Below are 44,627 nucleotides of genomic sequence, written 5' to 3'. Positions count from 1 at the left end.
CCGAAAACGACTACGGCGCATTGGGCGACACCTCCACCCTCGCCGACCCCTCCGTCGTCGACGACCTCATCGACAACCGCATGAACAAGGCGTGAGGGACATGATGGACGGATCCAAAACAACCGCCGCCGCCCCCGTGCTGATCCTGCTTGGCCCTCCGGGGGCAGGCAAGGGCACGCAGGCGCGGATGCTCGAAGAGCAATTCGGGTTTGTGCAACTGTCGACCGGGGATCTGCTGCGCGCTGCCGTGGCCGCCGGCACCGACGCGGGCAAACAGGCCAAGGCGGTGATGGAGGCGGGTGATCTGGTCTCTGACGAGATCGTCATCGCCATCCTGCGCGACCGGCTGGCCGATGCGGACTGCGCCAAGGGTGTCATCCTTGATGGCTTTCCGCGCACCGAGGCCCAGGCCGAGGCGCTGGACGAACTGCTGGCCGCAAACGGGCAGAAGATCGATGCTGCTGTCAGCCTCGAGGTCGACGACGCCGCCATGGTGTCGCGGATTTCGGGCCGATTCACTTGCGGCGGGTGCGGTGAGGGGTATCACGACGACTTCAAGCCGCCCAAGGCGACAGGTGTCTGTGACAAATGTGGCAGCACAGAGTTCAAGCGCCGCGCCGACGACAACGCCGAAACCGTTGCGGCCCGGCTTGAAGCCTACCACGTCTCGACCGCGCCGCTGATCAAATACTACGCCCGCAAAGGCGCGCTGATCGGCATCAACGCCATGGGCGAGATCAAGGATATCGCGGGCAAGCTTTCTGCGATCGTAAAGACAGCCACCGCCTGAGCGGGGCTGAATGAACTGGCCCGTTGCGCCCCTGCGCAGCGGGCTCCCTGGAGGAAAGAGGAGGAACCGCATCATGGCGGACCACACTTCACAGGCTGAACAGGCAAAGTCCGATGCGGGCTACTGGAAGGCCAACGTACGCATCATCGTCATCAGCCTCATCATCTGGGCGCTGGTGTCTTTCGGTTTTGGCATACTGCTGCGCCCGATGATTTCGGGCATTGCCGTGGGCGGCACCGATCTGGGCTTCTGGTTTGCCCAGCAGGGGTCGATCATCGTCTTCTTGGCGCTGATTTTCTTCTACGCGTGGCGAATGAACAAGCTCGACCGTGAATACGGCGTCGAGGAGGAATAAGACGTTATGGATCAGTTTACCATCAACCTGCTGTTTGTCGGCGCGAGTTTCGCGCTCTACATCGGCATCGCGATCTGGGCCCGTGCGGGCTCCACATCGGAATTCTACGCCGCCGGTCGCGGCGTTCACCCGGTCACCAACGGCATGGCCACGGCGGCGGACTGGATGTCGGCGGCCTCATTCATCGGCATGGCCGGTCTCATCGCCTTCACCGGCTATGACAACTCGACCTTCCTGATGGGTTGGACCGGCGGCTATGTTCTGCTGGCTCTGCTGCTTGCGCCCTACCTGCGCAAGTTCGGCAAATACACCGTGTCCGAGTTCATCGGCGACCGTTTCTACAGCCCGACCGCGCGCGTCGTGGCCGTGATCGCCCTGCTGGTTGCCTCGCTCACCTATGTGATCGGGCAGATGACCGGTGTTGGCGTCGCCTTTGGCCGCTTCCTGGAGGTGTCCAACACCACCGGCCTGCTGATCGGTGCCTGCGTGGTCTTTGCCTACGCCGTTTTCGGCGGCATGAAGGGCGTGACCTACACGCAGGTCGCACAGTACGTCGTGCTGATCATGGCCTACACCATCCCGGCCGTCTTCATCTCGCTGCAACTGACCGGCAACCCGATCCCTGCGCTGGGTCTGTTTGGCGATCACGTCGCCAGCGGTGAGCCGCTGCTGGCCAAGCTGGACTCCATCGTCGCCGAGCTGGGCTTTAACGAGTACACGACCCACCACTCCGACACGCTCAACATGGTGCTGTTCACCCTGTCGCTGATGATCGGTACAGCGGGTCTGCCCCACGTCATCATGCGCTTCTTCACCGTGCCGCGCGTGGCGGATGCACGCTGGTCCGCGGGCTGGGCGCTGGTCTTTATCGCGCTGCTGTACCTGACCGCCCCGGCTGTGGGTGCCATGGCACGCCTGAACATCACCGACCTGATGTGGCCGAATGGTGCAACGGGAGAGCCTGTCTCTGTCGAGATGATCGAAGCCAACCCAGAGTATGACTGGATGGCGACATGGCAGAAAACCGGCCTCTTGGGCTGGGAAGACAAGAACGGTGACGGCAAGATCGTGTACTTCAACGATGCCGATGCCGACACGGTTGCCAAGATGGAAGCCGCCGGTTGGGGTGACGCAAACGAACTGACCAAGTTCGACCGTGACATCCTTGTTCTGGCCAACCCCGAAATCGCCAACCTGCCCAGCTGGGTCATCGGTCTGGTCGCGGCTGGTGGTCTTGCCGCCGCGCTGTCCACAGCGGCCGGTCTGCTGCTGGCGATCTCTTCGGCTGTCTCCCACGACCTGATCAAGGGCTCGATCAACCCGGCGATCTCGGAAAAGGGTGAGTTGCTGTCTGCACGGGTCGCCATGGCGGTTGCCATCGCGGTGGCCACCTACCTTGGCCTCAACCCTCCGGGCTTTGCGGCGCAAACCGTGGCCTTGGCCTTTGGTCTTGCCGCGGCATCGATCTTCCCGGCGCTGATGATGGGCATCTTTACCAAGGTGAACAACAAAGGCGCGGTGACAGGCATGGTGACAGGTCTGCTGGTGACGCTGGTCTACATCTTCCTGCACAAGGGTTGGTTGTTCATCCCTGACACCAACAGCTTTACCGATGCGGACCCGCTGCTGGGCACAATCCAGTCGACTTCCTTCGGGGCCGTCGGTGCGATCATCAACTTCTGCGTGGCCTTCACCGTGTCCAAGTTCACCACTCCGATCCCGACCGAGATCGAAGAGCTGGTGGAATCGGTACGCGTGCCGCGCGGTGCCGGTGCCGCAGCTGCGGACCACTAACACCACCCCGTCCCGGCCCCGCGCCGGGGCGGGACCACGGACCAAGCTGGTCCGCCGCATGACAATCGGTCCCGTCCGGCGTGATGTCGGGCGGGACATTTCATTTCCCGCGCAAGGATGACCCATGCCCGTCGATCGCGCCGAACTCCTCAGATTTCTCTCTGCCGTCCACCCCTACGATGCGCTTGACACGCAGGTGCTGGAGGATCTTCTGCCCGCGTTCCAGCAACAGGTTCTGGACGCGGATCAGGACATCTACACTCTGGGCCAACCGCTTGACGGGCTGTACCTGATCCACCAGGGCGCGGTCGAAGTCACCGACAGCAACGGCGCGCAGATCTCATTGCTGGGTCCGCGCAACAGTTTCGGCGAACGCGGCCTGTTCCGCGACGGGCTGGCCGTGACCTCTGCACGCACACGCGAAGAAACCCGCCTGCTGGTGCTGCCACCGGCAGAGTTCCGGCACCTTCTGGACACCCAGCCCGCAGCGAAGAAATTCTTTGACCGCCAGCGCCCCGCGAAACCGAAACGCGCCGACCTGACCACCACACGGGTCGAGACGCTGATGGCCCCTGCCCCGTTGACCTGCCCGCCCCATACCCCGGTGCGCGACGCGGCGCAGCTCATGCACTCGCGCCATATCTCATCGGTCTGCATCACCGAGGGCAAGGTGCTGCGCGGCATCGCCACAATCCGCGACATCTCGGGCAAGGTTGTGGGCGGCGGCCTGTCCTACGACACCCCCCTGTCAGAAATCATGACCGCCGATCCCCTGACCCTCCCGCCCTCGGCCATCGGGTCGGACGTGCTGCACATGATGATGGAACGCCGCATCGGCCATGTTCCCGTCACCGAGGGCGACAAACTGGTCGGCATCGTCACCCAGACTGATCTGACCCGCTTTCAGGCCATGACCTCGGCGGAACTGGTGTCCGAGCTGGCGTTCGCCAAGACGCCAGAGGCCATGGCCCGCGTCACCGCCCGCATCCCGCAACTGCTGGTGCAACTGGTGGCAGGCGGCAACCGGCATGAGGTCATCACCCGGCTGATCACCGACATCGCCGACACCGCCACCCGCCGCCTGCTGGCACTGGCCGAGGCAGAACTGGGCGCGCCGCCCGTCCCCTACCTCTGGGCGGCCTGTGGCAGTCAGGGACGGCAGGAACAAACCGGCGTGTCGGATCAGGACAACGTGCTGATCCTGCATGACGGTTTCACCGAAGACATGCGCCCCTATTTCGAAGGTCTGGCCAGGATCGTCACAGACGGGCTGAACACCTGCGGCTATGTCTATTGCCCCGGCGACATGATGGCCTCATCCCCGCGCTGGTGCCAGCCGTTGCGGGTCTGGCGCGGCTATTTCAACAGCTGGATCGCCAAACCCGTCCCCGAGGCGCAGATGCTGGCCTCTGTCATGTTTGACCTGCGCCCCATCGGCGGCACCACGTCGCTGTTCGAGAACCTGCAGGAACAGACGTTGGGCAAGGCCGCGAAAAACTCGATCTTCGTGGCGCACATGATCTCGAACTCGCTCAAGCATACGCCGCCGCTGGGGCTGCTGCGCGGCTTTGCCACCATCCGTTCGGGAGAGCACAAGAACCAGCTGGACCTGAAACACAACGGCGTTGTGCCGGTGGTCGATCTGGGCCGCGTCTATGCGCTGCAAGGATCGCTGACAGCGGTCAACACCCGCGCCCGGCTGTCGGCCGCCATGGGGGCGGGTGTGCTCAGCCAGTCCGGCGGGCAGGATTTGCTGGACGCCTATGACCTGATCGCCGACACCCGACTGGAACATCAGGCCCGCCAGATCAAGGCAGGCGGCGCGCCGGACAACTATCTGGCACCCGCCGATCTGTCGGATTTTGAGCGGAGTCATTTGCGAAACGCCTTTGTCGTGGTCAAATCGCTGCAATCGGCGGTAGGTCACGGCAAGGGGATGCTTGGCTAGACCAGCAAGACGGACAAAAAGCGGGGCAAACGGGACATAGCCCGCCCCCGAGGAGGAGAAAAAAGATGTTTCTGGAACTGATCGCCGTCTTTGTGGCGGGGTTTGTCGGCGCGGGCCTGATGATGGTCCTGTCGTCGCTGAGCGGCCGCCGCCTGCCGCGCTGGATCGTGCCGGTTGGCGCGGGCGCCGCCATGCTGATAGCCGGGATCGCCACGGAATACAGCTGGTATGGGCGCACCGCGCAAAGCGCCCGCGACAAGGGCCTGAGCATTGCGCAGACGGTCGAAAACAGCGCCCTGTGGCGGCCCTGGACCTACATCTATCCGCTGACAGACCGCTTTGTCGCGGTCGACACGGCCAGCCCGCTCAAGAATGCCGAGACTGAGGGGCTGTACCTTGTGAAACTCTATTTCTACGGGCGTTGGCGGTCGAACCAGATCGTGCAGGTCATGGTGGACTGCGTAGGCTACCGCCGGGCCGACCCGGTTCTGGGCGATGGGTCGCCGCCGCTCTGGCGTGACGTCGGTCCCGACGATCCTGTCGTCAAGACTGTCTGCGCCGAGGTGTGATCCCATGTCCGACACCTTACCCGGCCCCATGAGCAAGCTCAGCCTGCGTCTGCGGATCTTCCTGTTCTTCTGCCTCCTCGCGGTCGGTGGCACCGGCATCGTTCTGGGCGCTCTCTGGGTCGGGCATGCCCGCGCCTTGGCCACGACACCCACCAACGGATTCGTCTTTGCCGGTATCCTGGCCAGTTTCGGCCTTGTCGCCCTGTGTACCGGCGTCTGGCTGCTGTTCGACGAAAACGTCGCCAAACCGATCGAGCGTTTGTCCGCCCGGATGCGCGCCCGCGCCCATGCCGGAACCGGCAGCGCCATGGACCGTGATGCCGCCCGCTATCTCGGGGATCTTGCCCCCGCCGCCGATGCCATCACCTCAGCCTTGTCGGAAAACGCCGTCTCTACCGCGCAGCGGATTGCCAGCGAAACCGCCCGCCTGACCGCCGAAAAGGCGCAACTCACCGCGCTGCTGACAGAGATCCCGGTGGCCACGCTGCTGATCAACGCCAATGACCAAATCGTCCTTTATGACGGTCAGGCCGCCGAGGTGCTGGCCCAGCAGGCGGTGCCCCGGCTGAACGCGCCGTTGGCCGATTATTTCGACCCCGCCAGCGTCAAAGCCGCCCGCATCGCCATGAACAAAGGCGGCAAAGAGGTCAGCCGCCCGCTGGAGGGGCTGGATGGCCAACAAAGCTATGACGCCCGGTTCAAACCGATGGACGGCGGCGGTTATATGATGATCATCGACGCCGCGCATATCGAAATCCCGCCAGAGGCGGCGCGCCCGCTGGTCTATGACTTTGACCTGTTGCAGGGTCGCGGCACGGCCAAGCTGGACGAGACGCCGGTTGGCAAACTCACCTTCACCGTCTTCGACACAGAGACGACCGGCCTCTTGCCGCACAAGGATGAAATCGTACAGATCGGCGCGGTGCGGGTGGTGAATGGCCGCATCGTGCCGGGTGAGGTGATTGACCAACTTGTCGATCCGCGCCGCCCGATCCCCGCCGCTTCGACCAAGGTGCACAAGGTCACCGATGCCATGGTCGCCGGACAGCCCAGCATCGCCCGCGCCGGACGGCAGTTCCACAGCTTTGCGCGGGATTCCGTCATCGTGGCCCATAACGCGCCCTTCGACATGGCCTTTCTGCAACGCCACAAGGGGCGCATGGGCGTGGTCTGGGACCATCCCATCCTTGACACGGTGCTGCTGTCGGCGGTGCTGTTCGGTGCCTCGGAAACCCACACGCTGGACGCACTGTGCGAGCGGCTGGATGTGACCATCCCCGAGGCGCTGCGCCACACCGCACTGGGCGACGCCCGCGCCACCGCCGAGGTGCTGGTCAGAATGCTGCCGATGCTGGAGGCGCGCGGCCTGACGACCTTTGGCGCAGTGATCGCGGAGACCCGCCGTCACGGGCGCCTGCTCGAAGACCTCAACTAGAGCGCGCCCTCGCCCGGCCACCGCCCGTCGTCCAACCACCGCGCGGGCACCAGCGGCACCCGGCCCTCGTCCCGCACGCTGCGGACCATGGCGCGCAGCTTTGCGATGCCCAAGGTCCGCGCCCAGACCAGCACGCCGCCCTGGTCTGCCGGAAATCCCAGACCTTCGACAGAGGCGCGGTTGATCTCTTCCTCTGCCGCGCCCTCTTGCACCAACGCCACCGCTGCAAGCACAAGCGCCGCCAGCAGCCGGTCGCGGATGTCCTCTGCGCCGTAATCCACCCGCGTCAGGCGGTGAAAATGCGCCTCTTCCAGCGCCAGATCCGCCACGATCGGATCATCCACCTTGCCGCCCCCGCCGGGATAGCGATACCAGCCCGCCCCGGCGGTGCGCCCCAGCTTGCCCAGTTCCATCATCCGCTTGAGGATCGGCGATACGTCCGCCCCCTGCCGCGCCCAGGCCAGATCCAGCCCAAGGCTGTCCTCCGCCTCAAACGGCCCCTGCGCAAAGCCGAAATCCTCCAGCGCCTCATCCACCTCCCAGGGGGTCGAGCCGTGCAGAAACACCGCCTCTGCCGCGTCCCGAAACGGCCCGCGCAACCTGTCGACCAACCTGTCAGCCAAGAAACCGCTCGCGTGCGATCAGGGCCAGCAACCGCTCCAGCGTGTCGTTCAGCGATGCCGCCGAGGTGTTCAGATGCGCATGGGCGCGCTCATACAAGGTTTCGCGCGCCTGAAGAATGGATTTCAACTGCCCCATCGCCTCGGGCTGGCCCGCCATCGGACGCTCATCCCCCTGCGCCCGCACCCGCTCCATGTGCTCCTCTGGCGCGGCCTTCAGCCAGATGGTGTGGAAATGCGACAGCAGCCGGTTGTAGGTGGCGGGTTCGGCCACGATACCGCCCCCCACTGCTAGGATCACCTGCTCATGGGCCGCGATCACCTGATCCAGCGCATCCGCCTCCAGCTTGCGAAACCCCTCTTGCCCGTACAGCGCCATGATCTCGGCCACCGGCATGCCGCCGGCCTGCGAAATCTCATGGTTCAGCTCGACAAACGGCACCTTCAGCGCCGCGCCCGCCAGACGTCCCAGCGTGGATTTGCCCGCGCCGCGCAGCCCGACAAGGCAGATGCGCTGCGCCCGCTGGCCCCCCGGCGCACCGTCCAGCAACAGGGCGCGCACCTGTGCCTGCACCGGTGCCTCGGCCTGGCGGTACATCTCGGCCATCTGCAAGGCCTCAGAGGTCCAGGGATCGTCCTCCCCCAGCAGCCAATCGATGCGGAAATCCAGCGCCTCGGCCACCCGGCACAACAGACCGATCGAGATATTGCCCGCCCCGCTTTCGAGTTGCGCAAGATAGCGCGGCGACACACCCGAGGTTTCTGACAAAACACGGCGCGAGATGCCGCGCTGTTCGCGGACCTGCCGGACACGCCCGCCCACACGGGTCATCAGCGCCGCAACCGCGCTGTCTGCCGTCCCGTGTCCGTCCACTTCCATTGCCACTGCGACCCCTTTCGCACCATTGCCCATTCCTATGAACTATAGTGCATATCGCAGAAGAAGGGCGCTGCAAAGCAACGTTTTTAACCAAGGATGCGCGACGTCATACGCACAATCCTGCGCGATTTCCGGTTTGCGGGGATCTGCGGATCAGTCGCGGCCCAGCACGGTTTCCGGCACCATCAACACATCGATCAGCGCCAGGCACAGACCGGAACAGTCCTTGCAGCCGATGCAGGTGCTTGGGTCGGATTGGAGTCTTTCGCCAAAGGCGCGGCTGCGCGGGGCATGGCCGATCAGGCGGTCTGCTTGCATGGGGTTTTCCTGTTCGCAACAAAAGGATCAATCCCCAAGACTAGCCGCCCGACAACGCCACACCTTGTGCCAGATCAAGGCGGACACGATTTTTCGTCGAAAAATCGCCTCGCCCCGTGTCGGTCACAGCCGCACAACCGCCGGATCACCCTCTGCATACAGCCGTTCCAGCAGATCCGCCCGCCGGGACAGGATCTTGCCGGTGTTCAGGTTGCCCTTGGCGGTGATCTCGCCGTCGCCCAGCGAGGGCGGCTCCGCCAGCACCATCACCCGCATGACCCGCGCGGCAGAGCCCTGCTCTGCCCGCAAGGCCAGCTTGTCGGCCAGCGCGCCGCGCAAGGCGTCGCTCATCAGCGCGCCGTCGTGTACCCCATCGCCCGCCAGCGCCAGCGCCTCTGCCGAGGGGAGGATCATCACCCCGACATCCGCCCGGTCTGCACCGCAGACCACGATGTCCTGCACCAGCGGCGCGTATTCCATCAACAACTCCAGCCGCAGCGTGGCCGCGCGCACCCATGTGCCGGTCAACAGCTTGAAGTCCTCAGAGATGCGCCCGTCAAAGCGCATGCCTTTGGTCAGGTCGTCCGGGTCGACAAATTTCACCGCGTCCCCGGTGCAAAAGAACCCCTCACCGTCAAACACTTCTGCGGTCTTGGCCGGATCGTTCAGGTAGCCGGGCATGATGTTCGGCCCGCGCACGCGGATCTCGCAGCGCAGGTCGGCATCTGGGATCAGCTTGACCTCGACGCCGGTCATCGGCACGCCGATGATGCCGGACATGGTGGTGGGTTCATGCTGGATCAGGCAGGCAGGCGCGGTTTCGGTCAGCCCCCAGGACGAGTTCATCAGCGGGACATCGCCGCGCACCTCGCGCGCCATGTCCTCAAGGTCCGTCCACACATCCTGCGGCAGGGAGGCCCCGGCATAGAACAGCATGTCGAGGTCTTCGAAATACCGTTGCCGCAACCCCCGATCCGCCTTCATGGCGTTGCGCAGCATGGCAAAGCCCACCGGCACATTGAAGGCCATGGTGCCGTTCATCAGGCGGTTGTTCTCGATCGTCTCGGCGATCCGCGCCGGGATCGGCTTGCCGCCGTCGATGTACAGCGCGCCGCCATTGGCCAGCATCATATTGAAATTATGCGACCCGCCAAAGACGTGGTTCCACGGCAGCCAGTCGACAATCCGTGGCGCGCGGTCACGCACAAAGGGCAGTGCGTCGGCGATCTGGGCCTGATTGGCGCACATCATCGCCTGCGTCGTGATCACCGCCTTGGGGTGCGAGGTCGACCCGCTGGTCATCAGGTATTTCGCCACCGTCTCCGGCCCGACCTGCAAGGCCGCCGCCGCCACAGCCAGCCCGTCACCGCCGCCCAACATCGCGGTCAGATCGGTCTGACCCGCCTGCGGATTGCGGGCCACGACACGTTCCACGCCATCAAACAGCGCGTGCCCCAGCACCGCGCCGAACCGCGCGCCATCATCGGCAAAGACCATCGCAGGCCGCACCAACTGCGCGCAATGTTCCAACTGCGGCCATGCGCCGGGGATCAGGGCATATTGCTCGGCCAGCGGCACGGTCGGCACCCCGACATATTGCGCCGCCAGCGTCAGCAAGCCGTGATCCACCCCGTTGCCCGACAGGATCAGGATTGGCGTGTCCGCCCCCATGCCCCGCTCCAGCAGGCTGGCCGCGATCAGGCGCACCGCGTCGCGCGCCTCGGCGTAGGTCACTTCGCGCCAGCCCGCGCCTGAGCGCTCCGCCAGGAACACCGCATGCGGCGTCAGGTCAGACCAGTGATCCAGCCAATCGCCGGTCCGCGTCGCGGGCCGGGTCATCTCATGGCCGGAGCGCAGCAGGATGGTGCCGTCGGCCCGGTCCTGACGCGTGACGGAATGGGCGCGATAGCGGGCCATGCGAGTCTCCTCAGCGCTGCGGCAGGCGGACGCCGGCATCCAGACGGATGGTGGTGCCGTTGAGATAGGGGTTGGCGACGATCTGGCTGACCATCAGCCCGTATTCCGCCGGGTCGCCCAGCCGGTGCGGGAACGGGACGTTGGCGACAATGCCTGCCGTCGTCTCCTCTGGCAGACCCTCCATCATCGGCGTGTTGAACAGCCCCGGCGCAATCGCCATCACGCGCACGCCCTGCTTGGCCATCTCGCGCGCGGCGGGCAGGCACATGGCGGCAATCGCCCCCTTGGAGGCCGCATAGGCCGATTGCCCGATCTGCCCGTCCTGAAACGCGACAGAGGCGGTGTTGATCACCACCCCGCGTTCCCCCGTCTCCAGCGGGTCCAGCGCCATCATCTCGCGCGCGGCGTGCGACATGACGTAATAAGTGCCCATCAGGTTCACCCGGATGGTCTTGTCGAACAGATCGGTGGACAGCTTGCCCTCGCGGCCGACAATGCGTGCCGCAGGCCCGATGCCCGCGCAACTGACCGCCACACGCGGCGCGCCCAGCCTGGCCACAACCTCGGCCACAGCCGCCGCGACAGATCCCTCATCGCCCACATCCGTGTGCACCGCGTGGCCGCCGATCTCGGCCGCCACCGCAGCCGCCCCGTCTGCGTCGAAATCCAGAATGCCGACCCGCGCGCCATCCGCCGCCAGACGCCGCGCCGTCGCCGCCCCCAGACCGCTGGCCCCGCCCGTGACGATGGCAACCTGACCCGAAATATCCATGACTTTCTCCTCCCGCATGACCGGGTTTCTTGTGATTTCAAACGACCTTGGGCGAAACGGGCCTGGCGCCTCTTACCCCGGTATCAGGAACAACGTGATCGACGGAAAGGCCACCAGGATCACCACCCGCACCAGATCCGACGCCACATAGTAGATCACCGCGCGATAGGTCTGCACCATTGGCGTGGCCGGATCCATCGCGTTGATCACAAACAGGTTCATCCCCACCGGCGGCGTGATCAACCCGACCTCGACCACGATCAGCACCAGAATGCCGAACCAGATCGCCACATGTTCCTGACTCATCCCGAAATCCAGCGCCGAAACCACCGGGAAAAAGATCGGGATCGTCAGCAGGATCATCGACAGACTGTCCATGAAACAGCCCAGCAACAGGTAGATGACAAGGATCAGCGACAGGACCGCAATCGGTGACATGCCCAGTTCGACCACCCAGGACGACAGTTCCTGCGGCACCCGCGTGCGGGCCAGGAACAGGTTGTAAAAGGCCGCCCCGAAGACGATGAAAAAGATCATCGCAGAGGAGCGCGCCGTATCGGTGAAACTGTCCAGCAGCGTGCGCCATGTCAGCCCGCCACTGGCCAGCGCGATGATGCCGGTGCCCAGCGCGCCCACCGCCGCGCCTTCTGTCGGGGTAAAGATGCCGCCATAGATGCCGCCCACAACCGCGACAAAGACCATCAGCACAGGCCAGACATCAATCATCGCGCGGAAACGGTCTGCCATCGGCACCGGCTCTCGGACGCCGGCCGATTTCGGGTTCACCCGCACATAGATCGACACCGCGATCATATAACCGATGGCGGCCAGAACGCCGGGGATGAAGGCCGCCAGAAACAACTTGGCGATGTTCTGTTCGGTCAGGATGGCATAGATCACCAGCACCACCGACGGCGGGATCAGGATGCCCAGCGTGCCGCCCGCGGCCAGCGTGGCGGTAGAAAACCCGCCCTCATAGCCATAGCGTTTCAGTTCCGGCAGGGCGACGCGGCTCATGGTGGCGGCGGTGGCCAGCGACGATCCGCAGATCGCGCCAAAACCCGCGCAGGCGCCGATGGCCGCCATGGCGACGCCGCCCTTGCGATGGCCCAGCCAGCTTTCGGCGGCCTTGAACAGCGCCTGAGACATGCCGCCCAGCGTGGCGAAATAGCCCATCAGCAGGAACATCGGCACAATCGACAGCGAATAGCTGGAGAAGGTCGAATAGGTCAGATCCTTGAGCTGCGCCAGCGGCAGCCGCGTGCTGCCCATGACAAAGTAGAACCCGGCAAACCCGGCGACAAACATGGCCAGACCAATCGGCACCCGCAGGAAGATCATCAGCAACAGGGCGGGAAAGGAATAGATCCCGATCTCGAGATTGGTCAATGCTCCGCTCCCATGGCGTTCGACGCGATCATGCGCCCGGACAGAAGTTCATACAGCCGCATGAGCACGACATAGACGGATACCACGGCGGCCAGCACGGCCCCGACAAGGCTGGCGGCATAGGCCCACCAGACCGGGAATTCCAGCAGCAAGGAGGTCTGACCAGAGCTCAGCTTGCGCAGCATCCCTTCGTTCAACTGGATGGCAATGGTCACTAGCGCGACCGAAAACAGCAGTGCGATCAGCAGTTGCAGCAGCCGGTTCACCCGACGCGGCAGCGCGTTTGAGAAGATATCGACAGAGGCATGGCCCATGGTCACATGGCAGAACGGCAGAAAGGCAAAGATGCAGAACGCCATGCCCGCCTCGACCAGTTCATAAGACCCTCGAATGGCCCCCACCCCGGCATCGATCAGCCATTGCGACAGCCCCGGAGCCACCGACATCATGATGTCCGAATGCAACGCGGTGTTCGCGACGCGGCCCAGGATCGAAATGCAGGTGATCAGGATCAGGACGGTCAGAATGATTCCGCCCACCAGCGCCATGAAGCGCGCAATTCCGAACACGATGCGGTGCAGACCGGCCATCGCAGATGTCCCCCTCTTGTCTCGAAAAAGGGCCGCGGACATCTGCCCGCGACCCCATGTGTCAAAGCCTTACTTGGCGAAGGTGTCCATGTCGGAGGTGTATTCCGCCATCAGCGCGCGGGCCTGATCGATCAGCGCCTGACCGTCGATGCCCTTTTCCTTCATGTCCGCGACCCATGTCTCGTAGATCGGGTTCACCAGCGCATCCCATTCCTTGGCGTCTTCCTCGGACACGGTGACGATGTTGTTGCCCATGTCCACCGCGATCTGGCGCGCCGGTCCGTCTGCATCGGACTGGGTGCCGCCCGCATAGATCGAAAAGGCCAGACCGGAGTTGTCGTCGATCACCTTTTGCAGGTCTTCCGGCAGGCTTTCGAACACGTCCCGGTTCATCGCCAGAACAAAGGTCAGGTTATACAGCGCGGCGCCGTCGAACTCGGTGTGGTTGGTCACCAGTTCCGGCACTTTCAGCGCGGCGGTCACTTCCCACGGGATGGTGGTGCCATCCAGAACGCCTTTGGACAGCGCCTCGGGGATAGCGGGCACCGGCAGGCCGATCGGCTCTGCGCCGACGCGGGTCAACAGGTCATTCACCAGGCGCGAGCCGCCACGGATCTTCATGCCTTCCAGATCGGACGGCACCACGACGGGCTTGTTGGTGTGGAACATGCCCGGTCCGTGGACCCATGTGCCCACGATCTTGAGATCGGCAAATTCGCCGTCCTCCATGTGCTCTTCGAACATCTTCCAATAGGCGTAAGAGGCGGCGCGCGCATCCTCGACCATGAAGGGCAGTTCAAACACCTCGGTCGTCGGATAGCGGCCCGGCGTGTAGCCGACCACGGTCCAGACGATATCGGCGATGCCGTCGGCGGCCTGGTCCATCAGTTCCGGCGGGCTGCCACCCAGCTGCATCGACGGATACCGCTCGATCTCGATCCGCCCGTCCGAGGCTTCCTCGATCCGGTCCGCCCAGACGTCCAGCACCAGCTTCGGCACATTGGCCTGCGCCGGCAGGAACTGGTGCAGCGTCAGCGTGATCTCCTGCGCCATGGCGGATGTGGTGGTCATCATCGCGGCCAGCGCGGCCCCGGCGATCCCCAGAACAGTTCTACGTGTGGTCATGTCTTACCTCCCTGAATGACTCGAATTCCTGTGTCCCGAACGGCAGGACGACGGGGATCTCCCTAACCCCGACAGCAGTGATACATCGTTCCGTTGCATATGCAACGAAATATTGGAGACTGCCCGCCCATCCTGATCTCCCCTTCAGAACGCGCCCCGGATGGTCCGGAGTTGTGCATCATCTTGCACAGACTGCACTATATCGCAATGCATTTCCCGCCCGTGCGGTCGGTTTTACGACGTTCGCCACAAGCTGTCCACAGACGTCCGCGCCCCGCCCTCACAGGAGCAGGTCAGGACTCGATTGTCCATATTAATCCACTAGGAAACAAAATTTACAGGAAAGGCCCGGTCAGTTGCGACGCTACCATTCGCCAAAGGAACGTGGCCGAACACCAGTACACGCAAGGGTTGAGACGCGCCCGGCAACCCCGGACGCGCCGACAGAATCAGCCCGGCGTCACGGCCTTGCCGGTCTGCGCCGATTCCAGCGCCGCATCGGCCAGCTCCAGCGCCCGCAACCCGTCCTGCCCCGTGGTCGGCAACGCGCCGCCGCCGGTCACCGCCGCCACAAAGGCGGCAATCTCATTGGCATAGGCGACCGCATAGCGATCCATGAAAAAGTTCAGCAGCGGTGGCCGGGTGAACCCTACGCCCCCTGCCACCTCGACCGTGCTTTCGTGCCGGTTGGCGGCGGCGACCATCCCCTTGGACCCATGCACCTCGATCCGCTGGTCATAGCCATAGGTGGCCCGGCGCGAATTGGTGATCACCGCCTGCTTGCCGCTGGCGGTCTTCAGGATCACGTTCACGCTGTCAAAATCGCCCAGTTCGCCGATCTCGGGGGCGACCAGAACGGACCCCTGCGCCATGACAGAAGTCACCTCTTCGCCCAGCAACCAGCGCGCCATGTCGAAATCATGAATGGTCATGTCGCGGAAAATCCCGCCCGACACCTTGATATAGGCCGCAGGCGGCGGGCCGGGATCGCGCGAGGTGATCACCACCATCTCGACATCGCCCACCTGCCCCGCGTCAATCGCCGCCTTCACCGACATGAAATCCGGGTCAAACCGGCGGTTGAACCCGACCATCAGCTTGGCATTCGTCTGCGCAACCGTGTCCAGCGCCTGCCGCACGCGGTCCGCCGACAGATCCACCGGTTTTTCGCAAAAGATCGCCTTGCCCGCCTTGGCGAACTGCTCGATCAGATCGGCATGGGTGTCGGTCGGCGTACAGATCGCCACGGCGTCGATGTCATCGCTGGCGGCGATCTCGTCGATGCTGCGCAGGTCACAGCCGTAACGCGCCTGCATGTCATCCGCCGCCGCCTGCAGCGGTTCGGACAGCGCGACAAACCGCGCCCCCGCCGTGGCCGAGATCGCCCGCGCGTGCGCCTGACCGATCCGGCCAGCGCCCAGAATTGCAAATCCAAGTGTCATGTCTCTCTCCCGGAATGGACCGTGTCGGCGGCCTGATGCGCCGCAGGACTGGGCAAATATGCAGGCCCCAAGGGCGGTCCGGTCAAGCCACCCGGCGGCACGATGCGCGTTTTTCTATCATCCGTGCGAGGCGCGCGCTCAAAACCTCTCGCAGACATCTCACAACCTGTCAGAGCGCAAACAGATCCGGCGTGATCGCCTGCTGCGGACCGGGGTCCAGCCGGGTCACATGCGCCGCCGGTCCTGCGGGAAACAGCCGCCGCACCAGCGGATCATGCCCCGGCACCACCAGTGCGCGCGACGAGGCCAGCCGCTCCAGCGTCTCGAACCCGTCCAGCATGTTCTGCAGATCGACCACGATGGGAAAGGGTTTGCGCAGCCACAGGTTCTCGTAGAAATGCGCCGCGTCAGAGGCCAGCACCATCCACCCCGCCTGCGTGCGCACCCGCACCGCCTGCAACCCGCGCGAATGGCCGCCGATACAATGCACCGTCACCCCCTCGGCCACCTGCCCGTCGCCGTCGTGAAAGATCACCTTGCCCGCGTACAGCCGTTTGATCGCCTCACAGACATGATCGGCGGTAAACGGCATCCGCAGCACGTCATGGCACATGCACGGGCCGGTGGCATAGGCCATCTCGGCCGCCTGCATGTGCAGCACCGCGTTGGGAAACAGGTGCAACCCGCCCGCGTGATCATAATGCAGATGTGTCACGATCAGTTGCGTCACATCCTCTGGTGTCACCCCCAGCGGCGCCAGCGCCGCCACCGGGTCCAGCCGGATGGGCCGCGCCCGCGCTTGCCCCTCGGCGGCGTCATAGCCGGTGTCGACAAGGATCACCTCCGACCCGCGCCGCAGCAGCCAGATGAAATAGTCCATCGGGTGCGGCGCATCGTGGTTGTCGTCAAAGATGAAACTGTCCGCCCGCACCCGCGCGGCGCGGTCGGCATAGCGGACGGCAAAAACCTCCCAGTCGCTCAACGGTGCACCTGTGCATAGGTCGCCACGTCCTTGGAGACGACAAATGGCGCGCTTGCCGACTCGAAGCTGATGAAATGCGCCGTCGTCATATGCGCCTCAAAGGCTGCCCGGTCGTCATAGATCTCATACAGGAACACCTCGCCGGGGCGATCGACGTCGGTGCAGACGTCAAACTGATGGCACCCCGGCTCATCGCGCACAGAGGCGCGGGCGTTCTGGCGCATCAGATCCAGAAAGGCGTCTGCCGTTTCCGGGTTTATCTCGAAACAAACGGTCACGGCGTACATCTGATTTCCTCCCCTGCCTCGCGCACACTGTAGGCAGGCCCTTGCCGCAGGTCTATGCTGCACAGAAAACAGGAGCGAACATGGTGGACAAAGACACTGGCCCCTTGCGGGTCGCCTGCCTTGGCGCGGGGTATTTCAGCCGCTTTCACTATGACGGCTGGCGGCGCATCGCGGGCGTCGAACTGGTCGGTTCCTGCGATCTGGACGCGGCCAGGGCGCGCAACACACGCGCGCCCGCCTTTGACGATCTGGCCACCATGCTCCGCGAAACCGCGCCGGACCTGCTGGATGTGATCGTGCCGCCCCCGGCGCAGGCACAGGCCATCCGCACGGCGCTTGCCGCCGGGGTCCGCGCGCTGATCTGTCAGAAACCCTTCTGCACCTCCGCCGAAGAGGCGCTCGCCGTGACCCAAGAGGCAGAGGCCGCAGGCGCGCTGCTGGTGATCCATGAGAATTTCCGCTTTCAGCCATGGTATCGGGTGATCAAGGCGCAGCTAGAGGCGGGCGCGATCGGCGAGGTCTTGCAGATCACCTTTCGCCTGCGCCCCGGCGATGGTCAGGGGCCGGATGCCTACCTTGACAGGCAACCCTATTTCCAGCAGATGCCGCGCTTTCTGGTGCATGAAACCGCCGTCCACTGGATCGATACGTTTCGCTATCTGCTGGGCGCGCCCTCGGCGGTCTATGCCGACCTGCGACAGGTCAATCCGGTGATCGCCGGTGAGGATGCGGGCTATATCCTGTTCGATTTTCCCACTGGCGCGCGCGCACTGTTCGACGGCAACCGCCTGCTGGATCATGCCGCCACCAACACCCGCTGCACCATGGGTGAGGCGCTGGTAGAGGGCACCACCGGCACACTGACCCTGACCGGAGACGGCGCGCTGCACCTGCGCCACTTCGGCACGCAAGAGAGTGCGTGTATCCTGCCCCCCGACACCTCCGGCACCTTCGGCGGCGACTGCGTCTTTGCGCTGCAAAGCCATGTGGTGTCCTGCCTGCGCAGCGGGGCCCACCCCGAAAACACGGCCCGCGCCTATCTGCCCGTCATCGCCACGGAATTCGCCATCTACTCCTCCGCCTCCGAGGGCCGAAAGCTGGACCTGAACCAGGGGGAGTTTCCTAACGGCAGGTAAATTCGCCCCCACAAGCCATTGAAGACGTTACGTCACCTTGTCTGCCACATGTGGACACTCACCCATACAGGCCCGCCACACGCCCCCTCAATTGCACCAGCGCCAGAACCGTGTCGATGGTCGGCGTGGGCGTCGCCGTGATCCGCCCCAGCTCTTGAACCGAGGCCACCAGCGCATCGATTTCCATCGGCCGCCCCGCGTCCAGATCCTGCAGCATCGAGGTCCGATGCGCCCCCACAGCCGCCCCGCCATCAATCCGCCGCTCCACATCGATGGGGAACTTCACGCCCAGTTTTTCCGCGATCTCCTGCGCCTCCCCCATCATGCCCCGCGCCACCCCTCGCGTGCCCGGATCGGTACACAAAACGTCCAACGTCGCATGAGTCAGCGCCGAGATCGGATTGAACGACAGGTTCCCCCACAGCTTGACCCAGATCTCATCGCGCAGACGCGGCCGCACCGGCGCCTTCAACCCCGCCGCGCCCAAAGCCTTGGACAGCGCCAAGGCCCGCTCGGATTTCTCCCCCGACGGCTCGCCCAGCGAAAACCGGTTGCCCTCCACATGCCGGATCACTCCGGGCCGGATCACCTCCGCCGCCGGATAGACCACACAGCCCAGCACCCGGTCAGGCCCAAACCCCTCCCACTGCGCATCGCCCGGATCAACTGTCGCCAGACGCGTGCCCTCCAATGCGCCGCCAACCCCGTGGAAATACCACCACGGCACGCCGTTCACCCCGCTGACCACGGTTGTCTCCGGCCCGATCAGCGGCGCCATCTTCGGCACCAGCGCCGGCACCGAATGCGCCTTCAAGGTCACAATCACATAATCCTGCACGCCCAGCGCCGCCGGATCCTCGGACGCCCGCACCGGCACGCAGGTCTCACCGCTCTCTTCAATCAACCGCAGCCCATCCGCCTGCATCGCCTTCAGATGCGGCCCGCGCGCCACAAGGCTCACATCCGCGCCCGCCTGCGCCAGCTTGACGCCCAGATAGCCGCCGATTGCCCCAGCCCCGAAAATGCAGATCTTCATCCCGTCCCCTCGCACGCCTAGTGCTTCTTCTCTGTCAAAATACTCCCCGCCGGAGGCTCCGACACCTGCCACAGATACCGCCGCCGGAGCAAAAGCTCAGGTCGTTGCAACCAGCCCCAGCTTTTCGGCCATGCCGATCCGCATCATCTTGCCCGTCGCGCCCTTGGGGATCTCGTCCAGGATCACCACCCGGCGCGGCACCTTGAAATCGGCCATGCGTTCGGCAGCAAACCGGCAGATCTCCTGCTCGGTCACAACGGCCCCCTCGCGCAGCACAACCGCCGCCGCCACGTCCTCACCCAGCTTGGGGTGCGGCAGGGCAAAGGTCACACATTGCGCCACCGCAGGGTGGTCCATCAGCACGCCATCCACCTCCAGCGGTGAGATCTTTTCGCCGCCCCGGTTGATGATCTCCTTCAGGCGTCCGGTCAGGCTGAGAAACCCGTCGGCGTCCAGCGCCCCCTGGTCGCCGGTACGAAACCAGCGCTTGCCACCCGCATCAAAGAAATTCTTGGCATTGGCCTCTGCGTTCGCCTCATATCCCGGCGTCACATTGGGACCAGAGATCACCACTTCGCCCACACCGTCGATCAGCCGGTTCTCGGACTCGTCGGCAATCGCCACCTGCGGCCCCGCCGCCACGCCCACCGATCCCGGCTTTTGCACGTCCAGCGGGTTGCAGCACATCTGATGCGCTGCCTCTGTCATACCGTAAGCCTCAACCACCGGCGCGCCGAATGTCTCGGCCAGTTGCGCCATGACCTGCGCGGGAAGCGAGGCTGAGGACGAGCGCAGGAACCGCAACGGCACATCGCGGATCACATCGGCGTTGCGCGGCGCGCGCGACAGGATCGCCTGATGCATCGTCGGCACGGCGGTGTACCAGGTTGGGCGCGCCTCGGCCATTTGTGCAAAGAACGCCAATGCGTTGAACCCCGGCGCGCAAAAAACCGAAGCCCCCGCCGAAAGCGAGGCAGAGACCGCCGCCAGCAACCCGTGAATATGAAACAGCGGCATGACGTTCAGGCACCGGTCCTGCGGCGTCAGCGCAAGAGACGTTGCGATATGCTGAGCTGACGCTGCGATGTTCGACTGCATCAACGGCACGATCTTGGGCCGCGACGTGGTGCCCGAGGTGTGCAGGATCAGGGCCACGTCCTCTGGCCCCGGGGTGCCGTCCTCTGCCGCTGTGACCAGCCCTTCACGCTCCAGCCGGAACAGCCCTGCCGTCATGTCGTCCGCCACCACCCGCAGGACGGTCAGGCCGAAACGATTGGCCGCCGCCAGTGCCGGGCCGTCATATCCTGCCTCCAGAATGATGGCCTTTGCCTTCAGGTCCTCAAGGTAAAAGGCGTATTCCTCTTCGCGGTAGGACGGGTTCAGCGGGGCCGTTGTCGCTGCTGCGGCCACGGTGACAAAGGCGGTGGCCATGGTGGCCCCGTTCGGCAGCACAATCGCCACCCTGTCCTGCGGCCCGACGCCCGCGCTGCGCAACCGCGCGCGGACATCGCCCGCAAGCGCACGCAACCCGCCGTAGCTGAGCCAGTCTTTCGACGGCGCGCCGATGGCCTGCGCCGCGTCCCGGTGTGGTGCCAGCAGGTCTGCCAATGTCCCCGTCATACGCCGTGTCCTCCCTGTCATGCGGTCCGCGCCCATAGCCCTTGGCCCGGCCCGTCCGTCCGTCCGTCCGTCGCCAGAGTGTTCACCAGGAGCGGCGCATTGAACAGAGGCGATTTCGCCCAATCCTCGCGCGGTGCCGTCACCGCAGGCACTGGACGCCCCAACTACAGCCACAAATCGACCAGCTGTCGGACGTCGTTGTCCGTGGCTGACACGCGACCGAAAGACTTCGCCTAAAAACCGTCGCGTTTCGCCTGTCCGTGTTGGGAAGATCCTGACCCTTCGCAGGACAAGCTGTCCGGCAAATGACATTCGAGTCGGAGGGTCAATGGAACGCAGTGGCACTTTTCCGGGCGACGGGGCGGTTCCGGTAGACGTCATGGACGAAGCCGGGCTGGCCCCCGGTCGGGTGCAGGTCAGTCCACCCGAAATCGCGGGCGGTTTGCCGTGTTGTGCCCGGATCAAGACCCTGCAGGGTGAGCGGCGGGCAGGTGATCTGCGCCCCGGCGACCGCGTTCTGACACGCGACAACGGCTATCAACCCATGCGGTGGAGCGGACGCACGCCAAGTGGATCACCCGCCGTTGCCGCAATCCGCATGCGCAAAGGCGTGCTGGGACATGGCGTGCCGGAACGAGTCATGTTGGTCGCCCCGGGACAGCGCTTCGTGATTGGCGGCCCGCGTCTTCGCCACCTGCTTGGCCTGGCAGAGGCCACAGTGACGGCGGCGCAACTGACCAGACTGAAAGGGGTGGCCGCGCTTTACCATACCCCCGGCGTCCACGTTCAGATGCTGTTCGACCGGCATGAGGTACTGCTGGCTGAAGGGGTCTGGACGGAAAGCCTGCGATTGACGCCCGCTGTGCTGGCCCGCCTGCCCCGTGCCACACAGGATGCCTTGATCGCCGCAGGCCCCGCCCTGGCCGAAGACGGATCTGCGCCCCCGGCCCGTCCGCCTGTGCCGCCCGACCTTGTGCCGATCCTGCTGCGATCCGGCGACAGGCCCGATCTGGCCCGATCTGTGCTGACCGCTCAGGTCACGCGCGACCGGACCTGATACTTGGCATCCCGCCAGATCTCATCCCGCAGGATTTCTTCCATCACATCAACCGCCGCAATCACGTCGGCCTCATCAATGTAGAGCGGGGTAAAGCCAAAGCGCATGATGTCGGGCGCGCGGAAATCGCCGATCACGCCCCGGTCCGCCAGCGCCTGGACGGCTGCGTAGCCGTCCTTGAAGGCAAACGAGACTTGCGACCCGCGTTGCGTGCCGTCGCGCGGCGAGGCAAGGGTCAGCATCGGACAGCGCGCCTCGACCTCGGTGATGAACCGCTCACACAGCACGATAGAGGCCGCGCGCAGGTCGCCCATGTCGACGCCTTCCCAGACATCCAATGCCACGTCCAGCGCCGCCAGTTGCAAGATCGGCGGCGTGCCGACGCGCAATCGTTCGGTCGACATGGCAGGGCGGTATCCCGGTTCCATCGCAAAAGGCGCTGCATGACCCAGCCAGCCCGACAGCGCCGGTTCGATCGTCTCGACAATGTCAGGACGCGCATAGATAAAGGCCGGCGCCCCCGGCCCGCCGTTGAGGTATTTGTAGGTGCAGCCCACGGCAAATTCCGCCCCGCTGGCCGTCACATCCACCGGCACCGCACCCGCGCTATGGGCCAGATCCCAGACCATGATGGCCCCTACCGCATGGGCGCGCTCGGTGATCGCCTTCATGTCGTGCATCCGGCCAGAGCGGTAGTCGACCTGCGTCAGCATCACCACGGCGACCTCATCGGTGATCGCCTCTGCCACGTCCTCGGGCGCGGGGGTGCGCAATTCATACCCCTTGTCGATGGTGCCGATCAGCCCCTGCGCCATATAGAGATCGCTGGGAAAGTTGCCCGCATCGGACAGGATCACGCGCCGGTCGGGACGCATCTTTAGCGCCGCCGCCAAGGCCTGATAGACCTTGATCGACAGCGTGTCGCCGGTGGCCACCGCCCCCGCAGGCGCGCCGATCAGACGGCCGATGCGATCACCAACCTTGGCAGGCAGCGCCATCCATTCGGCGGTGTTCCACGCCCGGATCAGGTCCTGTCCCCATTCGGCAGTCATGACCTGCTGCATCCGCTCTGTCGCGCCTTTCGGCAGCGGACCCAGCGAATTGCCATCCAGATAGATCACGCCCTCGGGCAGGTGAAACAGCTCCTTGCGGGGCAGATTGGTCATAGCTCACCTCTCAGGTGCCAGAGTTCAGGGAAAAGTTCGACGCCCAGCATGCGCCGCAGATAGGCCACTCCAGAGGTGCCGCCGGTGCCGCGTTTGAACCCGATGACCCGTTCCACGGTCGTGACATGGTTAAAGCGCCAGCGGCGAAAGTAATCTTCGAGATCCATCAGCTTTTCGCCCAGTTCGTACAGCGTCCAGTAGGTCTCGATATCCTCATAGACCACCTTCCAGCGCGCCTGGATTTCCGGCACCGCCGCATGGGGGCTGTCCAGTTGCGGCGCGGGCATGGCGGACATGTCGCCATCAACCGCGCGAAACAGCAGCGCCACCACCTCATCGTAGAAACTGGGCCGGGCCAGTTCCGCCTCCAGCGCCGCGCGGATCTGCGGCAGATGTTCATGCGGCTTCATCATGTGGGTGTTGCGATTGCCAAGGATGTATTCGATTTGCCGGTACTGATACGACTGGAACCCGGAAGACGGGCCCAGCGTCTCACGAAAACGGGTGTAGTCGGCAGGCGTCATCGTCCGCAGCACGTCCCACTGGTTGTTGAGCTGTTCAAAGATGCGGCTCACACGGGCCAGCATCTTGAACATCGTGGTGGTGTCGTCGGACAACAGCGCATCGCGCGCCGCGCCCAGTTCATGGATCGCCAGTTTCATCCACAGTTCTGACGTTTGGTGCTGGATGATGAACAGCAATTCGTCATGCGCGTCGCTGAGACAGTGCTGCTGCCCCAGTAACGTATCGATCCGCAGATAGTCGCCATAGGACATGGCGTCGGCAAAGCCCATCTTCGCCCCGTCACGGGCGGGATCAAACGGGGCGGCGGGGCTGGTATCGTCGGGTGTCTGGGTCATATCGGCGGCACTCTTGTTCAGAATGCAGCGCCTTGGCAACCCGGCTGGGGCAACATATGGAATTCCACATGATAAGGATGTGCATCAAACGCCAGATTGGCCGCGCCTGTCCCGATGAAAAATGCACAGCAAAATCATGACCTTTTCCATCTGCAAAAACCGCCTCATCAATTTCGGGTCATTTGGCCCGATCCTTGACGATAACAGGGTACACAACGCTTGCCAGTATAGGCTCGACGACCGTTTGGTGGACGCGCGATGATGTTCACCGCGTCACTGGAACGGCTCGCCTCTGCTGATGCCAACGACTTCACCGAAATGCACAAGGTCAGGCAAACGTGGGCAGAGATTTGCGCCACGGACTTTGACCACTTTGACACGCTTTATGAGCTGATCATCGACGCAGGCGAAACGCTTTTGGGCGGGACGCAACGCCCCGCCCCCGCCCATAAGTTCACTCCGAAATCCGCCACAGTTTTCCTGACGACTGTATCCGACCGACGTTACCTGACTGGATCCGGTTCACGCCCTGCGATCCAGATACGCTTGGCACGGCACAACGAAAAAATCCTGTCGCTGATCCGCCAGATGACCGCAGTGGCAAAGCAGCAACCAGAGCTTGCTCAGCCGGTCGACGCCCTCATTTCGCTCTATTTCCATCATGCCTCGGCAACCGGTGACGGCAAGAAGCTATACGCAGGGGTGGTGCGCGTCCTTCCCGATGTCTTGATGTCTTTTCCCGAGCACTCCTTCTCGTTCACCCTCTATCTCCTTGCACAGGGCTCCGATGCCGCCAAAGACATCGGGCGAATTGTTACCTTTCATGTGGTCCAGCGCGGGGACGTGATGCACGACTTCTGTCAGGAGGTTGCAAATGGCACGATGGGTCTGACCAGCAGGTCAATCAAAGCGCGCTGGCAATTGGGTGCTGCAATTATGGGACCAGTTGCGCGTGCTGCGCGGGACCAGCGGCCCGACATCATCAATGATCTCGTGTCGGGATTTGTCCTGACCCCGCTCAAATGCAACCCAAGCCACCGCGAGGCAGAAATCGCGCGTTTGGAAGCCGAGCTTTCGCAACTGCGCGGTCGGGTCAGGAGGCTAGAGGAACGGCTCAAATCTCCAACGCCCATCACGGTACAAGACACCCCGCTGCTGTACGACATTTCGCGAGTGCAGAAGGAACTGGACCAAATCAAGACCGATTTTGAGGATTGGAAGGGCGAACACTGGAATGTGGCAGTCCGCCATATCGCGTCGCAGCCAGACAAACGCGCCACGCTAGAGGCGATCCAGACCGGACTGTCTCCGCTCCGGAACGATACGCTGGACCACCTTCTCTCCGACGTGGCGAAGTGAGCGTCAGCCTAATTCCGGTAAGGGCCGCGCTCTGGTTCCAGCCGAACGCTCGGTCTATGCTCAGGTTACCATTGGTAGACGTGATGAGTGAAAATGGACCCTGAAAAGCAAGGTGGCGAAGGCCCCGCCGCAGACGAAACCACGCATCGCGACATCAACCGGACCGTGATCGCCGATGTGCTCAACTGCTATGCGCATGGCGGCACGACGGAGCAGAGCGCCATCAGCGCCGGTGTGGATGTTGCCACCGCCTATAAAATAATTGCAGACGCCATCGCCGCGCAACAAGGCCCGGAATGACCTACTCCTATTGATTGGCGGCAACCGAAACACATCCGTTTTGCCATGGGCCTTGACCTGCACCCCGCCGGTCCCAAACTTGAACAGGTCGCGCACGGCCAACAACACGTCCGTTTTCAACGCAGGCAAAGCACGCAAAGGGCCGGTCAGGTTGGTTTTACGGATTAGATCACACGACGCGGACAGTTTTGGGCAACCTACGGAGCGGCGCGCGTGGCCCTGATCGACCACTGGTCTGGGCCGATGACTCAGGGCCCGTCCGGCCGCCCCAAGTGTTACCGAAAGGTAAAACCGCCTCTGCAACCCATTGATTTATAATGACCGACAGGCTGTCCACGCGTGGACAGCCTATTCTCTCTTAGCCGGCAGCTTGCGCCGCCAGCGCCGCCTCACGCATTTGGCTAAGGGTCCGACGCGGGGTCAGCGCCTCTTCGGAGATCACAAGATCCAGCACCGCCCCGGTGCCCGAGGCGCGGGCCCGCTCAAACGCCGCCGCAAAATCCTCGGTCCGCTCGACCCGCTCGCCATGAAAACCATAAGACCGCGCCAGCATGGCAAAGTCCGGGCTGACCATGTCTGTCCCGGACACCCGCCCCGGATAGTGCCGTTCCTGATGCGCGCGGATGGTGCCGTAGATGCCGTTGTTGAGGATCAATACAATCGGTTGCGCCCCCGCCTGCGCCGCTGTCGCCAGCTCTTGCAGGTTCATCTGGAAATCGCCGTCGCCCGCGAAACAGACCGCCATGCGATCCGGGCATGCCACCCGCGCCGCGATGGCTGCGGGCAGTCCGTACCCCATCGCACCCGACTGCGGCGCCAGCAGGCGCGCCTTGGGGCCGAATTTGAAGAATTTGTTCGGCCAGACGGAAAAGTTGCCCGCGCCGTTGGTCAGGATCACATCGTCGGGCAGAACCTGCGTCAGGTGGCGCATGACCGTCCCCATATCGACGGGTGAGGGTTGCGCCGGGGCATCAAGGCTGGCCTCGAAGTCTGCCCGCGCCTGCGCGCGCCAATCCTCCCAGCCGCCCTTGACCGGGGTCAGTGCCTTGGCAAAGGCGTTCGGCCCCGCCTGTATGCCCAGCGCGGGGACATAGATCTTGCCGATTTCCGCATCCGAGGCATGCACATGGATCAGCTTTTGCCGAGGTTCCGGCACCTCCAGCAGCGTGTAGGCATCGGTGGTCATCTCGCCAAAGCGCACGTTGATGGCCAGAATGGTGTCCGCCTCGGTCAGCAGGCGGCGGGCGTGCGGCGGCATCCCCACCCCGGCCTCTCCGGCGAAGACCGCCGAGTGATTGTCGAACTGGTCCTGATAGCGAAAGGCCGCAATAACCGGAATGCCAGAAGCCTCGGCAAAGGATTGCAGGGCTGCCGCGCCCTCATCGGTCCAATTGGTCCCGCCCATCAGGATCAGCGGGCGGCTGGACCCGCTTAGCAGCGCCGACACATCCGCCACGGTCGCGGCATCCGTCGATGGCTCCCGGACGACAGAGGCACCGGTGATCGGCGCCGCCACTGTCATGTCGGTCAGCATGTCCTCTGGCAAGGCGATCACCACCGGGCCGGGACGGCCTGTGGTGGCAGTCTTCCAGGCGCGGGCAAGGATTTCCGGGACGCGGTCCACATCGTCGATCTCCACCGCCCATTTCGCCATGGAGCCAAAGACCGCCCGGTAGTCGATTTCCTGAAAGGCCTCGCGCCCCTTCATGTCGGTGCCCACCTGCCCAACAAAGATCAGCATCGGCGTGCTGTCCTGCATCGCGGTGTGAATCCCGATCGAGGCATTGGTCACACCCGGACCGCGCGTGACAAAACAAATACCCGGACTGTTTGTCAGCTTGCCCCATGCGGCGGACATGAAGGCCGCGCCGCCCTCATTCCGGCACAGCACGAAATCCAGCTTTCCGCCGGTGTCATGCAGCGCATCCAGCACCGCCAGATAGCTTTCGCCCGGAACGCCGAAGCCCTTTGTCGCACCCAATGCGATCAAGCAATCGACCAAAAGTTGCCCGCCGTTGCGTATCATGTCGAATATCCCCGAAGATGGTGTGGTACCGGCACGGCCCGGTGCATTGCCGTTTTGTAGCGGCAAGCGCCGGACGATGAAACCCAAAGCGCCAGACCCAGGCGGCACAGAATGGAGAAAACCGCATGTCAGGAACCCGACCGGGCGTCATCAAACGGCTGTGGCAAGACGCACCATGGCTGACCGGGGCGTTTGTCTTGGCTCTTGTCTGCACGCTTTTCTTTGCGGGCCGTTTTGTGACCGGCGCGATTTACTGGGCCGACCCGGCGCACCGCGATGTGCCGCCCGCCTCCTGGATGACGCCGCGGTATGTTGCGCATTCGTGGCGACTGCCGCCGGACATGGTGGCCGATACTCTGGCCCTGCCGCGTGACGGCACGGGCGGGCGGTTCACGCTTGGCCAGCTGGCGGCTGACCGGGACGTGCCTGTGGACACGCTGATCGCCGAACTGGAAGCCGCAATTGCACGCCACCGCGAGGCCCACCCGTGACCGACACGCTGTTTGCCCTTGTATCGACTTATGGTCTCTGGGTTGTCGCCGGATCGGCGTTTCTGTCCTGCCTGGCCGTTCCGATCCCGACAGCGGTGATCATGCTGGCCGCCGGAGGGTTTTCGGCGGCGGGCGATCTGGTGTTCTGGCAGGTTCTGGGCACCGCCTGGGTGGCCGCCGTTGCCGGCGATCAAACAGGGTTTCACATCGGGCGCTGGGGCGGCCCGCCGCTGATCGACGCCATCGCCCGGCGCACAGGCCGCCACAAGCTGATCGGACAGGCGCGCGAAACGGTCCAGCACTGGGGCGGGATTGGCGTGTTCCTGTCGACCTGGCTATTTGCGCCGCTGGGCCCATGGGTCAACCTGATCGCCGGGGCGGCGCGGCTGGAACGCTGGCGGTTCACGATCTGGGACGTGGCCGGAGAGACAATCTGGGTCACGGCCTATGTGACGCTTGGCTTTGCCTTTGGCAGCCGGCTTGAGGAACTGACGGCTATCGTCACGGATTGGTCGGGCATGATTGTCTCTGGTGCCATGACCGTGGCCCTCGCCGCACTGCTGGTCCTCAGATTGCGCAAGATCCGCAAGGCACGGTGACGCGACGGCCCCAATGGGCAAAACTCCTGACAAACTATTGTAAAGGTTTAATTTAACTCGGCCCAAGCGACATGTTTTCGTCCAGTTTCGAACACCGCCCGGACCGCATTTGCTGATGATTTGACGGTATCCGCCGCGCAGCGCCCCCCGTTTGACACAAATCGCGGGCGGCTCTCGTCAGCCAGGAGGACCCGGAATGACGCATCAGTCGAAGATCCAGGCTTCTGAAGCCTCGCAGCATGTGGGCGACGGGTTGCCCCCCGGCACGCCCCTGTGCAACGGGCAATATATCGTCGACAAATACCTGAATGCCGGCGGGTTCGGGATCACCTATCTGGCGCGCGACAGCCTGGGCCGCCGCGTTGTCATCAAGGAATGTTTTCCCAACGCCATCTGCTGTCGCGCCGGTGAGGCCGTGCGCCTGCGATCGCAGACCTTCGATGTGGATTTCAGCCGCGCGGTCGAATTGTTCCAGAAAGAGGCGCGCGCGCTGGCGCATCTGCAACACCCCAACATCGTCGGCGTTCACCAGATTTTCGAGGCCAATGGCACCGCCTACATGGCGCTGGATTTTGTCGAGGGGACCGATCTGTTCGACATGATCGACTACAGTCCCAACGCCCTGACCCCCGAGGCGATCCGCGAATTGGCGGTGATCCTGTTGCAGGCGTTGGGCTATGTGCATCGCAACGGCATTCTGCACCGCGACATTTCCCCTGACAATATCCTGCTGGACACGATGGGCACACCTGTCCTGATCGATTTCGGCGCGGCACGGCAGGGGGCCAGTCAGGCCAGCCGCGTGTTGTCGCGCGTGCATACGGTCAAGGACGGGTATTCACCGCAAGAGTTCTATATCGCGGGCAGCGCACAGTCACGGTCCAGTGACCTCTACGCGCTGGCCGCAACCTTTGTGCATCTGATCGAGGGGCACCCGCCGCCCAACAGCAGCCTGCGGCTGGCCGCTGTGGCAGAACAAAAACCAGACCCCTATCGCCCCCTGCTGGGGCGATTTCCGGCGCAGGATCAGCGCCTGCTGGCGGCGATCGACAGATGCCTGAACCTGTTTGCCAAGGACCGTCTGCAAAGCGCGGACGCGTGGCTTGACGCGCTGTCGGGACGTCAGGCCACAGCGGCTGTGGCCCCACCCGCAGCGACAAGCACCCGGCCGCCAAAAAATGACCAAGATGACCCCGAGATCGAGTCGAAGATTGCCGAACTTGTGGCCAGCAACCATCAGGCCATCAAGGCGGATTCAGCGCATGCCACGGCCTCCGAGACCCAAGCCCGGACAACGGCCCCGGACCCGGACTCGGAAAAGCGCGCGGCAGAGCGCGCATACTGGGCCATCCTGAACGAGGATCCCGCCGATTGGGCCCCCCAAACGGTCCCCGAACCTGCGCTGGCAAGCTCGCGGATCGAAACACCTACCGCCCCGATACGGCGCCAGCGCCTTTTCTCGTTGAGTGCCCTGCTCCCCTGGCCGTCGCGCAGCGCGCGCGACGACATCCGGACAAACGTTTGAGAAAAGGTGAATTGAAATGCAGGGCATCAGGAATCTGATTGCAAGACGACGTCCCGTTTCGGACCCTGCCCCCGAGACCAACCCCGAACCGCAGGTCGATCCGTGGGAAGAGTTGCACGCGCGTGTCGCCACGACCCCGGGCCTTCGGACCTTTGACAAAGACAGCGCCCGCGCTGCGCGTGACCACATACCCAGGCCAGAGCGACCGCAGCCCTCGCCCCGCCGGGAATGGGAACCGTCCGGTTCAGACCCGGAGTGCGCTTTCCCGACAGAACCCGGTCCGGCAACCCTGGATGATTGCAGTGTCGATCGCCTTGACGGTTCCGCCGTCGAGCCCCTCTCCGCGACCCGCACCGGTGGCGCCCCAAAGATCTGGGATCTGGAACCTTCGGCCCCCGCAGCCGCCCCCGTCCATTCCGGCGTGTCAGGCGCGCTGCACACAGACCCCGCCGCCGCGCCATCACCGCTTGCGCTCAGCGCCGCCGGGCTGGCCGCGTCCCCAGACCACGCCGCGCGCCCAGCCTCTGAACGGGTCAAGACACGGCTTCTGGGCTTTCACACCGAAGCGGTCGGCCCCGACCCCTTTGCCGCCCCCGCAGCCAGCGGCACGGCCAGCGCGCCGCGCTTTCCGATTGGCTGGATCGTCGTCATCGACGGCCCCGGCCGTGGCGCATCCTTTACCCTGACGGCGGGTCTGTCGACCGTCGGACGCGACGCGGACCAGACCGTCACGCTGGATTTCGGCGACACCAGCATCTCGCGTGAGCGGCATATCTCTATCGCCCATGACGACGAGGACAGCCGGACCTACATCGGCCACGGCGGCAAGAGCAACATCGTGCGCCACAATGACAGGCCGCTTTTGACCACCGAGGAACTCAGCGACGGTGACACGGTCAGGATTGGCAAGACCGTACTGCGCTTTGTCGGGCTGTGCGGCGACGGGTTTTCCTGGGTCGACACCGATGCGCCGGTGAGCGGAAATGACTGACCTGGTGGCGGAGGCCGCCAGCGGCCAGTACATCGGCGCCCGCAGTCGGCAAGAAGACGCGGTGATCGCGCAATTTCCGCAAGGCGACATGCCGGGGGTTGCCGTGTTGTCGGACGGCATGGGCGGACATGACGACGGGGATTTGGCGGGTCGCATCCTGGCCAGCGAGATGTTCGGCGAGATGTACCTTGCAGCGGCCCGCCCGGACCGATGCTCAGACACGCAGGGAGAGGTTTTTCGCGCCGCGCTGGAGCGGACAAACGCACGTCTGAAACAGCACATTGACGCCGGATACATCAGTGCCGACACCGGCGGCACGTTGGTTTGCGTCACCGTAGAGGGGCGCGCCCTGCGCTGGATGTCGGTCGGCGACAGCCCGCTTTACCTGTTCCGCGACGGTCAGTTGAAGCAGTTGAACCAACTGCATTCCATGGCCATCCAACTGGATCTGATGGTGAAAAATGGCGCGATGGAGGCCAGCGCCGCCGCGCAACACCCGCATCGCCATTGCCTGACCTCTGCCGTGACAGGTGGTCAAGTCCCGCACGTCGACTGTCCGGCCGATGCCCTGACGCTTGAACCCGGCGATACCGTCGTTCTGGCCAGCGACGGGTTGAATGTCCTGTCGGAGACAGAAATCGCCCTGACCCTCCGGCGCACCGCCCGCAAGGGTAGCATGGCGATGACCCGCGCGCTGCTGGACGCGGTCTGCATACACAAGGCCCCGCAACAGGACAACGTCACGCTGGTCGTGATTCATGTGGCACCTGTGGTGTCCCCATCGCTGTCCGGCGCGCGGATCGCATCGCAGTTGGCTGGGCTGGCCCGGCATCTCTTTCCGATCCGCAGCCGAGCGCTGCGCGCCGAGGGCCGGAGGGCGGGTCCGTGACAGATCAGGACACACTCAGGTCGGCGACACTCACGGAACTAGCGGCCTTGCAGCAACGCGGCGGGCTGGCCGCGCGGGCCGGGGCGACCTGCGCATCGCTGCTGGAAAAATTGCACAGGCCGGTTCGGATCGGCCTGTTTGGCTTGCCCGGGTCCGGAAAGCGGCGCGTACTACACGCTCTGACCGGGTTTGCCATGGCCGACGACCCGGCTTGGTCCCCAACCCTGGAGGTTACCCATGGCCCGCAGCCCACAACCACGGCCATGCTGGCGGATGGCAGCAGGCTTGAGGCTGTCGGCCTGCCGGACACGGCCCTTTTGGCGCAGCAGCCGGTCTTTATGCAGGTAACATCCCCCGACAGAACACTGGCGGGACGTTGTGTTCTGCTTGTCTCGACCGAGGCGTGCGCCGAGGATCTGCAGGCCGGTCTGACATGGGCCGCGCCCCGTGTTGACATCGCGCTGTGGTGTACGGCGGATTGGTCAGAGGCGGAACGGCACACCTGGCACGCCGCCCCGGACAGCCTGCGCAATCACGCGATCCTGTTTGTCACCGGGGCCGCCCAGGTGGGATGTGATCCGGCGACAAATGGGTTTGAGGCCCGGTTCAGCAGCACCGGTCAGGTGGGGGCAGTCGGGTTTTCGGACCTGACCACCTATTTGGACCAAACCATCAAAGACGCCTGCCTGCACGATATTCATGCCGCGCAGATGTTTCTGCAACGCAACGGCGCACCGCCCGTGCGGCCCGTGCGGCCATCGCCGACAGAGACCAGCGCACCGTCAGCAGCGGACACCCCAGCTGCCATCGTCCCGCATCCTGCAATGCGCACCGTAGCACCGCAGAGGCCGCCCGAAGCCATTGACGAACTGGCACGGCTGTTTCAGGCGGTCCGCACGTCTGCCGGGGATATGATGCTCAGGCTGCACGATGGCGCCGCAAACGACGCCGACAGCCTCCTGATGCAGTTCGAACAGATTTTCGAGGCTCTGGCCGACCGGGTGGCCGGTGACAACGCCCTGCAAGAGACCTGGCCCGATCTGGCCACGCAAGTGACCGAGGCCCACGACCTGGCCCTGCTGTTGCGGATAGAGGGCGGCGCAGAGCAATTGGGCGACGCCGCACAACTGCTGCTGCAGGTCCGCCACGATATTCAGGAACGGCTGGCCGCCTGAAAGCGCAACACACATGGAACGTTCGCACAAACAACATGAGGCATCGCAGATGACATCGCAGGCCCCCGCAACGCCCAAGGACCGGCCCGCGTTGAGTGCGTTTTCCGGGCTTGGCGCATTGGCCACCCGCCTTGGCGCACTGGATACGTCACTGGTCGATCTGGCCGGGTGCGACGAGGAGTCGATTGCCCATCAGGCGCGCGAATTGCGCCGCCAGCTGCGCGGCTTCGAGCCTTCCGTGACGCTGATCGGTCAGGTGAAGGCGGGCAAGACAACGCTTGTGAACGCGCTCACCGGCTGGCCCGATCTGCTGCCTGCCGACGTCAATCCGTGGACCTCTGTCGTCACCTCACTGCACATGCAACCGCAGATGCGCCCGCAGGACCGCAGATCGTCGTTCCGTTTCTTCACCAATGACGAATGGGACAATCTGATCCGTCAGGGCGGCCGTGTCGGAGAGATCGCCGCCCGCGCCGGTGCAGAGGATGAGTTGGAAAAGGTCCGCGCGCAACTGGATGAGATGCGCGAGAAATCAAAGGCACGGCTTGGGCGCAAGTTCCAGATGCTGCTGGGCCAGACCCACGATTACGAAACTTTCGACAAGGCGCTGATCCAGCGATACGTCTGCCTTGGTGACGATTTCTGGGAGGAGGCCGACGGCAGCCCCGATCAGGGCCGTTTTGCCGATATCACCAAATCCGCCGATCTGTGGTTTGCCGGGCCGGACCTGCCGTTGCCCCTGTGCCTACGCGATACGCCGGGGGTGAACGACACCTTCATGATCCGCGAACAGATCACCATCAACGCGCTGCGCGGCAGCCGCCTGTGTGTGGTGGTCCTGTCGGCGCAACAGGCGCTGTCGTCGGTGGACCTTGGGCTGATCCGGCTGATTTCCAACGTCAAGGCGCGTGAGGTGATCATCTTTGTCAACCGCATCGACGAACTGGCTGACCCGGTGCAGGCGGTGCCGCAAATCCGCGCCAGCATTGTCGAGACCCTGCGCAAGTTCGACGGGCCGCAAGAGGCCGAGATCCTGTTTGGCAGCGGCTATTGGGCCCATCACGCGGTCGCGGGCAGCTTTGCCGAACTGGGCGCAGCCAGCGCGCAGGCACTTGTATCCTGGGCCGAGACGCATGTGACCGGCGCATTGGCGCAATTGTCCCCGCGTGAGATTATCTGGCATCTGTCCGGGCTGCGCGCGCTGGGAGATGCCATTGCAGAGCGGATCGACAAGGGCCCCGGCGCGCGTCTGGAAGAGTCGCTTGCGGTGGCGCTGGGAAACCTGCGCACGGGGTTGGCGGCAAGGCCACAGCCTGCCGACAAGGGCCACACCGCGCAGCGACAGTTGAAAATTTCGCCGCAGGATCTGGTTCAGCAGTTCGACCAGATCGAGGACCGCGCCTGCGCCGCTCTCGAATCCGGGCTGGACAAGGTTCAACACAGTTTTTCCGGGCGCACCGACAATGCCCGCCGCGCCTTTTTGGGCCGGGCAACCGGGTCGCTGGTCAAGCACCTGGAACAGTTCGGCGAGGCCGAGATCTGGACCTATGATCCCTCCGGCCTGCGGATGCTGCTGCGCAGCGCCTACAAGGTCTTTGCCCAGGGCGCTGGCAAGACCGGCACAGAGGTTCTGACAACCGCCGCCAGCGACATCAATGCGCTGTACCAGCACGCCTTCGGTCTGGCCTCTGACGGGCCGTCCATTGCGCCGCCGCCCCTGCCCGCCGTGCCAGCGCCGATCAGCCTTGGCCAGACCATCGCGCTTGACCTGCGGGGCAGTTGGTGGGCGCGGTTCTGGCGTCGGCAGCGCGGGTATGAGGCCTTTTCCGAGGATTTCGCCCGGCTGATCCATGAAGAGACAAGGCCGGTTGTGGACACGCTGCACCACCAATGTGCCGCCCCCTTTGCACAGGCCTTGCGTCAGACCCTTGCCGACTTTGTTCAGGGGCAGCGCGACATAATCCTTGGCCTGGCGCAACAGGGTGCCGCCCCGCCCTCTGTCGACCTGCGCCCCACCGCCCCCGAGAACCACCTCAAGAGGTCAGCCCGATGACACAAGAGCCCCCGACCGTCGCCAAACCCCGCAAACCGCGAGTCGCCCTGATGGGCGAATTCAGCGCCGGAAAGAGCACGCTGGCGAACCTGCTGCTGGGGCAGGACAGCTCTCCGGTGCAGGTAACTGCGACCCAACTGCCGCCGGTCTGGTACAGGCAGGGTGCGCCAGAGGCGCAGCGCATCACCATTGACGGTGCGTCGGCGCCATTGCCAATGGACGACTGGTCGCAGGTGCAGCCCGACGACACGCGCATGATCTCTGTCGGGCTGGAGGCAGACATCCTGCACGCCTGCGACCTGATCGACATGCCCGGCACCGCCGACCCCAACATGGCCCCGGATTTCTGGTCGCGTTTCCTGCCGGAGGTCGATCTTGCGATCTGGTGCACCCCCGCCAATCAGGCGTGGCGACAATCAGAGGCCGCCCTGTGGGAACAGGTGCCGCCGCTGCTCTGGACCAAGAGCCTGCTGCTGGTCACCCGCATCGACCAGATGCAGACCGAACGTGATCGTGCCCGGGTGATGGCCCGTGTCCGGGGCGAGGCCGGGGCACTGTTTCGGGACGTATTGCCGATCTCGTTGACCGGCGCACTGGCAGGACGCGACGACCAGGAGGTGCTGGCCGCGACAGGCGCCGCCGCGCTGGTAGAGTTCCTGTGCCATGCGCTCGAAGGGCTGGACACCCCCTACCCGCGCAATGCAGCGTCTGCCAATTCGGCCCGCCCGAAATCCCAGCCCGTCCCTGCCGCCGCCAGCGCCGTCCGCCCCGGTCGGGTTGTGCCGCGCCGGATCACCCGCAGCAAATCCCGGGGCCATCACGAGGGGTCGGAAAACAGGCCGGCCTGAGCCGTATTTCGGTCCGGACTTATTATCGGTCGTAAGGTGAAATTAACCCACGGCGGGCCATGACTGGGGTGTGAGGGCGGCCCCATGACCCATGACGATCTTTCCCGGTATCGCGCCGGTATAGCCTGTTGCGAACTCTTGATGCTTGTCGATCTGTCGACGAGCACGGTGCTGATGTCCGACAGCGATGTTCATTTCGGTCAGGAACGGCTGGATCACTTCTGCGATCTGGCGCGATCTGTATTTTCCGGTACTTTTGCCGCGACAGGCACCGCCATCCTGTCCGGACCCACCGGCAGCCGGGTCTTTGTGCAATCACCCGACGACGCGGAAGAGATGATTTGCGGATTGTTCGGACCGGCGGCAAACCTTGGTGCGGCCTGCGCAGCCGGTGCCGACCTTTTTCAACGGGACCGCATGGCATGACCGCGGATGGGTTGCCCGCCGAACTTGGCACCATCCTGTCCAGAGCGGCAGCACTGGGCACCGGCCCACGAAGGATCATCCCCGCAACGTCGGAAGAGGCGCTCGGCGCTGTGCTGGATGCGGTCGCGGCCTGCATCTTGCCGCGCATACTGACAATCTCGGACGAAACCGGCCTGCTGCTTGCGCTGGAGGCTGCGGCCGGGAACCTGATCCAACTGGTCGACGCTTCGGACGCGTTGCGAACAGGGTCTGCGGACCTGATGAGTCGTCCGTTGCGACCCGCAGATCTGGGGCCGGTTGCCGCGTTCCTTTCAAGGGCGTTTCCGGGTGAGCAGGTCATCACGTTTTCGACCTCGGCACCACAGTCCGCGCCAGATCCGGCGCACGCAGGGCTGACCTGCCCGGCAATCCTGCACTGTTTGGGTCTGACCCCGTTCGACCTTGCCGTGCCCGACCGCCTGGCCTGTCTGATCGAGGCCGCGGACGAGGTACTGATCGCGATTTGCCGTCCCGGCCAGGCACCTCTTGCGATCCAACCGGGGCAAACCCTTGCCGACGATGTGCGCGCCTTTGCGGACTGCGTTTTCGACGGTCTTGGAGATCATAACAACATATTGCAAGAAAACGAAATTCTGTTCTTCACCCCCAAGGCCAACCCAGATCTGGCACTCGGACTGATCCTCTCTCAGGCCGGTCCGGTGGCCTTGATCTTTGTGGCCGACTGCCTGCCAGAGATCGCGGCCTATTGGGCCAACATGGCCAATACCCCCCTGTTCTGCGACCCGGCCTGACGGGCCACGACTCCACGATCTGGCAACACAATCCCCCACGCCTGCCTTGACACCGGGTGCCGATAGTCACCGCCCATGCATACCGCCTCCGGTTGACCCGACGACGCGCCTTTCGCTGTTGAGAAAAGCCTTTGCAACGGCGAACAACTCAGGCACGCTTTGCCAAAATCATCAAACCAAGGGGAGAACCATGAAAATTCGTTCCGCGATTATTCCTATGCTGTTGTCAACCACGCTGGTCACTGCAGCCTATGCCGCCGACGTCCCTGAAGGCACGCAGCTTGCAGCCACGCAGGTCTTTACCTACCGGGTGCTGGATGAGTTTTCGTCGTTCGACCCGCAGGTTGTCGAGGATGTGAACGGCTCCGAGGTTGTGCGCGACCTGTTCGAAGGGCTGTACAACCAGAACGCCGAAGGCGAAATCGTGCCCGGCGTCGCCCTCAGCCACACGGTGAGCGAAGACAACAAGACCTACACCTTTACCCTGCGCGACGATGCCAAATGGTCGGACGGCACCCCCGTCACTGCCGGTGATTTTGTCTACGCATGGCAGCGCGCGGTCGAGCCCGAACTGGCCTCGCCCTATGCGTGGTACATGGAACTGATGTCGATCGAGAACGGCGCCGCCATCATCGCGGGCGAAAAGCCGATCACCGATCTGGGCGTCTCGGCCCCCGACGATCACACGCTGGTTGTGCAACTGTCGCAGCCACTGCCCTATTTCGCCAAGATGGTCAGCCATGCGACCACCTTTCCCTCGCCCAAATGGGTGATCGACGAGCACGGGTCCGAATGGACACGGCCCGAAAACATCGTCACCAACGGTGCCTATGTCCTGACCGAACACGTCCCCAAGGAACGCTCTGTGCGTGAGCGCAACGAGATGTACTGGGACAACGACAAGACCGTGCTCGACAAGGTCGTGACGCTGGTCATCGGCGATGACGCGCAGGGCCTGACCCGCTGGCGCGCCGGTGAGGTCGACAAGACCGAGATTCCGTCCGGCCAGTACCCGACCCTGAAAGAAGAGTTCCCGACAGAGGCCTATGCCCTGCCGCGCCTGTGCAACTACTACATGACCTTCAACGTCAAGAACGGGCCAGAGCCGTTCCAGGACGTGCGCGTGCGTCAGGCGCTGTCCTACGCGCTGGACCGCGACGTAATCGTGGATCGCGTGCTGCAAGGTGGCCAGTTTTCGGCCTATACCTTTACCCCCGGTGCCACCGACGGGTTCGAGATCCCCGAGGTTGCCTATGCCAACATGACCCAGGCCGAGCGGGACGCGAAGGCCAAGGACCTGCTGGCCGAGGCAGGCTATGGCCCGGACGGCGAAAAACTGTCGTTCACCTATCTCTACAACACCTCGGAGTCGCATCAGCAGATCGCCATCGTTGCCAGCCAGATGTGGAAGCAAAAGCTGGGCGTCGAGGTGACGCTGGAAAATCAGGAGTGGAAGGTTTTCCTTGAGACCCGTGGCAACCAGAACTTTGAACTGGCGCGCGGGGCATGGTGTGGCGACTATAACGAGGCGTCCACCTTCCTTGACCTGCTGACCTCGCAGTCGGGCTATAACGACGGCAAGTTCAGCAACGCCCGCGTGGATGAGTTGATGGCAGAGGCGAAATCCTCGCAGGACACCAATCCGCTGTATGCCGAGGTCGAGGCGATCCTTGCCGACGAGATGCCGGTGATCCCGATCTATCACTATTCGACCAACATCATGTTGAGCGATTCGATCCAGGGCTGGCCGATCAACAACGTCGAACAGACCTGGTACGCAAAAGATCTGTACAAGGTCGCCGAGTAAGCACGACAGCGCCATCTGGCGACCCACCGCCCCGGACGTGATCCGGGGCCTCTGCCCTGTCGCCGATCCGGGGTCTTTTGCTGCTGGCAAGAGGCCCCGGGTCAGGCCCGGGACGGGGTTTCGCGCCCGACGCGCTTTGCACTGGACCCTTCATGTTCAACTACACCCTGCGCCGCATTCTGACGGTTGTTCCGACGCTGCTGGTGCTGATCATCTTTTCCTTCTACCTGATGCGACTGGCCCCCGGCGGGCCTTTCACCTCGGAAAAACCCTTGCCGCCTGCGGTGATGAAGAACGTGCTGGAACGCTACGGGATGGATCAACCGCTGTATGTCCAGCTTTGGACCTACATCAAGAATATCGTCTTCCACTTCGATTTCGGCCCCAGCTTTAGCCAAAAGGACCGGACGGTAAACGATGTGATCGCCCAAGGGTTTCCGGTAACGCTCACCTATGGTTTCTGGTCGGCAGTTTTTGTTCTGGTACTGGGCATCCCACTGGGGATCGTAGCGGCCCTACGGCACAACAGCTTCTGGGACTATACGATGACGGGCCTGGCCATCTTCAGCCAGATCTTTCCGAATTTCGTCCTCGCGCCGATCCTTGTGCTGCTGTTCACCCTCTCCTGGGGGTTGCTGCCGGGCGGCGGCTGGAACGGCGGGCAATGGGAATACATCATCATGCCGGCGATTGCGCTAGGGACATCCTATATGGCCGGTGTCGCGCGCCTGACGCGCGGGTCCATGCTTGAGGTGTTGAACGCGCCCTTTATCCTGACGGCCCGGTCCAAGGGGCTGCCCGAACGCACCATCATCTGGCGGCATGCACTGAAACCTGCGCTGCTGCCGACGCTGACCTACATGGGGCCGGTTTTTGTCTACATGATCACCGGATCGGTCTTTATCGACGTGTTCTTTTCGACCGGCGGGATCGGGCAGGATTTCATCGACGGCGCCTATAGCCGCGATTACGCGATGCTGTTGGGGCTAGCGGTGCTGTACAGCCTGCTGACCTTTACGCTGAACCTATTGCTTGACCTCATGTACGCCTGGATCGACCCCAAGGTGCGGAGCAACCTGTGACAGACGCAAAGAAACGCCTGAATTCCCAAGAGTTCGCCCAAACCGTCTCTGAGGAGATGATCACGTCGCGGTCCTTCTGGGCCGACGCACGCCGCCGTTTCCTGGGCCATCGCCTGGCGGTGTTTTCCATCTTCATGTTGCTGGCCCTGTTGCTGTTTGCCATCTTTGGCCATGCCTTTGCCCAGTGGAGCTATGAAGAGATCGACTGGAACGTGCTGGGCCGGATCAAGACCGAGGGTGGACCGAACTGGGAAAACGGTCACTACTTTGGCGTTGATGAACTGGGCCGCGACCTGTTTGCCCGCGTGGTCCAAGGGTCGCGCACCTCGCTGATGGTGGGCTTTGTCGCCGGGCCGCTGGCGGTGCTGCTGGGGGCGACGCTGGGCGCGCTGGCGGGCTACTTTGGCGGCCGGCTGGACCAATTCATCGTCGGGTTCTACACCATCTGGATCTCGATCCCCTACATCATCTTCTTTGTGGTCTGGCAGGCGTTCTTTGGACGGTCGCTGACGCAGATGATCCTTGTCATCATCCTTGTGAACTGGACCGCCGGTCTGCTGATCGTGCGCGGTCAGGTCATGATGCTGAAGAACCGCGAATTCGTCGATGCCGCGCGGATGCTGGGGATGAGCGATTTTGCCATTATCTTCAAACACCTTGCCCCCAACATCCTCTGGGTGATCGTGATCTACACCTCGATTGTCATCCCAGAAGTCATCATGGCCGAAAGCCTGGTGTCCTTTCTGGGCGTCGGCATTCAGGAACCAAATACCAGCTGGGGCGCTCTGATCTCAGAGGGGGCCAAGACCATGACGTTCGGCACGCTCTGGCAGCTGGGCTATCCCGCCGCCTTTTTCGTGATCGCGCAGGTGTCACTGTACTACATCGGCGATGGATTGCGCGACGCCCTCGACCCCAAGGATCGCCGATGACCCTGCTGTCCGTAAAGAACCTCAAGATCCGTTTCCGCTCGGGCGACGGCAAGATCCACGCGGTCAACGATGTCAGCTTTGACATGGCGCAGGGGCAGAAACTGGCACTGGTTGGCGAAAGCGGATCGGGCAAAAGCCAGATCGCGCTGGCCATCATGGGGCTGCTGGCCCGCAACGCCGAGGTGGAGGGCGAAATCCTCTACGACGGGCGGAATCTGCTGGACTTGTCCAGGTCCGAGCTGAACCGTCTGCGTGCCAAGGAAATTGCGCTGATCTTTCAGGACCCGATGAGTTCCCTGAACCCCTACATGACCATCGAACGCCAGTTGGGAGAGGTCGTGGAACTGCACGAAGGCGCCAGCCGCAGCGCCGCACGCAAACGCGCGCTGGACGTCATGGACGCGGTCAAGATCCCGGATGCGAAGAACCGGCTCAAGGCCTATCCGCATGAGTTTTCGGGCGGGATGCGGCAGCGGATCGTGATTGCCATGGCGCTGATCTGCAAGCCGCGCCTGATCCTTGCCGATGAGCCGACCACCGCGTTGGACGTGACCGTCCAGGCGCAGATCATGGCGTTGCTGGACGACATCCAGCGGGACATGGGCACCGCCGTTCTGCTGATCACCCATGACCTTGGCGTGGTTGCGGGCTTCTGTGAGGACACCATGGTCCTTTACGGGGGTCGCATGATGGAGGCGGCACCGACGCTGTCGCTGTTCGATGCGCCGGGGCATCCCTATACCCGTGGGCTGTTGCGCGCCGTGCCCCGGATCACCGAGGACGACGCAGAGCTGTCGGCGATCCCCGGCAGCCCGCCTAACCAGACCGGGGCGCCCACAGCCTGCCCCTTTGCGCCGCGCTGCGTTGATGCGATTGCCGAATGCCACCGCATCTTGCCTACAATGCAGGACGGGCGCGCCTGCATCCGTCCGGTAGAGGAATTGACATGACCGACCCGCTGCTTTCCGTCCGCGATCTGCATGTGACCTTTCCACACCGGCAGGGACAGCGGTTCCCTTGGTCGCCGCCGGGACGGCTGCACGCGGTCAACGGCGTCAGCTTTGACTTGATGCCCGGCAAGGTGCTGGGCGTTGTGGGCGAATCCGGCTGCGGCAAATCCACGCTGGTGCGCGCGATAGCCGGGTTGGGGCCGCGCGACAATGGTATTGTTGCGCTGAACGGTGAACAGATCGATTATCGCCGCCGGGCCGAAATGCAGCGCCTGCGCCGTGTGATGCAGATGATCTTTCAGGATCCGATGGCCTCTCTCAACCCGCGCATGACCATCCGTGAAATCGTGGCAGAGCCGTTGATCTACTTCCGCCCCGAGTTTTCCGCAAAGGAGCGGCGACAAAAGGTGATCGAGATGCTCGACCGCGTCGGCATCCCGCAGCGTAACATGAACCGCTTTCCGCATGAGTTTTCCGGCGGCCAGTGCCAGCGCATCGGCATTGCTCGGGCGCTGATTGCCCGACCGCAGATCCTGCTGTGTGATGAGCCGGTCTCGGCGCTTGACGTGTCTATTCAGGCACAGGTGATCAATCTGCTCAAGGACTTGCAAGCCGAAATGGGGCTGACGCTGATCTTTGTGGCGCATGATCTGGGCGTGGTGCGTCACATCTCGGACGACATCCTGGTGATGTACATGGGCGGTATGATGGAGATGGCCCCGGCGCGCGATCTGGTCCACGATCCCCGCCACCCCTACACGCAGGCGCTGTTGTCGGCGGTGCCGGTCCCGGACCCGCGCGTCCGCACCCAACCGCAACTGCTGACCGGCGATCTGCCCAGCCCGATGAACCTGCCCAAGGGCTGCCTGTTCCAGTCGCGCTGCCCGAAACGCTTTGCCGATTGCGCCCGCATCCGTCCACCGCTGGTGGCCCGCGACGGTCGCCAGGTGGCCTGCCTGCTGGAAGGCGCAACCGAACCAGCCTGATGCGCCGACCTTGCCGCGACAAGGAACCGGTGACATCTGAATCGGAAAACGGAGATTCAGAATATATTAGCGGCCATTGAGGAGCGCGCCATGACCGATTTGTACCTGAGCATTTCCGATCAACCCGACACCGTTCTTGATGCAATTGCTGCCTCCATGGACGACCGGGCCAAAGATCCTGCCATGCAGGAAATCTGCGCCGCGTACATGGGTAAACTGCCGAAACCGGGTGCCCGGGTGTTGGAAGTCGGCTGTGGAAATGGCGCCAGCACAGAGTCGCTGCTACGATCCATCAGCCCGGCACACCTGACCGCGGTCGACCCCGCCGAAGGATTTCTGGCCCGGGCGCGCGCGCGGTTCGCAGATCGATCCAACCTCTGCTTTGCCATCGGAGATGCGGTGAACACGCAACAACCGGATGCGATGTTTGACGTCGTCGTGGCGCACACGGTCTATTCCCACCTGCCCGACCCCCGCGCCGCCCTTGCAGAGGCATTTCGGGTGCTCAAACCCGGTGGAACGCTGGCAATCTTCGACGGCGATTATGCAACAAACTCTGTCGCGTTGTTTGACGGCGACCCGCTGCAAACCGCCATGACCGCGACCCAACGTAACCTGATCCACGACCCATATATCATGCGCAGGTTGCCTCGCATGATGGTAGACGCGGGTTTTGCCGACCCCGCGACGGCGGCGCATGGCTTTGTCCAGACCCGGGATCCCGCCTACATGCAATCTCTGATTGCTCGGGGCGTGGCGGCTGCGGCCAAGGCAGGCGATTGCGGGACTGACCTGTCTGAGGCCCTTGTGGCAGAGGCCGCACGGCGCGCCGCCAATAGGAGTTTCTACGGTGCCATTCTGTTCATCAGCGCAATCACCACAAAGCCGATCTGACCTGCGTCACCGAGCGTATGCGCCCCCTTGACGTGATGGACGACGGTCCGGCGATCAATCGCCGGACCGTTGGTCTCAAAGCGCGACCTTCGCCTCACCTCAGGTCGTCGGGGAGCAGGTCGTCTGGCATGTTCTGGTAGCAGACGGGTCGGAGGAATCTGCGGATGGCCATGGTGCCGACGGAGGTTGCGCCGAAGTTGGTGGAGGCGGGGTAGGGTCCGCCGTGGACCATGGTGTCGCAGACCTCGACGCCGGTGGGAAAGCCGTTGACCAAGAGGCGTCCGGCCTTGCGTTCCAGCACCGGCATCAGGCGGCGGGCGAGGTCCGTGTCGCCCGCGTCCATGTGCAGCGTGCAGGTCAGCTGACCCTCAAATCCGCGCGCCAGTTGGTCCATCTCGTCGGCGCCAGAGACCCG

At 63.8% G+C, this 44,627-nt stretch carries 42 protein-coding genes and 1 pseudogene; 26 read left to right on the top strand and 17 right to left on the bottom strand.

Annotation, left to right across the window (positions count from 1 at the left end):
• Positions 1–103 precede the first annotated feature (103 nt).
• From CHB90_RS18565 to CHB90_RS18540, 6 genes are all read left to right on the top strand, one after another.
• On the top strand, positions 104–790 hold the full coding sequence (locus CHB90_RS18565) for an adenylate kinase (protein ID WP_089279350.1): 687 nt from the start codon (positions 104–106) through the stop codon (positions 788–790).
• Positions 791–863: 73 nt separating this feature from the next.
• Positions 864–1,145: a DUF4212 domain-containing protein gene (locus tag CHB90_RS18560; protein ID WP_089279344.1), complete on the top strand. Its 282-nt coding sequence runs from the start codon at positions 864–866 to the stop codon at positions 1,143–1,145.
• A 6-nt stretch (positions 1,146–1,151) separates the two neighbouring features.
• Positions 1,152–2,939 carry a sodium:solute symporter family protein gene (locus tag CHB90_RS18555; protein WP_089279343.1) on the top strand — a complete coding sequence of 596 codons (1,788 nt, stop codon included), beginning with the start codon at positions 1,152–1,154 and terminating at the stop codon, positions 2,937–2,939.
• A 124-nt stretch (positions 2,940–3,063) separates the two neighbouring features.
• Positions 3,064–4,887 carry a putative nucleotidyltransferase substrate binding domain-containing protein gene (locus CHB90_RS18550; protein ID WP_089279342.1) on the top strand — a complete coding sequence of 608 codons (1,824 nt, stop codon included), beginning with the start codon at positions 3,064–3,066 and terminating at the stop codon, positions 4,885–4,887.
• A 65-nt stretch (positions 4,888–4,952) separates the two neighbouring features.
• Positions 4,953–5,456 carry a hypothetical protein gene (locus CHB90_RS18545; RefSeq protein ID WP_089279341.1) on the top strand — a complete coding sequence of 168 codons (504 nt, stop codon included), beginning with the start codon at positions 4,953–4,955 and terminating at the stop codon, positions 5,454–5,456.
• A 4-nt stretch (positions 5,457–5,460) separates the two neighbouring features.
• Positions 5,461–6,891, top strand: coding sequence for a 3'-5' exonuclease (locus tag CHB90_RS18540; RefSeq protein ID WP_245823299.1), 1,431 nt, complete (start codon positions 5,461–5,463; stop codon positions 6,889–6,891).
• Here CHB90_RS18540 and CHB90_RS18535 read toward each other — a convergent pair.
• The 11 genes from CHB90_RS18535 to CHB90_RS18490 all read right to left on the bottom strand — a co-directional run bounded on the left by CHB90_RS18535 (position 6,888) and on the right by CHB90_RS18490 (position 17,213).
• Positions 6,888–7,514, bottom strand: a complete 627-nt coding sequence (locus CHB90_RS18535) for a 3-hydroxyacyl-CoA dehydrogenase family protein (protein WP_089279340.1) — start codon at positions 7,512–7,514, stop codon at positions 6,888–6,890. The genes CHB90_RS18540 and CHB90_RS18535 overlap by 4 nt on opposite strands.
• Entirely contained in the window at positions 7,507–8,391 is an 885-nt protein-coding gene (locus tag CHB90_RS18530; protein ID WP_089279339.1) for a helix-turn-helix transcriptional regulator, read from the bottom strand. Before CHB90_RS18530 ends, CHB90_RS18535 begins: the two co-directional genes overlap by 8 nt.
• A gap of 153 nt (positions 8,392–8,544) precedes the next feature.
• Positions 8,545–8,709 (bottom strand): hypothetical protein, encoded by a 165-nt coding sequence (locus tag CHB90_RS26620; protein ID WP_170941111.1) that lies wholly within the window; start codon positions 8,707–8,709, stop codon positions 8,545–8,547.
• Positions 8,710–8,832: 123 nt separating this feature from the next.
• Positions 8,833–10,626, bottom strand: coding sequence for a feruloyl-CoA synthase (locus tag CHB90_RS18525; RefSeq protein ID WP_245823298.1), 1,794 nt, complete (start codon positions 10,624–10,626; stop codon positions 8,833–8,835).
• Between the two features lie 10 nt (positions 10,627–10,636).
• Entirely contained in the window at positions 10,637–11,398 is a 762-nt protein-coding gene (locus tag CHB90_RS18520) for an SDR family NAD(P)-dependent oxidoreductase (RefSeq protein ID WP_089279347.1), read from the bottom strand.
• 72 nt (positions 11,399–11,470) lie between these two features.
• Positions 11,471–12,787 (bottom strand): TRAP transporter large permease, encoded by a 1,317-nt coding sequence (locus tag CHB90_RS18515; RefSeq protein WP_089279338.1) that lies wholly within the window; start codon positions 12,785–12,787, stop codon positions 11,471–11,473.
• Positions 12,784–13,377, bottom strand: a complete 594-nt coding sequence (locus CHB90_RS18510) for a TRAP transporter small permease (RefSeq protein WP_170941110.1) — start codon at positions 13,375–13,377, stop codon at positions 12,784–12,786. The genes CHB90_RS18515 and CHB90_RS18510 overlap by 4 nt, the downstream gene beginning before the upstream one ends.
• Positions 13,378–13,446: 69 nt before the next feature.
• On the bottom strand, positions 13,447–14,502 hold the full coding sequence (locus CHB90_RS18505) for a TRAP transporter substrate-binding protein (RefSeq protein ID WP_089279337.1): 1,056 nt from the start codon (positions 14,500–14,502) through the stop codon (positions 13,447–13,449).
• Between the two features lie 449 nt (positions 14,503–14,951).
• The gene (gene iolG, locus CHB90_RS18500) at positions 14,952–15,944 is read right to left on the bottom strand and encodes an inositol 2-dehydrogenase (protein WP_089279336.1); all 993 of its coding nucleotides are present in this window, start codon (positions 15,942–15,944) and stop codon (positions 14,952–14,954) included.
• Between the two features lie 169 nt (positions 15,945–16,113).
• Positions 16,114–16,926 (bottom strand): N-acyl homoserine lactonase family protein, encoded by an 813-nt coding sequence (locus tag CHB90_RS18495; RefSeq protein WP_089279335.1) that lies wholly within the window; start codon positions 16,924–16,926, stop codon positions 16,114–16,116.
• Positions 16,923–17,213, bottom strand: a complete 291-nt coding sequence (locus CHB90_RS18490) for a putative quinol monooxygenase (protein ID WP_089279334.1) — start codon at positions 17,211–17,213, stop codon at positions 16,923–16,925. The genes CHB90_RS18495 and CHB90_RS18490 overlap by 4 nt, the downstream gene beginning before the upstream one ends.
• Positions 17,214–17,293: 80 nt before the next feature.
• Here CHB90_RS18490 and CHB90_RS18485 point away from each other — a divergent pair, with 80 nt between their 5' ends.
• Complete coding sequence (locus tag CHB90_RS18485; protein ID WP_089279333.1) at positions 17,294–18,349, top strand: Gfo/Idh/MocA family protein; 1,056 nt, start codon at positions 17,294–17,296, stop codon at positions 18,347–18,349.
• 58 nt (positions 18,350–18,407) lie between these two features.
• On the opposite strand, the gene CHB90_RS18480 is transcribed toward CHB90_RS18485, so the two are convergent.
• Positions 18,408–19,385, bottom strand: coding sequence for a 2-dehydropantoate 2-reductase (locus CHB90_RS18480; protein ID WP_089279332.1), 978 nt, complete (start codon positions 19,383–19,385; stop codon positions 18,408–18,410).
• A gap of 96 nt (positions 19,386–19,481) precedes the next feature.
• A complete protein-coding gene (locus CHB90_RS18475) occupies positions 19,482–21,005 on the bottom strand; it encodes an acyl--CoA ligase (RefSeq protein ID WP_089279331.1) in 1,524 nt (507 codons plus the stop codon).
• A 328-nt stretch (positions 21,006–21,333) separates the two neighbouring features.
• Between CHB90_RS18475 and CHB90_RS18470 the strand changes: the two genes are divergently transcribed.
• Positions 21,334–22,062, top strand: coding sequence for a Hint domain-containing protein (locus tag CHB90_RS18470; RefSeq protein ID WP_089279330.1), 729 nt, complete (start codon positions 21,334–21,336; stop codon positions 22,060–22,062).
• Here CHB90_RS18470 and kynU read toward each other — a convergent pair.
• The gene (gene kynU, locus CHB90_RS18465) at positions 22,038–23,228 is read right to left on the bottom strand and encodes a kynureninase (protein WP_089279329.1); all 1,191 of its coding nucleotides are present in this window, start codon (positions 23,226–23,228) and stop codon (positions 22,038–22,040) included. The genes CHB90_RS18470 and kynU overlap by 25 nt on opposite strands.
• Positions 23,225–24,088 carry a tryptophan 2,3-dioxygenase gene (locus tag CHB90_RS18460; protein ID WP_089279328.1) on the bottom strand — a complete coding sequence of 288 codons (864 nt, stop codon included), beginning with the start codon at positions 24,086–24,088 and terminating at the stop codon, positions 23,225–23,227. The genes kynU and CHB90_RS18460 overlap by 4 nt, the downstream gene beginning before the upstream one ends.
• A gap of 258 nt (positions 24,089–24,346) precedes the next feature.
• Here CHB90_RS18460 and CHB90_RS18455 point away from each other — a divergent pair, with 258 nt between their 5' ends.
• Positions 24,347–25,447 (top strand): hypothetical protein, encoded by a 1,101-nt coding sequence (locus tag CHB90_RS18455; RefSeq protein ID WP_089279327.1) that lies wholly within the window; start codon positions 24,347–24,349, stop codon positions 25,445–25,447.
• Between the two features lie 93 nt (positions 25,448–25,540).
• Positions 25,541–25,747, top strand: a complete 207-nt coding sequence (locus tag CHB90_RS18450) for a hypothetical protein (protein ID WP_089279326.1) — start codon at positions 25,541–25,543, stop codon at positions 25,745–25,747.
• A gap of 358 nt (positions 25,748–26,105) precedes the next feature.
• Here the strand turns inward: CHB90_RS18450 and CHB90_RS18445 are convergent, their stop codons facing one another.
• Positions 26,106–27,773, bottom strand: coding sequence for a thiamine pyrophosphate-dependent enzyme (locus CHB90_RS18445; RefSeq protein ID WP_089279325.1), 1,668 nt, complete (start codon positions 27,771–27,773; stop codon positions 26,106–26,108).
• Positions 27,774–27,898: 125 nt separating this feature from the next.
• On the opposite strand from CHB90_RS18445, the gene CHB90_RS18440 reads away from it, so the two are divergent.
• The 16 genes from CHB90_RS18440 (at position 27,899) to CHB90_RS18365 (ending at position 44,212) form a co-directional block, all read left to right on the top strand.
• Positions 27,899–28,264 carry a hypothetical protein gene (locus CHB90_RS18440; protein WP_089279324.1) on the top strand — a complete coding sequence of 122 codons (366 nt, stop codon included), beginning with the start codon at positions 27,899–27,901 and terminating at the stop codon, positions 28,262–28,264.
• On the top strand, positions 28,261–28,863 hold the full coding sequence (locus tag CHB90_RS18435) for a DedA family protein (RefSeq protein ID WP_089279323.1): 603 nt from the start codon (positions 28,261–28,263) through the stop codon (positions 28,861–28,863). Before CHB90_RS18440 ends, CHB90_RS18435 begins: the two co-directional genes overlap by 4 nt.
• Before the next feature lie 196 nt (positions 28,864–29,059).
• A complete protein-coding gene (locus CHB90_RS18430) occupies positions 29,060–30,388 on the top strand; it encodes a serine/threonine-protein kinase (protein WP_089279322.1) in 1,329 nt (442 codons plus the stop codon).
• A 16-nt stretch (positions 30,389–30,404) separates the two neighbouring features.
• Positions 30,405–31,379, top strand: coding sequence for an FHA domain-containing protein (locus CHB90_RS18425; protein WP_089279321.1), 975 nt, complete (start codon positions 30,405–30,407; stop codon positions 31,377–31,379).
• Entirely contained in the window at positions 31,372–32,268 is an 897-nt protein-coding gene (locus CHB90_RS18420; RefSeq protein WP_089279320.1) for a PP2C family protein-serine/threonine phosphatase, read from the top strand. Before CHB90_RS18425 ends, CHB90_RS18420 begins: the two co-directional genes overlap by 8 nt.
• The gene (locus CHB90_RS18415) at positions 32,265–33,443 is read left to right on the top strand and encodes a hypothetical protein (protein WP_141135925.1); all 1,179 of its coding nucleotides are present in this window, start codon (positions 32,265–32,267) and stop codon (positions 33,441–33,443) included. The genes CHB90_RS18420 and CHB90_RS18415 overlap by 4 nt, the downstream gene beginning before the upstream one ends.
• Before the next feature lie 49 nt (positions 33,444–33,492).
• Complete coding sequence (locus CHB90_RS18410; protein ID WP_170941109.1) at positions 33,493–35,496, top strand: dynamin family protein; 2,004 nt, start codon at positions 33,493–33,495, stop codon at positions 35,494–35,496.
• On the top strand, positions 35,493–36,344 hold the full coding sequence (locus tag CHB90_RS18405) for a dynamin family protein (protein WP_089279317.1): 852 nt from the start codon (positions 35,493–35,495) through the stop codon (positions 36,342–36,344). The genes CHB90_RS18410 and CHB90_RS18405 overlap by 4 nt, the downstream gene beginning before the upstream one ends.
• Before the next feature lie 84 nt (positions 36,345–36,428).
• The gene (locus CHB90_RS18400) at positions 36,429–36,770 is read left to right on the top strand and encodes a hypothetical protein (RefSeq protein WP_089279316.1); all 342 of its coding nucleotides are present in this window, start codon (positions 36,429–36,431) and stop codon (positions 36,768–36,770) included.
• On the top strand, positions 36,767–37,561 hold the full coding sequence (locus CHB90_RS18395; protein ID WP_089279315.1) for a hypothetical protein: 795 nt from the start codon (positions 36,767–36,769) through the stop codon (positions 37,559–37,561). The genes CHB90_RS18400 and CHB90_RS18395 overlap by 4 nt, the downstream gene beginning before the upstream one ends.
• Positions 37,562–37,751: 190 nt before the next feature.
• On the top strand, positions 37,752–39,368 hold the full coding sequence (locus tag CHB90_RS18390) for a peptide ABC transporter substrate-binding protein (protein WP_089279314.1): 1,617 nt from the start codon (positions 37,752–37,754) through the stop codon (positions 39,366–39,368).
• A 152-nt stretch (positions 39,369–39,520) separates the two neighbouring features.
• Entirely contained in the window at positions 39,521–40,450 is a 930-nt protein-coding gene (locus CHB90_RS18385; protein ID WP_089279313.1) for an ABC transporter permease subunit, read from the top strand.
• Positions 40,447–41,382, top strand: a complete 936-nt coding sequence (locus tag CHB90_RS18380; RefSeq protein WP_245823297.1) for an ABC transporter permease — start codon at positions 40,447–40,449, stop codon at positions 41,380–41,382. Before CHB90_RS18385 ends, CHB90_RS18380 begins: the two co-directional genes overlap by 4 nt.
• Positions 41,379–42,332, top strand: coding sequence for an ABC transporter ATP-binding protein (locus CHB90_RS18375; protein ID WP_089279312.1), 954 nt, complete (start codon positions 41,379–41,381; stop codon positions 42,330–42,332). Before CHB90_RS18380 ends, CHB90_RS18375 begins: the two co-directional genes overlap by 4 nt.
• Positions 42,329–43,318, top strand: coding sequence for an ABC transporter ATP-binding protein (locus tag CHB90_RS18370; RefSeq protein ID WP_089279311.1), 990 nt, complete (start codon positions 42,329–42,331; stop codon positions 43,316–43,318). The genes CHB90_RS18375 and CHB90_RS18370 overlap by 4 nt, the downstream gene beginning before the upstream one ends.
• Before the next feature lie 90 nt (positions 43,319–43,408).
• Positions 43,409–44,212 (top strand): methyltransferase domain-containing protein, encoded by an 804-nt coding sequence (locus CHB90_RS18365; protein WP_089279310.1) that lies wholly within the window; start codon positions 43,409–43,411, stop codon positions 44,210–44,212.
• A 94-nt stretch (positions 44,213–44,306) separates the two neighbouring features.
• Here the strand turns inward: CHB90_RS18365 and CHB90_RS18360 are convergent.
• A pseudogene (locus CHB90_RS18360) lies at positions 44,307–44,627 on the bottom strand (aldehyde dehydrogenase (NADP(+))); the annotation flags it as partial.

The organism is Antarctobacter heliothermus, assembly GCF_900188425.1.
In the GTDB taxonomy this organism is placed as follows: domain Bacteria; phylum Pseudomonadota; class Alphaproteobacteria; order Rhodobacterales; family Rhodobacteraceae; genus Antarctobacter; species Antarctobacter heliothermus.
This window is presented reverse-complemented; position numbering and strand designations above follow the sequence as displayed.

What these genes read in the sequence shown, in the direction of transcription:
- CHB90_RS18505 (WP_089279337.1), bottom strand. Translation starts at nt 14,502, where the DNA reads ATGACCACACGTAGAACTGTTCTGGGGATCGCCGGGGCCGCGCTGGCC.
- CHB90_RS18485 (WP_089279333.1), top strand. Translation starts at nt 17,294, where the DNA reads ATGGTGGACAAAGACACTGGCCCCTTGCGGGTCGCCTGCCTTGGCGCG.
- CHB90_RS18540 (WP_245823299.1), top strand. Translation starts at nt 5,461, where the DNA reads ATGTCCGACACCTTACCCGGCCCCATGAGCAAGCTCAGCCTGCGTCTG.
- CHB90_RS18445 (WP_089279325.1), bottom strand. Translation starts at nt 27,773, where the DNA reads ATGATACGCAACGGCGGGCAACTTTTGGTCGATTGCTTGATCGCATTG.
- CHB90_RS18560 (WP_089279344.1), top strand. Translation starts at nt 864, where the DNA reads ATGGCGGACCACACTTCACAGGCTGAACAGGCAAAGTCCGATGCGGGC.
- iolG (WP_089279336.1), bottom strand. Translation starts at nt 15,944, where the DNA reads ATGACACTTGGATTTGCAATTCTGGGCGCTGGCCGGATCGGTCAGGCG.
- CHB90_RS18410 (WP_170941109.1), top strand. Translation starts at nt 33,493, where the DNA reads ATGACATCGCAGGCCCCCGCAACGCCCAAGGACCGGCCCGCGTTGAGT.
- CHB90_RS18395 (WP_089279315.1), top strand. Translation starts at nt 36,767, where the DNA reads ATGACCGCGGATGGGTTGCCCGCCGAACTTGGCACCATCCTGTCCAGA.
- kynU (WP_089279329.1), bottom strand. Translation starts at nt 23,228, where the DNA reads ATGACCAATCTGCCCCGCAAGGAGCTGTTTCACCTGCCCGAGGGCGTG.
- CHB90_RS18555 (WP_089279343.1), top strand. Translation starts at nt 1,152, where the DNA reads ATGGATCAGTTTACCATCAACCTGCTGTTTGTCGGCGCGAGTTTCGCG.
- CHB90_RS18390 (WP_089279314.1), top strand. Translation starts at nt 37,752, where the DNA reads ATGAAAATTCGTTCCGCGATTATTCCTATGCTGTTGTCAACCACGCTG.
- CHB90_RS18520 (WP_089279347.1), bottom strand. Translation starts at nt 11,398, where the DNA reads ATGGATATTTCGGGTCAGGTTGCCATCGTCACGGGCGGGGCCAGCGGT.
- CHB90_RS18480 (WP_089279332.1), bottom strand. Translation starts at nt 19,385, where the DNA reads ATGAAGATCTGCATTTTCGGGGCTGGGGCAATCGGCGGCTATCTGGGC.
- CHB90_RS18450 (WP_089279326.1), top strand. Translation starts at nt 25,541, where the DNA reads ATGGACCCTGAAAAGCAAGGTGGCGAAGGCCCCGCCGCAGACGAAACC.
- CHB90_RS18385 (WP_089279313.1), top strand. Translation starts at nt 39,521, where the DNA reads ATGTTCAACTACACCCTGCGCCGCATTCTGACGGTTGTTCCGACGCTG.
- CHB90_RS18400 (WP_089279316.1), top strand. Translation starts at nt 36,429, where the DNA reads ATGACCCATGACGATCTTTCCCGGTATCGCGCCGGTATAGCCTGTTGC.
- CHB90_RS18530 (WP_089279339.1), bottom strand. Translation starts at nt 8,391, where the DNA reads ATGGAAGTGGACGGACACGGGACGGCAGACAGCGCGGTTGCGGCGCTG.
- CHB90_RS18510 (WP_170941110.1), bottom strand. Translation starts at nt 13,377, where the DNA reads ATGGCCGGTCTGCACCGCATCGTGTTCGGAATTGCGCGCTTCATGGCG.
- CHB90_RS18370 (WP_089279311.1), top strand. Translation starts at nt 42,329, where the DNA reads ATGACCGACCCGCTGCTTTCCGTCCGCGATCTGCATGTGACCTTTCCA.
- CHB90_RS18420 (WP_089279320.1), top strand. Translation starts at nt 31,372, where the DNA reads ATGACTGACCTGGTGGCGGAGGCCGCCAGCGGCCAGTACATCGGCGCC.
- CHB90_RS18375 (WP_089279312.1), top strand. Translation starts at nt 41,379, where the DNA reads ATGACCCTGCTGTCCGTAAAGAACCTCAAGATCCGTTTCCGCTCGGGC.
- CHB90_RS18455 (WP_089279327.1), top strand. Translation starts at nt 24,347, where the DNA reads ATGATGTTCACCGCGTCACTGGAACGGCTCGCCTCTGCTGATGCCAAC.
- CHB90_RS18565 (WP_089279350.1), top strand. Translation starts at nt 104, where the DNA reads ATGGACGGATCCAAAACAACCGCCGCCGCCCCCGTGCTGATCCTGCTT.
- CHB90_RS18430 (WP_089279322.1), top strand. Translation starts at nt 29,060, where the DNA reads ATGACGCATCAGTCGAAGATCCAGGCTTCTGAAGCCTCGCAGCATGTG.
- CHB90_RS26620 (WP_170941111.1), bottom strand. Translation starts at nt 8,709, where the DNA reads ATGCAAGCAGACCGCCTGATCGGCCATGCCCCGCGCAGCCGCGCCTTT.
- CHB90_RS18550 (WP_089279342.1), top strand. Translation starts at nt 3,064, where the DNA reads ATGCCCGTCGATCGCGCCGAACTCCTCAGATTTCTCTCTGCCGTCCAC.
- CHB90_RS18425 (WP_089279321.1), top strand. Translation starts at nt 30,405, where the DNA reads ATGCAGGGCATCAGGAATCTGATTGCAAGACGACGTCCCGTTTCGGAC.
- CHB90_RS18365 (WP_089279310.1), top strand. Translation starts at nt 43,409, where the DNA reads ATGACCGATTTGTACCTGAGCATTTCCGATCAACCCGACACCGTTCTT.
- CHB90_RS18470 (WP_089279330.1), top strand. Translation starts at nt 21,334, where the DNA reads ATGGAACGCAGTGGCACTTTTCCGGGCGACGGGGCGGTTCCGGTAGAC.
- CHB90_RS18545 (WP_089279341.1), top strand. Translation starts at nt 4,953, where the DNA reads ATGTTTCTGGAACTGATCGCCGTCTTTGTGGCGGGGTTTGTCGGCGCG.
- CHB90_RS18460 (WP_089279328.1), bottom strand. Translation starts at nt 24,088, where the DNA reads ATGACCCAGACACCCGACGATACCAGCCCCGCCGCCCCGTTTGATCCC.
- CHB90_RS18490 (WP_089279334.1), bottom strand. Translation starts at nt 17,213, where the DNA reads ATGTACGCCGTGACCGTTTGTTTCGAGATAAACCCGGAAACGGCAGAC.
- CHB90_RS18405 (WP_089279317.1), top strand. Translation starts at nt 35,493, where the DNA reads ATGACACAAGAGCCCCCGACCGTCGCCAAACCCCGCAAACCGCGAGTC.
- CHB90_RS18475 (WP_089279331.1), bottom strand. Translation starts at nt 21,005, where the DNA reads ATGACGGGGACATTGGCAGACCTGCTGGCACCACACCGGGACGCGGCG.
- CHB90_RS18525 (WP_245823298.1), bottom strand. Translation starts at nt 10,626, where the DNA reads ATGGCCCGCTATCGCGCCCATTCCGTCACGCGTCAGGACCGGGCCGAC.
- CHB90_RS18440 (WP_089279324.1), top strand. Translation starts at nt 27,899, where the DNA reads ATGTCAGGAACCCGACCGGGCGTCATCAAACGGCTGTGGCAAGACGCA.